At 68.1% G+C, this 47,892-nt stretch carries 35 protein-coding genes and 6 pseudogenes; 18 read left to right on the top strand and 23 right to left on the bottom strand.

The features are described from left to right. The first annotated feature begins 647 nt into the window (after positions 1 to 647). The 4 genes and pseudogenes from ACWD5D_RS41545 to ACWD5D_RS41530 all read left to right on the top strand — a co-directional run bounded on the left by ACWD5D_RS41545 (position 648) and on the right by ACWD5D_RS41530 (position 7,393). Positions 648 to 956, top strand: a complete 309-nt coding sequence (locus ACWD5D_RS41545; protein ID WP_451377947.1) for a hypothetical protein — start codon at positions 648 to 650, stop codon at positions 954 to 956. 433 nt (positions 957 to 1,389) lie between these two features. Further along, complete coding sequence (locus ACWD5D_RS41540; RefSeq protein WP_451377946.1) at positions 1,390 to 3,660, top strand: discoidin domain-containing protein; 2,271 nt, start codon at positions 1,390 to 1,392, stop codon at positions 3,658 to 3,660. 366 nt (positions 3,661 to 4,026) lie between these two features. Then, a complete protein-coding gene (locus ACWD5D_RS41535) occupies positions 4,027 to 6,297 on the top strand; it encodes a beta-N-acetylglucosaminidase domain-containing protein (RefSeq protein WP_451377945.1) in 2,271 nt (756 codons plus the stop codon). A 222-nt stretch (positions 6,298 to 6,519) separates the two neighbouring features. Further along, positions 6,520 to 7,393 (top strand): annotated as a pseudogene (locus ACWD5D_RS41530) (IS5 family transposase). A gap of 18 nt (positions 7,394 to 7,411) precedes the next feature. Here ACWD5D_RS41530 and ACWD5D_RS41525 read toward each other — a convergent pair. From ACWD5D_RS41525 to ACWD5D_RS41510, 4 genes and pseudogenes are all read right to left on the bottom strand, one after another. Continuing rightward, complete coding sequence (locus ACWD5D_RS41525; protein ID WP_451377944.1) at positions 7,412 to 7,909, bottom strand: DUF1877 family protein; 498 nt, start codon at positions 7,907 to 7,909, stop codon at positions 7,412 to 7,414. A gap of 260 nt (positions 7,910 to 8,169) precedes the next feature. Then, a pseudogene (locus tag ACWD5D_RS41520) lies at positions 8,170 to 8,358 on the bottom strand (transposase); the annotation flags it as partial. A 198-nt stretch (positions 8,359 to 8,556) separates the two neighbouring features. Then, on the bottom strand, positions 8,557 to 10,710 hold the full coding sequence (locus tag ACWD5D_RS41515; RefSeq protein ID WP_451377943.1) for an alpha-galactosidase: 2,154 nt from the start codon (positions 10,708 to 10,710) through the stop codon (positions 8,557 to 8,559). A 34-nt stretch (positions 10,711 to 10,744) separates the two neighbouring features. Continuing rightward, entirely contained in the window at positions 10,745 to 11,968 is a 1,224-nt protein-coding gene (locus ACWD5D_RS41510; protein ID WP_451377942.1) for an ROK family protein, read from the bottom strand. A 119-nt stretch (positions 11,969 to 12,087) separates the two neighbouring features. Between ACWD5D_RS41510 and ACWD5D_RS41505 the strand changes: the two genes are divergently transcribed. The 5 genes from ACWD5D_RS41505 to ACWD5D_RS41485 all read left to right on the top strand — a co-directional run bounded on the left by ACWD5D_RS41505 (position 12,088) and on the right by ACWD5D_RS41485 (position 20,400). Next, positions 12,088 to 13,374, top strand: a complete 1,287-nt coding sequence (locus ACWD5D_RS41505) for an ABC transporter substrate-binding protein (protein ID WP_451377941.1) — start codon at positions 12,088 to 12,090, stop codon at positions 13,372 to 13,374. Positions 13,375 to 13,559: 185 nt separating this feature from the next. Then, on the top strand, positions 13,560 to 14,369 hold the full coding sequence (locus ACWD5D_RS41500; protein WP_451377950.1) for a carbohydrate ABC transporter permease: 810 nt from the start codon (positions 13,560 to 13,562) through the stop codon (positions 14,367 to 14,369). After that, entirely contained in the window at positions 14,366 to 15,193 is an 828-nt protein-coding gene (locus ACWD5D_RS41495; protein WP_451377940.1) for a carbohydrate ABC transporter permease, read from the top strand. Before ACWD5D_RS41500 ends, ACWD5D_RS41495 begins: the two co-directional genes overlap by 4 nt. A gap of 40 nt (positions 15,194 to 15,233) precedes the next feature. After that, positions 15,234 to 17,705, top strand: coding sequence for an Ig domain-containing protein (locus ACWD5D_RS41490; RefSeq protein WP_451377939.1), 2,472 nt, complete (start codon positions 15,234 to 15,236; stop codon positions 17,703 to 17,705). A 325-nt stretch (positions 17,706 to 18,030) separates the two neighbouring features. Further along, positions 18,031 to 20,400: a hypothetical protein gene (locus ACWD5D_RS41485; RefSeq protein ID WP_451377938.1), complete on the top strand. Its 2,370-nt coding sequence runs from the start codon at positions 18,031 to 18,033 to the stop codon at positions 20,398 to 20,400. Positions 20,401 to 21,264: 864 nt separating this feature from the next. On the opposite strand, the gene ACWD5D_RS41480 is transcribed toward ACWD5D_RS41485, so the two are convergent. Together ACWD5D_RS41480 and ACWD5D_RS41475 are read right to left on the bottom strand one after the other, a co-directional pair. Further along, positions 21,265 to 24,015, bottom strand: a complete 2,751-nt coding sequence (locus ACWD5D_RS41480; protein ID WP_451377937.1) for a LamG-like jellyroll fold domain-containing protein — start codon at positions 24,013 to 24,015, stop codon at positions 21,265 to 21,267. Positions 24,016 to 24,699: 684 nt separating this feature from the next. After that, positions 24,700 to 25,284, bottom strand: coding sequence for a hypothetical protein (locus ACWD5D_RS41475; protein ID WP_451377936.1), 585 nt, complete (start codon positions 25,282 to 25,284; stop codon positions 24,700 to 24,702). Between the two features lie 434 nt (positions 25,285 to 25,718). Between ACWD5D_RS41475 and ACWD5D_RS41470 the strand changes: the two genes are divergently transcribed. Then, on the top strand, positions 25,719 to 25,958 hold the full coding sequence (locus tag ACWD5D_RS41470) for a hypothetical protein (protein ID WP_451377935.1): 240 nt from the start codon (positions 25,719 to 25,721) through the stop codon (positions 25,956 to 25,958). Between the two features lie 250 nt (positions 25,959 to 26,208). Here ACWD5D_RS41470 and ACWD5D_RS41465 read toward each other — a convergent pair whose 3' ends face one another. The 5 genes and pseudogenes from ACWD5D_RS41465 to ACWD5D_RS41445 form a co-directional block, all read right to left on the bottom strand. Further along, positions 26,209 to 26,424: a DUF397 domain-containing protein gene (locus ACWD5D_RS41465; RefSeq protein WP_451377934.1), complete on the bottom strand. Its 216-nt coding sequence runs from the start codon at positions 26,422 to 26,424 to the stop codon at positions 26,209 to 26,211. Further along, positions 26,360 to 26,668 carry a Scr1 family TA system antitoxin-like transcriptional regulator gene (locus tag ACWD5D_RS41460; RefSeq protein WP_451377949.1) on the bottom strand — a complete coding sequence of 103 codons (309 nt, stop codon included), beginning with the start codon at positions 26,666 to 26,668 and terminating at the stop codon, positions 26,360 to 26,362. Before ACWD5D_RS41460 ends, ACWD5D_RS41465 begins: the two co-directional genes overlap by 65 nt. 48 nt (positions 26,669 to 26,716) lie before the next feature. Beyond that, positions 26,717 to 27,004 carry a transposase gene (locus ACWD5D_RS41455; protein ID WP_451377948.1) on the bottom strand — a complete coding sequence of 96 codons (288 nt, stop codon included), beginning with the start codon at positions 27,002 to 27,004 and terminating at the stop codon, positions 26,717 to 26,719. Between the two features lie 33 nt (positions 27,005 to 27,037). After that, positions 27,038 to 27,289 (bottom strand): annotated as a pseudogene (locus ACWD5D_RS41450) (transposase); the annotation flags it as partial. Beyond that, entirely contained in the window at positions 27,290 to 27,415 is a 126-nt protein-coding gene (locus ACWD5D_RS41445) for a hypothetical protein (RefSeq protein WP_451377933.1), read from the bottom strand. A gap of 120 nt (positions 27,416 to 27,535) precedes the next feature. Between ACWD5D_RS41445 and ACWD5D_RS41440 the strand changes: the two genes are divergently transcribed. Further along, positions 27,536 to 28,240: a FadR/GntR family transcriptional regulator gene (locus ACWD5D_RS41440; protein ID WP_451377932.1), complete on the top strand. Its 705-nt coding sequence runs from the start codon at positions 27,536 to 27,538 to the stop codon at positions 28,238 to 28,240. A gap of 29 nt (positions 28,241 to 28,269) precedes the next feature. Here ACWD5D_RS41440 and ACWD5D_RS41435 read toward each other — a convergent pair whose 3' ends face one another. From ACWD5D_RS41435 to ACWD5D_RS41390, 10 genes and pseudogenes are all read right to left on the bottom strand, one after another. Beyond that, positions 28,270 to 29,124 carry an amidohydrolase family protein gene (locus ACWD5D_RS41435; RefSeq protein WP_451377931.1) on the bottom strand — a complete coding sequence of 285 codons (855 nt, stop codon included), beginning with the start codon at positions 29,122 to 29,124 and terminating at the stop codon, positions 28,270 to 28,272. After that, positions 29,121 to 29,432: an L-rhamnose mutarotase gene (locus ACWD5D_RS41430; RefSeq protein WP_451377930.1), complete on the bottom strand. Its 312-nt coding sequence runs from the start codon at positions 29,430 to 29,432 to the stop codon at positions 29,121 to 29,123. Before ACWD5D_RS41430 ends, ACWD5D_RS41435 begins: the two co-directional genes overlap by 4 nt. Beyond that, positions 29,429 to 30,073: a LutC/YkgG family protein gene (locus ACWD5D_RS41425; protein WP_451377929.1), complete on the bottom strand. Its 645-nt coding sequence runs from the start codon at positions 30,071 to 30,073 to the stop codon at positions 29,429 to 29,431. Before ACWD5D_RS41425 ends, ACWD5D_RS41430 begins: the two co-directional genes overlap by 4 nt. Further along, positions 30,070 to 31,542, bottom strand: a complete 1,473-nt coding sequence (locus tag ACWD5D_RS41420; protein ID WP_451377928.1) for a lactate utilization protein B — start codon at positions 31,540 to 31,542, stop codon at positions 30,070 to 30,072. The genes ACWD5D_RS41425 and ACWD5D_RS41420 overlap by 4 nt, the downstream gene beginning before the upstream one ends. Further along, entirely contained in the window at positions 31,539 to 32,279 is a 741-nt protein-coding gene (locus ACWD5D_RS41415) for a (Fe-S)-binding protein (RefSeq protein ID WP_451377927.1), read from the bottom strand. The genes ACWD5D_RS41420 and ACWD5D_RS41415 overlap by 4 nt, the downstream gene beginning before the upstream one ends. Beyond that, positions 32,276 to 33,277, bottom strand: coding sequence for an aldo/keto reductase (locus tag ACWD5D_RS41410; protein ID WP_451377926.1), 1,002 nt, complete (start codon positions 33,275 to 33,277; stop codon positions 32,276 to 32,278). Before ACWD5D_RS41410 ends, ACWD5D_RS41415 begins: the two co-directional genes overlap by 4 nt. Before the next feature lie 5 nt (positions 33,278 to 33,282). Next, positions 33,283 to 34,041 carry an SDR family NAD(P)-dependent oxidoreductase gene (locus ACWD5D_RS41405; RefSeq protein WP_451377925.1) on the bottom strand — a complete coding sequence of 253 codons (759 nt, stop codon included), beginning with the start codon at positions 34,039 to 34,041 and terminating at the stop codon, positions 33,283 to 33,285. Then, a complete protein-coding gene (locus tag ACWD5D_RS41400) occupies positions 34,038 to 35,378 on the bottom strand; it encodes an L-fuconate dehydratase (RefSeq protein ID WP_451377924.1) in 1,341 nt (446 codons plus the stop codon). The genes ACWD5D_RS41405 and ACWD5D_RS41400 overlap by 4 nt, the downstream gene beginning before the upstream one ends. A gap of 11 nt (positions 35,379 to 35,389) precedes the next feature. Further along, positions 35,390 to 36,241 carry a fumarylacetoacetate hydrolase family protein gene (locus ACWD5D_RS41395; RefSeq protein ID WP_451377923.1) on the bottom strand — a complete coding sequence of 284 codons (852 nt, stop codon included), beginning with the start codon at positions 36,239 to 36,241 and terminating at the stop codon, positions 35,390 to 35,392. A gap of 824 nt (positions 36,242 to 37,065) precedes the next feature. Continuing rightward, a pseudogene (locus ACWD5D_RS41390) lies at positions 37,066 to 37,197 on the bottom strand (carbohydrate ABC transporter permease); the annotation flags it as partial. Positions 37,198 to 37,525: 328 nt separating this feature from the next. On the opposite strand from ACWD5D_RS41390, the gene ACWD5D_RS41385 reads away from it, so the two are divergent. The 7 genes and pseudogenes from ACWD5D_RS41385 to ACWD5D_RS41355 all read left to right on the top strand — a co-directional run bounded on the left by ACWD5D_RS41385 (position 37,526) and on the right by ACWD5D_RS41355 (position 45,189). Next, on the top strand, positions 37,526 to 38,710 hold the full coding sequence (locus ACWD5D_RS41385; RefSeq protein WP_451377922.1) for an ABC transporter substrate-binding protein: 1,185 nt from the start codon (positions 37,526 to 37,528) through the stop codon (positions 38,708 to 38,710). 66 nt (positions 38,711 to 38,776) lie between these two features. Continuing rightward, positions 38,777 to 39,703: a carbohydrate ABC transporter permease gene (locus ACWD5D_RS41380; RefSeq protein ID WP_451377921.1), complete on the top strand. Its 927-nt coding sequence runs from the start codon at positions 38,777 to 38,779 to the stop codon at positions 39,701 to 39,703. Then, positions 39,696 to 40,553: a carbohydrate ABC transporter permease gene (locus tag ACWD5D_RS41375; protein WP_451377920.1), complete on the top strand. Its 858-nt coding sequence runs from the start codon at positions 39,696 to 39,698 to the stop codon at positions 40,551 to 40,553. Before ACWD5D_RS41380 ends, ACWD5D_RS41375 begins: the two co-directional genes overlap by 8 nt. 22 nt (positions 40,554 to 40,575) lie before the next feature. After that, positions 40,576 to 41,847, top strand: coding sequence for an alpha-L-fucosidase (locus tag ACWD5D_RS41370; protein WP_451377919.1), 1,272 nt, complete (start codon positions 40,576 to 40,578; stop codon positions 41,845 to 41,847). 91 nt (positions 41,848 to 41,938) lie between these two features. Then, complete coding sequence (locus ACWD5D_RS41365; protein WP_451377918.1) at positions 41,939 to 44,155, top strand: endo-beta-N-acetylglucosaminidase; 2,217 nt, start codon at positions 41,939 to 41,941, stop codon at positions 44,153 to 44,155. A gap of 202 nt (positions 44,156 to 44,357) precedes the next feature. After that, positions 44,358 to 44,564, top strand: a pseudogene (locus ACWD5D_RS41360) (DDE-type integrase/transposase/recombinase); the annotation flags it as partial. 133 nt (positions 44,565 to 44,697) lie between these two features. Further along, positions 44,698 to 45,189 carry a hypothetical protein gene (locus tag ACWD5D_RS41355; protein WP_451377917.1) on the top strand — a complete coding sequence of 164 codons (492 nt, stop codon included), beginning with the start codon at positions 44,698 to 44,700 and terminating at the stop codon, positions 45,187 to 45,189. Positions 45,190 to 45,346: 157 nt separating this feature from the next. On the opposite strand, the pseudogene ACWD5D_RS41350 reads toward ACWD5D_RS41355, so the two are convergent. Beyond that, positions 45,347 to 46,141, bottom strand: a pseudogene (locus ACWD5D_RS41350) (IS110 family transposase); the annotation flags it as partial. A 278-nt stretch (positions 46,142 to 46,419) separates the two neighbouring features. Further along, positions 46,420 to 46,692, bottom strand: a complete 273-nt coding sequence (locus tag ACWD5D_RS41345) for a hypothetical protein (protein WP_451377916.1) — start codon at positions 46,690 to 46,692, stop codon at positions 46,420 to 46,422. Positions 46,693 to 47,892 lie beyond the last annotated feature (1,200 nt).

Raw genomic sequence — 47,892 nt, 5'->3', positions numbered from 1 at the left:
CCGGAAGGCATCGTTGCGGCGTACGACGGAGACGGCTGCGACGAGGCTTACTGTGCCTGCGGTCACCGCCATGCCGATCGCTACCGCACGAACCTCCAGGAACGCATCCATCGAGAACGCTTGGAGTTTCACATGAGAGTGCGTCCAAGACAGCTGCTGTGCCTTCTCGCACTGATGGTCTGTCTGCTCGCCCTCGCCGCTCCCGCCACACCGGCGAGCACCGACCCCGTCCCGGTCAACGCAAAACCCGCAGTGGTACCCGCCCTCCAGAAGTGGCAGGGTCGCATTGGATCCTTCGAGCTGCGCCGGCACAGCCGCATCGTGTTCGCCGGAGCGCACCGCGACCGTCTCCGCGACCAACTCGCCACCCTCCCCGACGAGATCGAGCAGGTCACGGGGCGCAAGCCGGCCCCGTCGCCGCGCAGCCCGCAGAGCGGCGACATCGTGCTGTCGATCGATCCCACCCTGCCCGAAGCGTCGAGCACAACCTGGCCCTTGGAGCGTCAATCGGCGCAAACTTCGGCTGGTTCGAGACGAGCACGGACAGTCTCGCCAAGGGATCCAGCACCGCGGCGGTCCCTACCACGGTACGGATCTGGAACTCTGCCATCGCGGCCGGTGCCTTCACGCCCGCCCAGCAGCAGCTCATGACCGACGAGAAGAAGAACTGGCACCTGAGCGAGGTGACCGAGGGGAAGGAGTGGTCGCTGCAGGAGCTGGACTCGTCCGGCAGTCCGGTCGGTCAGGCGCAGCTGGTGCAGGCGGCAAAGCCCGGTTGCTCGTCGGCAGCCCCGGTTCCGCCGGCCCTGCGAGCCCGGGACACCCAACTGGCCGGCGTGGTCTCGTTGATCCCAAGGTCCTTCGCGACCTCCGCGATCGGCTTGCTGGTCTCGGTCACGATCCGGACAGCCCCTCACAGAATTCCGCATCAGACTTCGGCCTCTTGCCCGTCATGACTCCCAACTTCCCCTGCAGTCACGGTCTCTCCGCTACCGGGGGAAAATCACGTATCCGTGGTTTTTCCGGGTTCCGCATCTCTCGCGAGAGCGGCGGTGCCGACGGTGGGTTTACGAGCGGCCGCACCAGGAGTACCTGGGAGTCACCGCTGATCACAGCCGATTCCGCCACCGGTCACAGCACGGTCGGGCTCCGTCGCCGCCTGGTCGGTCTCGGATGTGGCGCTACTGCCGTGAAGGACGGCCTTCCCAAGCCGACAGCCCCAGTGGTCTATACCTCATCGCGAATCTCGGGTATATGTTGTTCAATCCTGCTCGGAAGTAGGTTGGAGTGTGCATGTTTGGACATGTTGCTCGACTGATCAGGGGGTTGGCGCTCGGGGCATCTGTGCTTCTCCTGGCAGTGCCGTCCGCAGTGGCCGAACCCGGTCCGGTGAAAACCGACCTCAACGCCAAGCCCGCCGTGGTGCCCGCTCTTCAGCAGTGGGAGGGCGGCACGGGCTCGTTCGAACTGCGTAAGAACAGCCGGATCGTGCTGGCCCAGAAGCACGTCGACGAACTCGATGACCAAGGCGCGCAACTGGCCACCGAGATCGAACAGGTGACGGGGCACAAGCTGGATGTTTCCCCCCGTATCCCGCAGGACGGCGACATTGTCCTGTCGATCGATCCCTCCCTTGCCGACGCGGCGGGTGGCGCCCGGTTCGCCGAGGAGGGGTACGTTTTCACGGTCACCGATCGCAACGTGACGATCGCCGCGCCGACCGCGAAAGGTGTCTATTACGGCACCCGCAGTCTGCTGCAGATCCTGCTGCTCGACGACGGTCGCGACTCCGTCCCCGTGGGCACGGCCGTGGACTGGCCGAACTACAAGGTCCGTGGGTTCATGCTGGATGTCGGGCGGCGGTTCTTCACCGCGGACTTCATCCGGGACTACCTGCGGGTGATGGGCTGGTTCAAGCTCAACGAGCTGCAGCTTCACCTCAACGACAACGGCTTCCCGCGCGGCAGGCCCTGGAGCCAGGTCGAGGCCGGCTTCCGGCTCAAGACCGACAATCCCGAGCTGGCCGGGCTGGCTTCCAAGGACGGGGCCTACGACCGCGCCGACTGGAACTCCTTCGAGGACACCGCCGCCGCGAACGGCGTCACGATCATCCCCGAGTTCGACGCGCCGGCCCACTCGCTGGCGTTCATACGGTTCCGCCCCTCGCTCGGACTCAACAACGGCGATTCAGATCACCTCGATCTGTCCAAGCCGGAGACCACCGCGTTCATGAAGTCGGTGTTCGACGAGTTCACGCCCTGGTTCCGCAGTCCCGACGTGCACTTCGGTGCCGACGAGTACAGGGCGGACAAGCCCCGCTACAAGGACTACTTCAACGAGATGGCCGCCCACATCCGCTCGCTCGGCAAGCATCCGCGAGCCTGGGGGAGCCTGTCGGTCATGGCTGCCAATGCCGACGGTTACGACCGCGACGTGACCATGAACAGCTGGAACAACGGCTGGTACGGGCCGCAGGCGCTCAAGCGGGACGGCTACTCCTTCATCAACACCAACGACGCCCTGCTCTACATCGTCCCCTTCGCGAACTACTACCACGGCCACGGGCTGGACGGGAAGTACCTCTACGACCAGTGGGAGCCGAATGTCTTCCCCGACGGGCAGAGCGTGGCCCCCGGTGACCCGCAGTTGCTCGGAGCCATGTCGGCGGTGTGGAACGACCTGACCCTGGACAACTACTCGGAACTCGACGTGCACAGGCTGGTCGAGCCCACGTTCGGCACCCTGGCCCAGAAGATGTGGAGCGGGGCCAAGGCCGGCGTGCCCTACAACACCTTCCTCGACACGCTCCGCAAGCTCGGCGTGGGCACCGGGCTGACGAAGGTCTCCACGACACTCGCCGCGCCTGCGTCGGGAGAGGTGAGCCTGGGCAAGGAAGCGACTGCCTCCGCCGGTAAGGCGGCTGCGGCCTTCGACGGAGTGCGCACCACCCAATGGTCCAGCGGTCCGGGAGACCAGGCATGGTTGCAGGCCAACCTCGGCAAGCCCGCTGCGATCAGCAAGGTCGGGCTGGACTGGGCGCCCGCCTACGGGCGGGACTACAAGATCCAGGTGTCACGGGACGGCGAGAACTGGACCACCGTCGCGAGCCGTACCGGCCACGAAGGCGCGGGGGAAGACACGCTCACGTTCGAACCGGTCACGGCCCGGCAGGTACGGCTCGTCGGCACTCAGGCGGGCAGCAAGCGGAACGGGTACGGGCTGTGGAGCATGAGCGTCTTCGAAGTACCGGACCTGGCACTGCACCAGCCGACCACCGCGTCCTCGTCCGAAGTGGCCAGTCTTGGACCGGAGAACGCCACCGACGGCGACGCCAAGACCCGATGGGCCAGTGCCTACCGCGACGGTGAATGGATCCAGGTCGACCTCGGCTCCCGGCGAACCGTCCGGCGTGTCCTGCTCGACTGGGAGAACGCCTCCGGCCGTGATTACGACATCCAGGTCTCCGACGACGCCGCCAACTGGAAGACGATGGCTTCGGTTCGGGACATGCCGGCCGGCGCCCGTGTCGACGATCTCACCTTCGACCCGGTGACCGCACGATACGTGCGGATGCAAGGCATCAAACGGGCGACCACCTACGGCTACTCGCTATGGCGTCTGGAGGTCCGTTCCATGAGCCCGGAGCCCGACCCCGCGTAACCCGCGAAGGGGCACTGAGGCTTCGAGATCACAAGGGATCCGCGCCGGTCGCGGCGTCGCCCGCGCGGCCGACGCGAATCCCCCGAAAGCCCCGTCCACCTTCGCCGCATGGCAATACGGACCGAACGACCAGGTCCTGTGGCTCCGGCCGATCCCTCCCCATCGCTTTGTCTCGATCTTCTTGGCAGGTACACCTCTGGCGGTGACGTGCTGGTCGCCGCTGGTCCGGATCACGGAGAGCTCATGAGAAAAAGGAAGATCACTCCCAGGGCCTGCCTCGTGCTGGCCGTGACTCTGGGCATTGGGATGCTCCTGCCCATGCAGGGGGCCCATTCCGCCTCCGCTTCGCAAGCGCCAGTCCCCTCGGTGTCGCCGACTCCGCAGTCGCTCGTCAGCAGCGGTGACCCCGCCGTCGTCACCGGTCGGGTGCTCGTGGTCGCCGACGGCCAGACCGACCCCGCGGCTCGCGACCGCCTCGTCCGCGAGCTCAAGGCGCACGGGGCCGACCGGGTGGACACCGTCGCCCCCGACACGATTCCCGCAGCCGCGGCCGGCCTCCTCACGGTCCGCCTGGGCCCGGCGGCACGCCCGGACATCGAGCAAGCGCTCGGCGACACGGCCGTTCCCGACAAGGCCGAGGGATACGCGCTGCGGGTCTCGGGCCACGAACCACACGCGGAGATCGCTCTCGGCGGCAAGGATGCCGCGGGTCAGTTCTACGCGGTGCAGACACTGCGTCAGTTGTTCGTCCCGTCCGACGACGGCTGGAAGGTGGCAGGCGCACAGGTCAGCGACTTCCCCTCCATGCCCCTGCGCGGCACCATCGAAGGCTTCTACGGCACGCCGTGGACGCACGCCGAACGCCTCGACCAGATGGACTTCTACGGCGACGTCAAAGCCAACACCTATGTGTATGCGCCCAAGGACGATCCCTATCACCGCAGCAAGTGGCGCGACCCCTACCCCACGGACAAGCTTTCCGAACTGGGAGAGTTGGTGGCGCGGGCCCGCGCGAACCATGTGCGCTTCACGTTCGCCGTCTCCCCAGGCGGTTCGATCTGCTACTCCGACCCCGCGGACCGCAAGGCCCTCAAGCAGAAGCTTCAGGCGCTGTACGACCTGGGCACCCGGTCCTTCTCCATCCCGCTGGACGACATCAGCTACACCCGGTGGAACTGCGCGGCGGATCAAGCTGCGTTCGGCGCGCCCGGACGCGCCGCGGCGGCAAGGGCCCAGGTCGACCTGCTCAACGACCTGCAGCGGAGCTTCATCGCCACCCACGAAGGTGCCCAGCCGCTGCAGATGGTGCCCACGGAATACGGCGATCTGACCGACACTGCCTACAAGCAGACCATGCGGGCCACCCTCGACCCCGCGGTCGTGGTGATGTGGACCGGAACCGACGTCGTTCCCCCGGAGATCACCAACTCGCAGGCCGACAAGGTGTCGACGCTGTTCGGGCGCAAGGTCTTCGTCTGGGACAACTACCCGGTCAACGACTTCGGCAACACCAGCGGGCGACTGCTGCTTGCGCCGTACGACAGGCGTGAGGCCGGTCTCTCGGCACACCTGTCCGGCATCGTGGCCAACCCGATGAACCAGCCGCACGCAAGCAAGATCGCGGTTTTCGGCACCGCGGACTTCACCTGGAACGACAAGGCGTACGACGCGAAGACCAGCTGGCCGCGCGCGATGGCTTATCTCGCGGGCGGCGATCGCGCGGCCACCGAGGCACTGCTTGTCTTCGGAGACCTCGAACATCTGGCCCCGACCTTCGGCAGCACCCCCTGGCAGCCCCAGGCACCCGGGCTGGCGGCACGCGTGGACGAGTTCTGGCGGGCGTGGGACGACGGGCGACGCGCCGACGCACTCACCGCGCTGCGTGCATACGCGGACGCCATCGCCGCGGCACCGGCCACCATTCGCGGCGGAGCCGTGGACAAGGGATTCACCGACGACGCCGCGCCCTGGCTCAACGCAACTGAGCTGTGGGGCAGGTCGATGGTTGCCATGCTCGACGCGTTCGAGGCCCGGCAGGTCGGGGACAAAGCCAAGGCCGAAGCGCTGCTCGCCGATTCGAGGGATCTGCAGCAGCAGGCCCGCGCTGTCCGGGTCACTCCGCCGCGCAACACCTGGGGCTCGGTCCAGCCCAAGGTCGGCGACGGGGTCCTCGACGTCTTCCTTGTCCAGGCCGATGTCCGGCTCCAGCTGTGGGACATCGCCGGCGGCGGGAAGAACCTCGCCGTGGAGGGCACGGCGACCGCGTCGAGTGTGGAGCAGGGCCTCGACCGGCTCGCCGCCCGGTACGTCAACGACGGCGTGATGGGGACCCGCTGGGCTTCCGGCTACTCCGACAACGAATGGGTGCAGGTCAAGCTCGCCGCGCCAGCGAAGGTCGCGGCAGTGACCCTCGCCTGGGAGAACGCCTGCGCCGCGGAGTACCAGATCCAGACCTCGGCCGACGGCACCAACTGGACAACCGCCGCCACCCAGCGTCCGGACACGTGCGGCAACGACGTGATCCGGCTCACCGCGGACGAGCCCGTGCAGTACGTTCGCATGCAGGGTGTAAGGCGAAAGACGACGTGGGGCTACTCCATCTACGAGATGGGTATCTACGGATCCCCCGTGTCCTGACCCGGGGCGGATCACGGGAGGGGAGGGCCGGGGCATCCGGACCTCCCCTCCCCTTCATCGAATCACAGCGGAGCAGCACTCCCCGCACGTTGGCCGCAGCGCGGCCAGTGCGCGCCGCAACGCCCACCGGATCCAGCCGATGCTCGCGCAGGATGTCCGGGGAAGCGGGTCAACTCCACTAGGGTCTGTTGCGAAAGTGGATCTTGAATTGCGATGATCATGGTGGTGCGAGGGGATCTGACAGACCGGCAGTGGGCCCAGTTGGAGCCGTTGCTGCCCATTGGGAAGAAGGCGGGCAGGCCGCGGACGTGGACTCGTCGGCAGTTGATCGACGGGATACGGTGGCGGACCCGAGCGGGTACCCCGTGGCGGGATGTCCCCGAGCGATACGGTCCGTGGGACCGGATATACGACCTGTTCCGCCGGTGGCAGCGCGACGGCACCTGGAAGCGGATCCTGGAGCAACTGCAGGTCCAGGCCGATGCGCAGGGTCTGATCACCTGGGATGTGAGCGTGCATTCGACTGTCTGCCGTGCCCATCAGCACGCGGCCGGCGCGCGTAAAAAAGGGATCTGCAGCGCGAGCCGCCCGGCGGGATCGACACCGAGCCGGATGACCATGGCCTCGGACGCTCCCGAGGCGGCCTGACCACGAAGATCCACCTTGCGACCGCACAGGGGCAGAAGCCAATGTCGCTGCTGATCACTGCCGGGCACCGGCACGACAGTCCGCAGTTCCAGCCTGTTCTCCAACGCATCCGCGTCCCCCGCGCCGGTCCGGGACGACCGCGCACCAAACCAGCCAGGGTTCGGGCCGACAAAGCCTACGGCTCTCGCGCGAACCGCTCCTACCTGCGCAAACGCAGGATCGGATGCACCATCCCGGAGAAGGCCGATCAGGTACGCAACCGCAAGAAGCTCGGCTCCCGAGGTGGCCGGCCGCCGGCCTTCGACAAGGAGGACTACAAGCGCGCCACGCGGTGGAGTGCGGCATCAACCGGCTGAAACGGCACCGCGCAGTGGCCACGAGATACGACAAGTTAGCCGTGCGCTACGAGGCGACAGTGCTGGTCGCCGCCATCAACGAATGGATGTGACCGGCACGCGACCACCTCTCAAGCCCACACCACCCTGACCACGGCATGGCCTGCTGCAGCCGCCCGCCCATAGAACCCTTGCAGGCGCCTGTGATAGTCGAGGAACTCCTGCCTGACCTGCGCCTCGTCCCAGCCGGCCCAGACGAGCTTGGCACCAGCGACGTTCCACAGCTCGTCGAACGAGACACGTGCGAGGAAGCCTGCGGCCTGTGACACCCCAGGCGACTCCAGAATCCCCAGGGGCGGGTTAGAGGGGTCAGCCTCGGCGCTACGTGCCACTGGCCGCCCGCCGTAAATCGGCAGCTCCCAAGAGCCGTCGGCATCCGCATCGAGGACATCGGCAGCGGCATAGAGGTCATTGACGGAGCCCCAGACCTTGTCGATCGACTCGGCGATGCCCGCTGCGTACTCGTCGGGGTGGTTCTCCCAAGCCTCCCACATGAACGCTGCAAGCCAGGTGTGGTCGTCCCGGATCTCGGATTCCGCGACGGCGCGCATGTGCATGTGGATGCTCACGGCAACGAGTCCTCCCAGTTCGACGGCCCGCCTGTCGGGCCGAACGAAGAGAACCTACTCGACGCCACTGACGGCGCGATGCCCGTCCCTTAACGCCGGGATGCCCGGCTATGTCAGGACGCCGTCCGACACCCGAGCTCCGCGTGTCGTCGAGATCGACCACTGCGGACAGGTACACATCCGTACAGACTTTCGCAACAGACCCTAATTGACGATGTTGCGTAGGAACTTGTCCCTGGGCGTTCTTGTTCCGCCCATTAGATGATGTAGCGGCGGATCATGCTGTCCTGCTCTTTGTGGCTGGCGTGGTCGGTGCCGTCGAGGGTGAAGTAGAGCAGGGCGGTGAACTGGTCGATGCGGTTGAGCCAGGAGGAGTTCGTCGGGGTGTAGGCGATCTCCACATAGGTGTCGCAGACGATGGCGATCCGCACCGTTTCAGGGTGGAGGCTGCAGCAGTCTTCGGTGCTGTGGGAGATCCGACGGCGGCCGATGCGGGCGTGAGCACGCGCCTCCGGATGAGGATCGGGCTGCAGTTCTCGGATCCGGCCTGGTTCCCGGATGGCATCCGGAAACCAGGCCAGCACCACTACTCGTGAAGCGGGTAGCGCATGCGCAACGTCATGCGGTCCCGAGGTGCCATGGCCGGATCAGAGGGCGCGCAGGTGGACAAGCGCCGCGCTCTGAGGTGCCCGCGCGGGACCCGGCAAGCCTAGTGTTCCCAGCGCCGCGCCGGAGGCCTGGATGCCCGTGACTTCCCAGGTCACCGACGGGTCGGTGGGAGCGACGAGCGAGGCACGGTAGGTCCGGTCCGGATCGAGTCCCGGAATGCGCAGCCGCGGTGGCACGGGCACGATCTCCTCGAGCTGGGCGTAGGAGAAGAGCGCCTCCGAGCGGTCGCGAGCGACCACTCCATGCGCGAGCAGACCGTCGGGCAGTTCGACGCGTGTCAGCCGCCCCGTGTGCAGGAGCGTGCGGTGCCGCTTGTAGAGGCCGATCCAGCACGCGAGGCGGTCCAGCTCGTGAGCCGGCACCTTGGTGAGGTCCCACTGGATCCCGAACTGGCCGAAGAACGCAGTGGCCGCGCGGAGGTCCAGAGAGCTCGTCCGGCCGGTCTGGTGGGAGACCGGCGCGGCGACGTGAGCGCCCAGGTACTCCAGCGGGGCGAGCTGGGTGGTCCAGTGCTGGATCGGCTGGCGGGACAGCGGATCGGTGACATCGGAGGTCCAGGTGCTCTGGACTCGCTCGAGCACGTCCAGGTCGATCCTGCCGCCTCCCGAGGCACAACTCTCCCACGAGATACCGGGATGGCGGCGGGCCAGCTCGTCGAGGAGCTCGCGGAAGGCAAGGGTCTGCCGCCGTGACGCGGGCCGGCCAGAGCCGCGCGAGTCACCGCCGTCGATCTGGTCGCGATTGAGGTCCCACTTGACGAAGTCGATCCGGTGCGCTGCTACCAGGCGACTGAATGCGTCGACCAGGTGCGACCGCACATCGTTCCGGCTGAGATCGAGCAGGTAGCAGTTGCGTTCCAGCACGGGTGTCCGGTCGCCCGTGCGCAGGATCCAGTCGGGGTGGTCCCGGTAGACCGCGGAGTTCGGGTTGACAGCCTCAGGCTCCCACCAGAGTCCGAACTCCATCCCGTTCTCGTGCACACGGTCCACAAGCGGTGCCAGCCCGTCCGGCCACACGACCGGGTCCGGGGTCCAGTCGCCCAGGCCGTCGTCGAGGGAGGTGCGACCCGTGAACCACCCATCGTCGAGCACGAAACGCTCGGCGCCCAGCTTGGCCGAGATGTCGACCAGCGCGGTCAGCCTGTCGAAGTCGTGGTCGAGGTAGACCGCCTCCCACGGATTGAACATGACGGGTGCGGGCGATGCCGGATGGGCCGCGAGCGACCGGACGTACTGATGGGTCGCGTCCGCCAGGCCGTCGAGCCCGCGCGTGGACGCGGCCACGTGCACCCACGGCGTCGTGTACGTCTCGCCCTCGGCGAGGACCAGCTCGCCGGGGTGCAGCAACTCGCCGGCCCGGACCACGGCGGCGCCGGAGCTGAGCTGCTCGACGGCATACCGGTGGTTGCCGCTCCAGGCGAGGTGGACGCCGAGCACCTCACCCTGACCGTAGCCGAAGCCAGGGGTACCGACCACGATCAGGCCGGTGCCGTCGAGGATGCGCATGCCGCGGCGGTGTTCCCGGACCCATTGCCCGTCCGAGAGGGCACGGCGCTGGGGCTGCCGCTCGCGGGCCCATCGCCCGGTGAAGTCGAGGATCTCGCCGGCGCCGGTCGGAACGGGGATGACCACGTCGAGCGCGTCGACCACGTAGGGACCGGCACCGACGTTGGTCAACAGGTGCCGGAGACGGAGTCCTCCCCCCGGGACGGCTTCGGCCTCGAAGCGCAGTTCGAGTCCAGCTGCCTCGTCGGTGGCCTGGACGACGAGCGAGCCGTCGTCGCACCGCACTGCGCCGGGACCGAACGCGGTGGACCAGTCGCTCCCGGGGCCTTCGGCGCCGATCCGGTGGCCGAGCAGCGCGGGCCGTCCGAGGTAGCCACGCGCGTGCTCCGGGAGCACGCTGACCGGCGAGCCGGTCAACCAGGAGTTCCAGGCCGTGGTCTCGACCGAGGCCGGGATCGTCAGGGATCGGACGTCCGTCGCCGTCAGGGAAAGCCCCACCCAGCCGATGTCGGGCAGGCCGTCCGCCCGCGGCAGCAGGACCATCGTTGTGGTCTCGGTCCCGCCGAGACCGGAGAGGGACACGGGGGCGGTGGGCGCGGGCACGGCGACGCGTCCGGGCTCGATCATTCGGTGGCTCCTTGGTGCGGTGAGAGGGGGCGGATCAGGCCTGCACGGCGAGCAGGCGCGCCTTGAGATCGTCAAGGGCCAGCCGGGCGGCACCGAGGGCGACGGACTCGTCGCCGAGCAGGGACACGCGGAACTCGGGCAAGTCGATTGAGGTTGCGGCCAGGTGCCGCTCGAACGGACCGGCGAGTACGTCCCCCGCGCGGGACAGACCGCCGCCGAGCACGACGAGGTCGGGGTCGACGGCGTGTACCAGGGTGGAGGCGCCCAGGGCGAGGGCCTCGGCGACGCGGTCGACGGTGCGCACCGCAGTGCGGTCGCCGTTCGCGGCCGCCTCGAAGAGCGCCCGGACGTCGTCGCCCGTGGACTCCTCGGCGGTTGAGCCCGCGAGCTTGCGGCTCTCGTGGTCGAGCTGCGCCATCGCGTCGGCCCACCCCAGGATCTTCATGGAGCCGACGGAAGCTGCCAGGCCGTGCCGTCCGTTGTGGATCTGCCCGTTGATGACGATCGCGGCCCCGAGGCGGCGGCCGGCGTGCATGTAGACGAGGTCGCGTGCCTCGGTGGCGGCGCCCTGCCACTGCTCGGCCACGGCCGCGAGGTGAATGTCGTTGGAGATCAGCACGTCGCGCTTGAAGCGCCCCGACACCTCCGCGACCACGTCGATCGTGTCGAAGCCGGGGAGCGAGTAGACGTCGAGGTCCCGACCGGCCGGGACGCTGCGGACGTCCTTCACTTCAGAGTTGTTGGCGGCCACGCCGGTGATGCCGCAGCCCACCGAGCGGATCCGTTCCCAGTTCGTCCCGGTCTGCCGGACGGTCGCCTCCATCAGACGCGCCGCGGCCCCGATGCGCCCGGCCGGCCTGAGGGTGGAGTCGACGCTGCGTCTGCGCACCGCCACGACGTTCCCGCGCAGATCGCAGATGGCCACGGCCACCTTGTGGGCGCCGATGTCGACTCCGACGACGGCGAAGTTCTCGGCCGCGATCTCGTAGCGCCGGGCCGGCCGTCCCGCGGACCGCTCGCCGCTCGGACGCCCGAGCGCCTCACGGACGAAGCCCTGGTCAAGCAGCGTCGCCAGCAGTTCCTCGGCGGTGGGGCGGGAGACTCCGACGGTCTTGCGCACGTCGCTGACCGTCAGCGACGCGGCGTCGAGGAAGGCCCGCATCGCGGCTGCGAGGTTGAGCCTCCGCAGCAGGTGGGCATCGCCCGCGCGGCCCGAAGGGGCCGCGCTGCGCTGGGTTTCACGGGTGTCTTGACTCACAGCCTCAGGCTATCTACATTGACGCCCTAACAGCAATATTGACAAGTAACTTACTTTACCAAACTGGCGTCGAGCGGCATCCCCTGATGGGTTCGACCAGCAAGGAAAGCAGGGGTTCGATGGGCAAGCGGACCAACCGTGTCGCGATGGCCACGGCACTGGGCCTCGTCGCACTGACCGGCTGTGCCGTCGGCGGCGAGAGCGAAGGCGGGGGTGGGAAAGGGGGCGGCGACGTGACGCTGAGCGTGCTCACCTTCGAGACACCCAACCTCACCGCCTCCTACTGGGACGACATCATCGCCAAGACCAGCGCCAAGGTGCCGGGGGTGAAGATCAAGAAACTCGTCGCGCCGAGTGCCGAGCAGCGCAACGAGTACGTGCGCCAGCTCGACTCGACCGGCGCACTGCCCGACATCATGGTCGCGATCGACCCTGCCGGACTGGCGGAGGGCGGCAAGCTCGCCCAGTTCAGCAAGAAGGAACTGGCGGACTGGGTCAACCCGACCGCGAACAGCTTCAACGGCAAGATCTACCAGCTGCCCACCAACTCGCAGACCTGGCAGATCTACTACCGGAAGGCGGCCTTCGAGAAGGCGGGCATCACCACTCCTCCGAAGAAGTGGGACGACCTGCTCGCCGCGGTCGGCAAGCTGAAGGCAGCGGGGATCAAACCGTTCGTCATCGGCGGCGGTGCACCGGACGGCCTCGGCCCGCGGTGGACCTTCGCCCAGCTGATGGCCGACGAGGTCTACGCCAAGGACCCGAAGTGGCTCGACAAGCTCGTCACGGGGAAGACCGACTTCAGCGACCCGCTGTTCGTCAACGCCGCGAGCAAGATGAAGGCACTGGCGAGCAAGAACAACGTCGACAACCTGTCGGCCACCTACGCACAGGCGCAGGAGGCGTTCCTCGCCGGCAAGGGCGCCATGTACCCGATGGGCTCGTGGTTCCCGGCAGCCCCGAACAAGACGCAGCAGAAGCAGATCGGCGTCTTCCCCATGCCCACGCAGGACGGCTCGCTCGCCCTGCCGGTGTACACCGGCGGCGGGCTGTCGGTGAACGCCAAGGCCGCCGACGTCGCCAAGGCCAAGAAGTGGGCCATCGAGTTCTCCAAGCTCAACGCCGACGGCGGGGCGCGGTACGACGGCCTGTTCGTCGCCCTCAAGGGCTACAAGCCGCCGGCCGGCCTGCCGCCCCTGTACAACAAGACCCTCGATCTCTACAACAAGGCCCAGTCCAGCGGAACCGTGACGCCGAGCTTCGGTAACGAGGGCGGCATTCCGGCCCTGCCGTCGGGCTTCATGCCCAAGGTCGACGCGGCACTGAACGATCTCCTCAACGGCCGCACGGACGTGAGCCAGTTCGTCGTGACGCTGAACAAGCAGTTCAAGGAGTTCTCGAAGTGACGCATCCCCTGCGCTCCCGGACGGGGACCGCTGCCGCCGGAGGAGTCCGGCGGCCGGGTCAGCCGCAGCCCGCTGCGGTCCCCTCCGGGCGTACGGGTGGGCCGCACCGGCGCCGCACCAGAACGTGGCCGTCGGTGGGAGCCTTCACCGTCTTCGTCCTGCCGACCATCACGGTCTTCACCGCGATGGTCCTGGCACCCATCCTCTGGACCCTCTACATCGGGATGACCGACGAACGCGCCACCCGCCCTAAGACCTCGTTCGTCGGCCTGGACAACTACAGTTTTCTCTTCGGGGACGAGGAGTTCCGGCACTCCCTGTGGAACACCGTGGTGATCACGGTGATCGTGGTCCTGCTGACGAACCTGCTCGGTCTCGCGATCGCCCTGCTGCTGCGCCGGCAGGGCCGGCTGTACAGCCTGCTGCGCGGCGTCTACTTCACACCGGTGATCCTCTCCGCAGTGGTGGTGTCGGTGATCGGGCGCTCGATCCTGGCGGACGACGGCCTGCTGAACAGCACGCTCGTCTCGATGGGCGTCAAGAACCCGCCGGGCTGGCTCACGGATCCGTCGTACGCGATCTACTCCGTCTCCGGAATCATGGTCTGGCAGATGCTCGGTTTCGCCGTCGTGGTCTACCTCGCCGGGCTCGCGGGGATCCCCGTCGAGCTCGAGGAGGCGGCGAGCCTCGACGGCGCCGGCCCCTGGCAGCAGTTCCGCGCGATCACCTGGCCGATGCTCGCGCCCGCGTTGACGATCAACACCGTGATGCTGATGATCAGCACGTTCAAGGTATACGACCAGATCGCCGTGCTCACCAACGGCGGCCCCGGCACCAACGGCACGGCCACCGTCGCCTTCGAGGTGATCCGCACCGCCTTCTCCGAGCAACGCCCGGGAATGGCGTCCGCGATGGCCGGGATCATGCTCGTCGTGGTGTCGATCGCAAGCGTCACCACGCTCAAGCTGCTGCAACGACGAGAGGCGAACCTGTGAACTCCCGCACGCCATGGGTCCGCCCTCTGCTGGCCACCAGCGTGGCGGCCGTCTTCTGCCTGCCGCTCTACGTGGCGCTGGTCAACGCCTTCAAACCCAGTTCCAAGGTGGTCGCATCGCCGCTCGCGCTCCCGGTTCCGCCGACCCTCCACAACATCGAGCAGGTGCTGCGGCGGCCTGACGGGCTGTTCTGGTACGGCCTCGCCAACTCCGTCATACTCACCACCTTGTCGATCCTCATCACCACCCTGCTGGCCGCGATGTCGGCGTACCATCTCGTCCGGTCGGACCGCTGGTGGAGCCGTGCCGTCATCGGCGTCATGCTGACCGGTCTGATGATCCCGCCCGCAGTGATCATGCTTCCGATCACGCGGATCCTCGACGCCATCGGGTTGATGCACACGATGCCGGGCGCGGTGCTGGTCGACGTCGGCTACTACCTGCCGTTCGCGGTGCTCGTCTTCATGGGATTCGTCCGTTCGATCCCGCGCGAGCTCGAAGAGGCCGCGGCCGTCGACGGTGCCGGGCGGTTCCGGATCTTCTGGCAGGTGGTCTTCCCACTCCTGCGGCCGGCCTCGGCCAGCGTGCTGATCTTCCTCGGAGTCTGGGTCTGGAACGACTTCCTCACCCCGCTGCTCGTCCTGGGCCCGGGATCAGGGAACACCGTGACCGTCGGGATCTTCCGCTCCATCGGCCCCTACCAGCAGGACTTCGGGGCGGTGTTCGCCTTCATGCTGCTGGCCACACTGCCCGTCCTGGCCTTCTATCTCGCGTTCCAGAAGCACTTCGTCCGCGGCCTGACCGGAGGTGCCACGAAGGGATGACCGGCACGAGCGGCCGGTTCAGCGCAATATCCATTGAAAGATGAACAGGAGCACCACCATGCGGTTCTCGAACCCCAGCACGAGATCCCAGACCACCCCGAGAAGAGCCGAACGGCGTCGGCGGACGGCCGGCGCGGCGGCAGTCGTGATGCTGACCGTCTGTACCCTGCCCGCGGTCGGCGCACAGGCGGCGGGAGCACAGCCTGGCGGAACGACTCCGTCGATCGACATCCAGGCCGGCTATCTGGACATCCAGCTCGACAGGGCTGGGACGGTCGTAGGCTTGGACGACATCAGGACCGGGGTCGACTACATCGCGTCCGGTCATGCGGCATCCCTGGTCAGCCTGGTCGTCGATGGCAAGCAGGAGCGGCCGACCTCGGTGGTCCGTTCCGGCCCCGGCGGCCAGATGCTCACGTTCCGCAACGAGGCGGCGCACTGGACGATCAAGGTGAAGCTGGTCGGCAAGCGCGGCTACACCACGTTCGAGGCAGTCGCCGTCGACGCGCCCAAGAACGTCGATGTGCAGACCCTGCTCTGGGGCCCACTGGCCACGTCGATCTCCAAGACGGTCGGCACATCGGTGGGCGTGGTCCGCAACGACGATTTCGCCATCGGGCTCCATCCGTTGACCGACCGTACCGAAGGCGCCTGGCCGCAAGAGGACCAGGACATGGGCTGGGAGAACGAGGTCGACCACGACCCGGACCACGTGAGCGTGGGTTCTCTGGAGCAGTGGAGCGCAGCAGGCGTGACCTCTTGGGGTTCCGTACTGCGCGCCTTCACCTTCGACTACACCAAGCAACGCAACCGCGTGGTAAGCGGTTATCCGATCCCGGTCGGGTCGCTGCCCGGCCGCGAGGGCGAGATCGCCGGCTCCAAGATCGCACTCTTCGGAGCCGCGCCCGAGGTGACGCCGACGATCCTGTCCAACATCGCGGCGGGCGAGAAGCTGCCCTACCCGACGCTGAACGGCCAGTGGCAGAAGGCATCCCAGGCGAGCAACCAGTCATGGCTGGTGCTCGGCGACCTGAAGACCGACAACATTCCGGCGGCGGCCCGATTCGCCAAGACGGCCGGCATGAACCGCATCTACTCACTTACCACCAACTACGGGCCATGGAAGTCGCCCGGCCACTACCAGTTCGACTCGAGCCTGGGCGGGAGCGACGCCGGGGCTGCCGCAGCTGTGGACATCGCCAAGGCCAACGGTGTGCAGCTCGGCGTACACACCCTGTCGGACTTCATCGGCACCGGCGACGAGCCCTACGACTGGGCCTTGATGCCGCGAGACCCCTACGTAACCGCACCCGCCGACAACCGGCTCGTGACGGGGGGCACGGCCTCGCTCACCCGTCCGCTGACGGCCGGCGACACCACCGTGTACCTCAACTCCGGCGCGCTGCTCGCTGACGGAGTGCACTACAACTACTTGCGTATCGGCGACGAATTCGTCAGCTACGGAGCAGCCGAGCAGGTCGGGAACGAGTGGAAGCTGACCGGCGTGCAGCGCGCGCGATGGGGATCGGTCGCGGTCTCACACGCTGCGGGCGACCGCGCCGCTCGAGTCGTGGCCAACAGCTACGGCGGCGCGCTCGGTAACCATGCCGTCCTCGGCGAGATCAGCGACAGGCTGACCACCGCGTGGAACAACACCGGCATCAACGGTATGTCGTGGGACGGCCTGGAGTCGGCATCGGACTCCGGCTGGGGCGCTTACGGCATGGCTAACCTCGTCAACAGCACCTTCCGGCGAATCAAGGCCAAGGACGGCTTCATCTCCGAGACCAGCCGGATGACCTCGAACACCTGGGATGCGCTGACCCGGGCCAGCTGGGGTGAGGTCGGCAGCACCTCCATGGAGCAGGTGTTCAAGAACAACACGTACCTCCAGGCGAACTACCTTCCCGGAATGCTCGGCTGGATCAGCCTGAAGGGCTCGGACAGTCTGCTCACCATGGAGTGGAAGCTGGCCCGGGGCGCCGGTCTGAACGCCGGGGCAGGTTTCCAGAGCAAGGTCTCCAGCCTCGTGTCGGGCGGGGAGAACACCACGCGGCTGCTCGAGGCCATCCGGCAATGGGAGACGGCACGCAACCTTGGTGCGTTCACCGCGCAGCAGCGGGCGCAGTTCCGCGACCTGACGACGAACTGGCACCTGACCGTGGTCGAGCCGGGCAAGCGATGGTCCTTGCAGGAGTTGGACGCTGACGGCAAGCCGGTCGGCGCCCCCCAGGCCGTCGTCGCTCCGACCCCGGAACTCGACGCCGGGGCACTGCCTGCCGCGGCCAAGGGAGACCTGTACGAGGCCACCGTGAAGACCAACACGCCGGCGACCACGCGATACGCGGTGACCTCGGGAGCCCTGCCTCATGGGCTGGTGCTCAACGCCGACACCGGTGGGATCGTCGGAACCCCGGTCACCCCGGGAACGGCGCGGTTCACGATCACGGCCTACCGGAGCTCCGGCCAGCCGCAGGCTCACCGCGACTACAAGATCGACGTCGCAGGTTAGCCCGGTCGGGCCGTACATGCGTGGACGATCACCGTCACGCTGAAGAAGGCCTGCACGTGGGCGTACGTCGAGGGGCGAACGCCGGGCGTACGCCCACGTGTTGGCACACCATCGGCCACATAGCAGGACTTCGAGGCGGTGTTCGACTTGACGTGGGCCGCCCTGCAAGCCCTTCGCCCGCGGCCTGGCCGTGGCACCACGAAGCCTGAATCGACTCGCCTCGGAAGAGGCCTGCTACGGCCGTCACAGCCCTCTGCCATCCATCCGCTCATCGTCTCACCGATGTCACGCCGCTCTGAGCGTTGCTCTCGTCGAAGGGAAGCTCATGGACAGGGATCAGCAACTGACGCGTCGCAAGATGTTGCGCGCCATGGCCGCGACCGGTCTCGTCGCCACCGTCGTCCCCCTTGCAGTGCGGGCCAGTGCGAGCGCCGCGACGACGAGCCCGGCGCCGGGCACGGACTGGGTCGTCCACCCGGTGACCACGCCGTCGGCCATCTCCCGCCACGGTCGCACCGTCACGATGGCCAACGGGATCGTGCAGCGCTCCTTCCACACCGCACCGAACTTCACGACCACCTCGCTGAAGAACCTGGGTACGGGTCAGGAGATGCTCGACCACACTGGCGAGCCGGAGGCAACGATCGTCCTGGACGGCACCACCTACGACGTCGGAGGCACGAACGCGTCCGGTGGTTTCGTCTACGCCTCGTACCGGATCGAGGAGAGCACGCAGAAGCCGTACGAGTGGACCCCCTACGAAGACGATGGCGTGACCCTCAAGCCGTACGCGGAGAAGCGGCCATGGCCCGCCGAGGGCAAGGCACTCGTGGTCACCTTCCGACCCCACCCGAGTCTCGCGGAGAAGCTGGACGGCGTCACCGTGACCGCGCGCTATGAGATCTACGACGGTATCGCTACCGTCATGAAGAAGGTCTCGGTGGACAACACCAGCGCGACGCCGGTCGTGATCGACCAACTCACGGTCGACCGGTTGCACGTGCGCACGCAGCTGGAGGGGCGGCTCTACATGGACACCGATTACCACGGTGGCACCGACAACGTGTACCGGAACAACGACAAGGACCGTACCTACACGGTCACCGACCACGGCGACTACACGACGTACACCGTCCTCTACAAGGAGGGGCCGGCGTACCGCATCGGGACCGAGGTGCCGCACTGGGGCGGGCACTTCGACGGGTTCCGCAGCTTCCAACTGCTGCACAGCACCGATCACTATGAGGCGCAGCAGATGGAGATCAAGGCGATGTACCGCACGCTCGCGCCTCAAATCACCGAAAATCCGCTCTTTTACCATCTGATTTCGGACAACCCGACCGCCCTGCGGGATTCGGCTGCTGACTCCGCCGCCTTGGGCTTCGAGCTGATGATCCAATCGTTCGGCAGCGGGTTCAACATGCTGAACACCGATCCGGCCTATCTCGCGCGGAAGAAGGCCGACTTCGACGCCCTGCGCGCTCGTGGCGTCACCCCGGGCGGGTACGTGCTGCTCACCACCGGAACGATCTTCGACTCAGCTGAGAGCAGCTGCGCGCGCACCCCGTGGGGGACCGTGATGGGCCTGGGCACCAAGGGCTTCGCGGAGTTCGAGCACCGGATCCAGAACACTCTGGACACCACAGGTCTCAGCTGTGTCGAGCTTGACGGGCCATGGCCCATGTTCCGTTGCGATGAGACCAACCATGCCTACGCCGACGGAGGTGCTGACACGGTCTACAAGCAATGGACGTTCAGCAACGACCTCTACAGGATGATGCGCGAGCGCGGCACCTACATCAACGCGCCCGACTGGCACTACTTCAACGGCAGCAACAAGAACTGCATCGGCTACCAGGAGAGCGGCTGGAGCCAACCGCGTCAGCAGCAGCTGATGCTCGGCCGGCAGTACATCTACAACGGCACGTACGAGAAGTGCCCGTCGGCGTGCTGGACGTTCATGCCGATCGATGTCTACCACAGCGGCGGCACCGCCGCCGCTTTCAAGCCGCTCAAGAAGAACCTGGTCGACTACAGCTGGGCAACCGGCCAGAGTTTCCTGGCCGGTGTCAACCCGACCTTCCGGGGCACGACACTGGACGACGGCGATCCCGACGTCCGGTCAGTGGTGAAGTACTGGGTGGATGTGTACAAGACCTACCGCGGCCTTGTCACCGCCGACATCGTGCATCTGATCCCGCCCCGGCAGGAGCCCGGCAACCTGGCCCGCGGCACGGGCATCGACGCGTTCATGCACGCACGATCCGAAGGCAACGAGCGCGCTCTTGTCGCGGTGTTCAACCAGACGGACGAGGAGCGCACCCAGAGCCTGACCGTGCCGCTGTACTACACCGGCATGACTGACCTGGCTCAGGCGCCTCAGCCGGTCCCGGGGTCGTACCTCGACACCAAGGACATCCCTGTCTTCGGCTCCAATAGGGTCGCCGAGCGCTACCCGAAGCCGAGCTGGTCGGGCAGCTACCCCAGCGCGGCACCCACCGGCACCAGCGTCGACGTCTACCGCGAGGGGGAGGGAACGCCTCGCAACCTCACCATCGACTCCAACGGCAACCTCCAACTCGAGGTGACCCTGCCGCCGATGACCTTCACGTGGTACGTCGTGACCCCCCACAACGTCACACCGGTGTCCCCGCCGGTCAAGCCCGCCGCGCTGCCGACCTCCGGGTCCAGGTGACCAGCGCACCGTTCGATCATCCGTGTGGCGTGCACCTGCACGCCGCGCGGGATCGCGGAGGCCGTGTGCTCGCCAGCGCTCCGGCCGGGGAGACCGGCGCATCAGGGGGAGGCACGGGTTGCAGCCGGGTCGCAACGGGTGCTCCGCTCTTCAGCGGGTCACCGTAGCCCGATCCTGTGCAGGGGAATGGGCTGGTAGCAGGGAGATTGCGCTGCGATCTGGGCGAGCCCGCCACCGGCGGTCACGGTGGATCTGACGACCGATCAGGTCACGCCATCGTGAACCCGCCGAGGCCATCGTCACCGTGCGCCGCATGCTCGGGCCCGTTCCCTGCGGCGCCCGCTTCGACCACATCCGCGAATCGGCACAACCATTGGCCCTGGAACTGACCCAGATCCTTGCTAACTTGGACGTTCCGTCGACGAACTCGACACCGTTCACACTGCCTTTGTGCCCCTCCGAGGCACGGAGTCCACCACCTCACGTCAGCCACCCCGCGCTCCCGCTGGCAGGCGATCCGGGGAACAACCCGCCGTCATGACCAAGCCATGCACAGGTATTGACTATTGCTCCAGGGTAAAGTTCGTGATGCCCGTGACGTTCGCATCAGCATTGAGTCGCCGTAGAGGTTGAACACTCCGGGCAGGTGCTGCAGCGCCGATTGCGGAAGCCAATCGCTGGTCAGCGAGTCCAGGGGCGGAGGAGACCGCGGCCGGAGTGGCGGCCATGGCAGCGGGCAACAACGGGGGCATGCCGCAAATGTCTTGGTGAACGTCGTCAGGCTCAGGGGGGTACTCGGTCTCCGGCTGTCGGCTGTCGAACTGCATCTGCAGTTCGACAGCCGGAGCTGGAGGACAGAGCGCGTCAGTGTGTGGTCTCGGTCTTGGGGACGTGTACGTGGACGGGTGCGGTGGGCTCCGAGAGCAGGCCGGTCACGGGGTCCAGGCCGACTGCGGTGAGGATCGCCTGGCCGGGCTGGAGGTGGGTGTCACAGCGCCAGTGTCCTCTTGGGTCGGTGCTGCGGTTGACGCAGTCCGGGGTGCTGGAAGCGGAGACGGTGATCAGCTGGCCGGCGGTGGCGGTGCCCTCGATCTGGACATGTCCGGAGTGGAGGGTGGACTGGTCCGCGGGGGTGGTGATGGCCGGTGTTGGGGCCGGCTTGCCGGGGGTGGTGACCTGGGCTGCGGCGACGGAGGCGAAGGCACCGTGGGACGCGGGGTTCTTGGTGCCGGTGACGGTCACGGTCAGCGTGTGCTGCCTGGCCGGGTCGAGGCCGGTGCGGGTGAACACCGAGGCCAGTTTGCTGCTGGTGCTGTAAAGGTCGACGGCAGTGGGGGACCCGCCGTCCACCGACACGTCGACGATGCCGTTGTTGGCATTGGTGACGGACTGGAGGGTGACGCTGTCACCCTGGAAGGTCAGGGTCGCGTGGTCGCCGGCGGTGTTGTCCCAGGTGTTTCCGCTGCCGGACTGCCAGGTCCCGCTGTACTGCCACTGGTTCACCGCGCTGCCGGTCGTGCCGTAGCCGATGTTCGTCACGACTTCCGGGGTGTGGGTGCCTGCCGGCAGTTCTACCGGGACGGCCAGGTCAGTGAGCGTGCTGACCTTGAGGTTGTCGTACTGCTCTCCGGCGAGGTAGCCGCTGGCGACGAGGCCGATCTTGCCGGCGGACAGGGTGGTGTCGGTGGCCGAGCCGACGGTGGTGCCGTCGACGGAGGCGTAGATCTGCGATCCGTCGAAGGTGAGGGCCAGGTTGTGCCAGGTGTTCAGTCCGGCTGCCGACGGCAGGGTTCCTGCGGTCAGCGGTGCCGCGGGCTTGCCGGAGCCGTCGGCGAGGTTGATCGACCACTTGCCGGTGTTGCTGAGGGTGAGCGAGTAGTAGTGGACGTGCGAGGGGTCTTCCTCCGTGCCGCCGAGGTTGCTCTGTCGGCCGAGGATCCCGACTGAGCCCGGTTGGGCGTTGCGTACGTCGGCGGACACCTGGTAGTTGCTCCACGCCTGGCCGCCACCCACCGTGTACGGGTAGGGGGTCGTGATGTTCGACTGCCACTCCAGTGGCTTGGCCGGGGTGTCGAGCTGGACGCAGTTGCCGGCGCGGCCCGCGCACGGCTCGATGGTGAACGCGCCTTCCATAGTGGCCAGGTAGCGGGCTTGCTGGCCGCGGGTGCCGGTGGTGAAGGAGTCGGAGTAGGGCAGGGGCAGCGGCTTGCTCGCCGGTACCGCGCTCTTTCCCTTGTGCTGGCCGGTCGTGGTGGTGAACGAGTAGATGTGGTCGGGTTGCAGGGTTGCCGTCACCGTGCCGTTGGCGTCGGGCACGAGGTCCTGGCCGTGCACGAACCACTGCGAACGGTCGCCGGTGACCAGGTTGGTGCTCCAGACGTGCACGGATCTGGTGGACAGGCCGCCGCTGACGGTGAGGTCGACGGTCTGCGGGCCGGTGGCCCTGGTCGTCTCGACGACGGAACTCCAGTCCTTGCCGTCGGGCGATTTCAGCGTCACGTAGCTGCCGACCTTGTCAGAGGTCTGGCCTCCCAGGTAGCCGCTCGCTCCGTCCAGGTACTGCCAGCCCGGCTGCGCGAACTGCGTGGTGTGCGCGGTCACCCAGGTCGACAGGCCGACGTCGTAGTGGCCCGACCAGGGCTCGTTGGCCATGACCAGTCCCTGGTCGGCGAAGCCGACGTCGGTGTAGGCCGAGGCGACCAGCGGCCAGTTGATGCTCGCGGTCATCCGGCCGTCGACGTAGTCGATGTTGTTGGCCCGTGCCATCGGCAGGCCGCCGGCGTTGTAGCTCATCGAACCCTGCTCGCTGGCCCACAGGGGCGTGTTGAGTGCCTGTGCGGCCTTGGAGGAGGGGCAGTGCGTCTCGACGTTGGGGTACTGGGAGATCGGTGTGGGGCCGTTCCACCCGCAGGGGTAGTGTTCACCAATGACCGAGACTGCCTTGGTGAAGTCGGCGTCCTGAGCCATGGCGCCGCTGACTTCGGAGAACGAGCCCACCTGGTCCGAAGCGACCAGCTTGACCGAGGCGAAACCGTGCTGGTCCAGGGCCGTCCGCAGGTTCTTCCACCAGGCCGCGTTCCAGCCGCCCTTCTCGTTCCAGCCGCCCATGTAGGAGAAGGTAAGGCCGCGTTGCTTGGCGCATCCGAGCCAGTCGGTGATGTACTGGATCCCGTTCTGCGAGTACATGCTGGAGCCGACCCAGCCGGGTGCGGCCCAGGTCAGCCCGTAGAGCTTGATGTGCGGGTTGCGCTTCACCGCTTCCTGCGCGAGCCAGAACTCGTACCCCGCGTTGCAGTTGATCACCCCGCGGGTTTCCTCGATGGTCTGTTCGGCGCCGGAGGTAGTGTTCCCGTCACCGCTGGTCTCGACCTTCAGGATCTGGAGGTTGGCGCCGTAGCCGGGCTTGAACAGGTAGTCCAGGATCGCGTTGCGCTGCGCGACCGGGTAGTCGGTGAGCAGCCGGGTGTTGCCGCCGCCGCCGCTGATCGCGCCGATCCCGTCGAAGGTCCGGCCGGAGTCCTGAGCGTCCACCGCGATCGCCGTGTCCGGCAACGCGCTCGCGCCGGCGGCTGCTCGGGCGGGGGCCAGCAGGACCACGGCAGCGGCCATGATCATGGTCAGGATGGTGGCAATGGTGATGAGGCGGTCCCCGCCGCCTGTCCATCGCCCTTCTCTGTGCGCATGCATAGGCATGTCTCCCTGAAGATGACGCCCTCGGCGTGAGGTTGGAAACCGGTCAGGTGGGGGGATTTCAGAGGTCCAAGAATGAAACAAACTTGAACCAACAGATTTCACCAGATTCGCTCAGGCGGTCTGACGGTAGGTAGGCGTGCTGGGTGCGTCAAGGTTTCGCGCAGGTAACTTGCACGGTGGCCCAGCAACTGCTGTACGCCTTCACCTCGCTCAGGGCCGCTTCGCACAAGTTGTGCAACACGTGCCAGCGATCGGCGACATGCACCGCGTCGGGCAGGGGTGCCGCAGCATCGCGGCAGCGTCGTGCGCCTCGGCGGTGCTGCGGGCGCCGACCAGGACGCCAGCGACCGCCGGGTGCCCGAACGGAAAAATATCCGAGCTGCTGCCCCCGACCCGAACAGGGTCGGGGACCGGTGCGGTGACCGACGCTCCGTTCCGGTCCCAGACCCTGCTGAGTTTCACCGGGTTCTTCCGAGGATGGACCGGCGTTCAGGCTGGGGAGGATCGGACTCCTGCGGAGCAGGGCAGGAAATAGGGGTTTCGCCTCCAGGGCGAAGGACCGTCCACCCGCGACGAGGTGAGCGAGTCCGTGGCGATCAAGAGGACTCAACTGTTAGTCCTCCCGGGTAGGTTCGGATGCATGACGACAGACGCGACCACGGAGGGGGACTCCAGCTCGTGCAGCTGGGTCGCGGTCAGTCCGTCGGCCAGTTTCAGCAGCGAGGCCGCGGTCGTCCCGGTGGCGTGGTAGCCGTCCTTGTCCCATGAGGACAGTGAGAGTTGCAGGGAGGCAGTGGACGCCTGCGCGACCGGGGTGTCAATGCCGTTGATGTAGACCTGCCGAGTACGGGTTCCGGTCGGCACCGGTGCCGACCAGACGTCACTGCCCTCCACCTTGGTCCAGTGGGTGATCCGCTTACCGCCGGAGATCGCCGGGTGCGCGCCGGGTGCCGCGGTCCAGGTCACCGGATGGCCGGGCGTGCCGGAGTCGGCCGCACCGAACTGCAAGGTCTTGGTACGTCGGTAGATGCCGTCGGCCAGCAGCACGGTCACCGCCGCGTTGTTGGCCATTGCGTCCCGCGCCGCCGCCTGCGCAGCGTCCAGCCCGCACGGCTTGTTCTTCTTGCACCCGTCGCCCTCGCCATCCGGCGAGGCATACAGCGTGATGGTTCTCGTATTCGACGCCGCCATTGCAGCAGGCGCAACGAAACATCCAATGACTAGCCATCCGGTGACTAGTGAGTCTGCCGCGCGTGCGGCTCTACTCTCAAGGAGTGGCACGTGACTCCTCTTTCGATGTCCTGGTCAGATGGCCTGCAGATATCGCACGCAACATTCATTCCGTAGCGGTCCGACTGGACGGGCTGCCTGCTGTCTGCCGCTTGCTACTCGCCTGACAGAACATCGGATCTTTATGGTTGCGGAGAGGATACTCTCGCTGCCCGTGTGCCGCAACGAGTCAGCAGCGCGGGTTTCGATAAGTCATCCGGCGAGGACCGTGACGCGGTGTTCGCCGACGGTCTGTACGGCACCGGGACTCCGGCTTGCCGAGTGGGCGAGCATCCTGAACGTCGGGCTGCCCACGGCAGGATGCGGCGGGCCGGTTTCCGAAGCCCCGGCCGACCGTGGCCTGCATCAAGGGCGGCGAGGCGGGCCGGGACTACAGGATCCCCCGCAGCGTGATCAAGGGCTCCGCCGCCTGCCTGGATCCGCTGGAGGGCTCGCGCGCCAGGGGGAGTTGGACGATGCCCGTATCGAAGACAGAGCGCGACCGGCTCGCCCGGCTCTTCGGCACCGACGCCCTGGCGCTGCTGCGGGCGGCGCATGCCCCGACTCTTCACCATGGCTGCACTTGGAGGCCGTGACGACGGTGCCGGTGAATGCCGCTGCCCCCATCCAGCAGCGCCTGGACAACCACGGACTGCGGCCCGGCGAACACCTGCTGGACTCCGGCTACCCCTCCGCCGGCCTCATCCACGCCACCGCCCAGCAGGGCACCCTCGCCCTGCTCAACCACTCCTCGCAGGCAGCGCCGCCGACCGCTGCGACAAAAGCGCAAACGGTGGCGTTCATACACGGTCTTCCCGGACCGAACCGCCCGGGCAGGTCACGCGTTCAGTGCGTGAGGGTGCCGGATTTCAGGGCAGCGACGAAGGGGGCCCAGGCCGGAGCGGCTACCACGAGGGCGGGGCCGTCGGCGCTCTTGGAGTCGCGTACGGGGACTACGCCGGGGAAGTCGTCGGCGACCTCCACACAGTCGCCGCCTTCACCTTTGCTGTGGCTGCTCTTCCGCCACACCGCGTTGGCGAAGTCGAGCCCGTCGATTGCCATGTCGGTAGTCCTCTGCGGCAGATTCAATCTCGTCGAGGGGTGCCTCCGGTGACATTGCGGCGGCCCTGAGCCGCTCGTATGCCTTCCTGTACTGCCGGAACGGGACAGGATCATCGATGCAGAGACCGTGATACGGCCCTTCTGCATAGACGAAGGACGGTTCATCGGGCATCTCGATGAAGGGGAGCGTGACGGCCGTGAATGGACGGGTCGGGGCATTCCACGGCAGTACCTGCGGAACGATGCGCGGGCCTTGACGGGCCCGCTGTGTCTGTCGAGGCTGGTGGTTGGGTTAGCCGGCGGTCCGAGAACCGGCTGAGAGGGGCCTGTGGCCGGGCTGGTCAGGCGATCGCTGCGGCGAGGCCTGCGGTTCCGGCGTGCCGGAAGATTTTGCGAAGGTCCGCTGGAACGGTCCCGGCATGACCCTCACCTCGGGTTGATCGCGGAGCCAGGCGGCAAGGTCCTCGCCTTTGCGGCCGTCGTAGAGGTGAAGTGGACGGTGGGTGGCCATGTCGATCAGGATCGTGCCGTAGTGACGGCCCTTGCGGAAGGCGAAGTCGTCGACACCGAGGATCTCCACCTCGCCGCGGTTGCGTCCATGGAGATGGTGTACGGTCAGGCGGTGCTGCCGCTTCCGGACGATCTGCGGCTCGAAGGTGCCGGCGGTGTCACGAGGCACCTTCACCTCGACAGGGCCGACATCCGTCAGCACGGTCTTCGAACGGGTCCCGTTACGGCTGTTTCCGCTGTTCCTGTCCGTCACGTCGTACTTGTCATAGCCGACGTGATCGGTGATCTCGCCCTCCAACGCGGATTCCGGTACCCGCTTCGTCAGCTGCTGCGGCAGCCCGCCGTCCCCGGTCAACTACAGCCCGTCGGAGCGGGCGCGGTCGACCAGCATCGCGATCAACTGCTCGTCCGGAACCGACTCCGCAGTCGACTCGACGGCCAACTTCTCCACGGCCGAGTGCTCGGTGACGGTCTCGCTCATTAGGCGTCTCCTTGATCATCGGATCCGCCGTTGATCAGACACTCCCATCCCTCGGGAGGGGTGGGAGGGCGGAGTTATCATGCAGAGATCCGATGTCCGATTGCCCTGCAAGGAGAGCGTGTGCCAGTCACCGACGAGGCGATCGACAAGATCAAGGCGATGATCGTCAGCGGCGAGTTGAGGCCGGGCTCCAAGCTGCCCAAAGAGGCGGACCTTGCGGCGAGGCTGGGCCTGTCCCGCAATTCGTTGCGTGAGGCGGTCAAGGCTCTGTCGCTGATCCGGGTTCTGGATGTGCGGCAGGGCGACGGCACGTACGTGACCAGCCTGGAGCCGAATCTGCTGCTGGATGCGATGGGGTTCGTGGTCGACTTCCACCAGGACGACACCGTGCTGGAGTTCCTGGAGGTTCGCCGTGTTCTGGAGCCGACCGCGGCGGCGATGGCGGCACGCGTGATGTCCGACGAGGCCGTCGAGGAGCTGCGGGCCGTGCTCGACCGGTTGAGCGATGACGCCACGTTGGATGAGCTGATCGCCAACGACCTGGAGTTCCATCAGCTGATCGCCAAGGGCTCGGGAAACAGCGTGCTCTGCTCGCTGATCGAGGGGCTCTCGGGCCCCACCACCCGCGCGAGGATATGGCGTGGCGTCACCGAAGAGGGGGCCGTGGAGCGGACCCGGCAGCAGCACCGGGCGATCCTGGACGCCATCGTCGCCCGGCGACCCGACGTCGCGCACGCGTGGACCACGGTGCACATCGCCGGGGTGGAGGACTGGCTGCGCGAGATGCTGGGCTCGGGCTCGGTCCTACCGCCCGAGTCCCCCTGAGCGCCTGACATCCGACCATTTGCCTGAACTCAGCGTTTCAGCGCGTATATCCGGGTCGCTGTCCGCGAGAGGACGGCGGCCTGCTCCCCGGCACTGAGTCCGGCGAGCAGGTCCTTGGTGGTGTCGACCACCTGCTGGTAGCCGGCCGCCAGGGTGCTCACGGGCCAGTCGGAGCCAAACATCAGCCGGTGCGGCCCGAATGCCACCAGGGCGGTGTCGACGTACGGCCGCAGGTCCTCCACACCGGCCCCGGGCGCGGCCTCGGTGAGCAGCCCGGAGAGTTTGGCGACGGTGTTCGGCAGCGCGGCCAGGCGCCGGATCCGGCCCGCCCACGGCTCGAGCACTCCCGCCGCGATCGGAGGCTTGCCCAGGTGGTCGAGGACGAAGGTGAGCCCGGTGAGTCCGGCTGCTGCGCCGATCGCGGCCGGCAGCTGATGCGGTTGGACGACCAGGTCGTACACGAGACCGGCCTCGGCCACCGCGAGCAGGCCCCGCCGGACGTCGGGGCGCAGCAGCCAGTGCGGGTCGGGTTCCTCCTGCACCTGGTGGCGGATTCCCACCAGCCGGTCCCCGCCGGGGAGTTCGCGGAGGCGGGCGAGCGTGTCAGCGATGTCGGGTGCGGTGAGATCGGTCCAGCCGACGACGCCTGCCACCAGCGGGTCGCCGTCGGCGAGGGTGAGGAACTCGGGGGTCTCCTCGGCGACCGTGATGGTCTGTACCAGCACGGTGGCCGTCACGCCGGCGGCCTCGGCCGCGGGGCGCAGGTCGTCCAGTGAGAACGAGCGCCGCAGCGGGGCGAGCGCCGCGCCGGTGATCCAGGGCTGGTCCCGGACCGCCAGATCCCAGACGTGGTGGTGCGCGTCGACGATCGGGAGGCCCCTCACAGCTCCCACACCATCGGCAGGCCGGCCTCAGCCCCGCCCTCGGAGTAGTCGTGGACGACGTCGAGCAGTTCGGCCATGCGCGTCTGCCAGCCGAGATTGACCGGCAGGTGCTCCAGTTCGGCGAGCAGCCGTGCGTAGTCCTCGCACTCCAGCAGATGGAACAGCTCGTACCCGCTGCGCCAGATCGTCCAGGAGCTGACGCCGGCGGCCCGGATCGCGGCCGTCAGTTCTGTGGGCACGGCGCGGTGCGCGGCCTCGTAGTCCTCGACCCGCTCGGGCTTGACACGGGTGTGCAGGGCGACTCTCATACGTTCTCCTTGCGGGTGAGGATGACGACATCCAGGGTGCGCGGGCCGTGCACGCCCTCCACCCGGTCGAGTTCGATGTCGCTGGTGGCCGACGGGCCCGAGATGAAGGTCAGCGGGCGGGTGGGGTCGAGCAGGGCGAGGGCCTCGGGGAGATCCCCCGCGATCTGTTCCGTCCGGACCACGCAGAGGTGGTAGTCCGGCAGCAGTGTCAGGACGCGGCGTCCCTGGCCTTCACCCGCGTCGAGGACGAGCGTGCCGGTCTCGGCGATGGCGATGGCGGCCGTACTGAGCACCGCCGCGATCCCGTCGAGTGCGGCCACGGTGAGCGGCGGCTCGTCGGCGAGCCAGGTCCAGGCCCCTTCGGGCAGCCAGTGGATGGGAAATCCGTCCGGTACCACGGCCCTGGTCAGGCCGCGGAGGGTGAGCACCTCGCCGATGACCATGGCAGCGAGGCTGTCGTCGGCGACGGTCACCGTGGCGCGGTAGTCGGCGACGCGCTCGGCGAACAGGTCCACGAGCGCCCCCTCGGCGTGGCTGCGCCGGTAGCCGCGCGGGATCGGCGGATCGTCGGGACGTTCGGTGGGCGGGACGTCGCTCAGTGCCGCGCGAAGGCGCCCGAGGGTGGTGTCACGGCTGCTCATCGCTGCTCTCCTTCGCGGTTGGCGCGCCACCAGGCACGGAAGGACTCCGCCGGGGGCGTCGGCGTGTCCCGGGTGTCGGACCAGCCTCGGAGCGGCCCGGGCAGCCGGCCGATCCGCCCCCGCCGGGCGAGCGGGCGTCCACCGAGGCGCGCGGCACGCTGCGCGAGCGCCAGCCGGGTCGGCGAGGCCAGGACGGCTGTCGCACCCTTCATGGCGAGCGCCTCCAGCGTGGGCAGGCGCCGCTCGGCGGCCTTGGCCTCGACGGCCTTGGCACGCAGGTGGGTGAGCACCTCGGGAATGTTGATCTTGACGGGGCAGGCGTCGTAACAGGCCCCGCACAGCGTGGACGCGAACGGCAGGCTCGCCGCATGCTCCACGCCGACCAGCTGCGGGGTGAGGACGGCGCCGATCGGGCCCGGGTAGACCGAGCCGTAGGCGTGACCGCCGGTGCGCTCGTAAACCGGGCAGACATTGAGACAGGCGGAGCAGCGGATGCAGTTGAGCGCCTGCCGTCCGACCTCGTCGGCGAGCGTGTCGGTGCGGCCGTTGTCGAGCAGCACCAGGTGGAACGCGGACGGGCCGTCGCCGGGGGTGGTGCCGGTCCACAGAGAGGTGTACGGGTTCATCCGCTCGCCGGTGGAGGAACGGGGCAGCAACTGGAGGAAGACCTCCAGATCGGTGAAGGCGGGCAGGACCTTCTCGATGCCCATCACGGTGATCAGCGTCTCGGGCAGGGTCAGGCACATCCGGCCGTTGCCCTCGGACTCCACCACGGCGACGGTGCCGGTGTCGGCGCAGGCGAAGTTGGCGCCGGACACGGCGACCTTGGCGCGCAGGAACTTCTCCCGCAGGTGCAGACGGGCGGCCTCGGCCAGGGCCGCGGGCTCCTCGGTGAGCCCCTCGGGGGCGGGGCGGCCCCAGTTCCCCATCTCGGCGGTGAACAGGTCGCGGATCTCGCCGCGGGCCTTGTGGATGGCGGGGACCAGGATGTGTGAGGGCCGGTCGTCGCCGAGCTGGACGATCAGCTCCGCCAAGTCGGTCTCACAGGCGGTGATACCGGCCTCGGCGAGGGCCTCGTTGAGGCCGATCTCCTGGGTGGCCATCGACTTGATCTTGACCACCTCGCTCTCGCCGGTGGCCCGAACCAGCTCCGTGACGATCCGGTTCGCCTCGGCCGCGTCGGCCGCCCAGTGCACGATGCCGCCGGCCGCCGTGACCGACTCCTCCAACCGCTCAAGGTAGTAGGGGAGATGACGGAGCGTGTGGCGCTTGACCGCCTCGCCTGAGGTCCGCAATTCCTCCCAGTCGTCCAGCTCTCCGGTGACGGCCAGCCGCCTGTCGCGGATGGTGGTCGTCGCGCGCCGCAGGTTCGCCCGCAGCCGGTCGTCGGCGAGAGCCGTGCGGGCGGCGTCCGGGAAGGCGGGGCTGCCCAGGAACACCACGCCGCGCTCGCCCGTCGCTCCGGTCATTTCCGGCCTCCTTCCGTGGCGGCCAGGATCTCGGCCAGGTGCATGGTGCGTACAGGCGAGCTCTGCCGGGACAGGCCGCCGCCGATGTGCATCAGGCAGGAGTTGTCCGCGGCGCACAGCACGTCGACGCCGGCCGCCGTCACCTCGGCCGTCTTGTCGGCCAGCATGGCCGCCGAGGTGCCGGCGTTCTTCACGGCGAAGGTGCCGCCGAAGCCGCAGCAGGAGTCCGCCCGGCGGAGGTCGATCAGCTCCAGCCCGCGGACCGCGCGCAGCAGCCGCTCGGGCCGGTCGCCGAGGCGAAGCCCCCGCAGGGAGTGGCAGGTGGGGTGGTAGGCGACCCTGTGGGGAAACGAAGCGCCGACGTCCTCGACCTTCAGGACCTCGGTCAGGAACTCGGTGAACTCATGGACCCTGGGGACGAGTTCGGCGACCTCGCGGCGCAGCCGGTCGTGGCCGTACTGCTCGGCCAGCACCGGGTGGCTGTCCCGCACCATGCCCGCGCAGGAGGCGGACGGGGTGACGACGGCGTCGTACTCGCCGAACACGCGGGCGAAACCGCTGACCAGTGGCATGGCGTCCGGCCGGTAGCCGGTATTGAAGTGCATCTGCCCGCAGCAGGTCTGCGCTTCGGGGAACTCCACCCGGTGGCCGAGCCGCTCCAGCACGCGCACCACGGCCTTGCCGGTGTCAGGGAACATGGTGTCGTTGAAGCACGTGATGAACAGCGCGATCCTCACCGCTCACCGCCTTCCGGTACGGGAGCGTCGGCAGGCAGCTGGCCGCTGTCGCGCAGGTCGTCCCAGAGGGCGGCCGGAATCGGCGTGTCGAGCTGCTTGGCCGCGTCAACGATCTCGCCTGCCCTGCGCACCCCCACCAGCACGCTCGCCACCGCGGGATGCCCGAGAGCGAAGCGTACAGCCGCGGCCCGCAGCGTCACGCCGTGCCGCTCGCACACCTGCTGCATCTTCAGCGCCCGGTCCATCAGCTCCGGCGGCGCCGCCGCGTAGTCGAACGTCGCCCCCGGCCCGGGATCCGCCAGCAGACCGGAGTTGAACACCCCGCCGACCACCACGGACACCCCGCGCTCGGCCGCGGCGGGCAGCAGGTCGGCCAGCGCCGACTGGTCCAGCAGCGTGTAGCGGCCGGCCAGCAGCACCACGTCCACGTCGGTCTCCCGCACGAAGCGGGCGAGCGGAGCAGAGTGGTTCATTCCGGCCCCGATGGCCCCGACCACACCCTCCGAGCGCAGCCGCTCCAGCGCGGGGTAGGCCTCGTCCAGGGCCTGCACCAGGTGGTCGTCCGGGTCGTGCAGGTAGACCACGTCCACGCGGTCCAGACCCAGTCGCTCCAGGCTCCCCTCCAGGCTGCGCCGTACGCCGTCGGCGGTGAAGTCCCACCGGCGAAGGTGAGTTGCGGGGACGGCGAAGCCGTTGGCGAGGTCGTCGCCCGCAGGCACGGCGAGCGGTTCGAGGATTCGTCCGACCTTGGTGGAGAGTGTGTACCCGGCGCGTGGCCGCTCGCGCAGCGCGGCGCCGAGACGGATCTCGGACAGGCCCAGCCCGTAGTGCGGGGCGGTGTCGAAGGCGCGGACTCCGGACTGCCAGGCGGCCTCGACGGCGGCCTCGGCCGTGGCATGGCGGATGGGGGTGAAGAGGTTGCCGAGTGCCGCGCCGCCGAAGGCGAGGCGGGTGGTGGTCACGGCGCTGCGGCCGAGCCGGATGTGAGGTGCGTCCATGGTGCTCACCGTTCGGCCGGGCGCAGGCGCAGGCCGGCCATGCCGCCGTCCACCGCGAGCGCGGTGCCGGTGACCGAACCGGAGGCGGGGGAGGCGAGGTAGGCGATGGCGGCGGCCACCTCCTGGGCGGTGACCAGGCGTCCGGTGGGCTGGCGGGCGTCGAGGGCGGCGCGTTCGGCGGCAGGGTCGGCGGCGGCCTCCAGCAGCCGTCCGACCCACGGAGTGTCGACGGTACCCGGGTTGACGCAGTTGACGCGGATGCCCTCGCGGACGTGGTCGGCGGCCATGGCCAGGGTGAGCGAGAGGATGGCGCCCTTGCTCGCCGAGTAAAGCGCGCGCTGCGGCAGTCCGGCGGTCGCGGCGATGGAGCAGGTGTTGATCACGGAGGCGGAGGCGGAGCGGCGCAGGTACGGCAGGGCGGCACGGGTGGTGCGGACGATGCCGAGCACGTTGACGTCCAGGACTCGGTGCCACTGCTCGTCCGGGTTGTCCTCCACGGTCCCGGCTGCGCCGATGCCGGCGTTGTTGACCAGAATGTCGATCCCGCCGAGTGCTTCGGCCGCCGTGTGAACGGCCGCACGCACGGACTGGTCGTCGGCGACGTCGGCGGTGAAGCCGCGCAGCGGGGCATGGACGTCGCTGGGGTCGAGGTCCAGGACGGTGACGTCGGCTCCGCGCTCGCTGAGCAGTCGGGCGGTGGCCAGTCCGATGCCGGAGGCACCGCCGGTGACCAGGGCGGTGAGCCCGTCGAGGGCGGTGGTCATGAGCGCTCCTCGGTATCCGTGCGGGCCAGGTCGGCCGCCCAGAACGAGCCGTCGGGGTAGCGGTAGGTGTCGATGGTGGCGTGGTGCATGGTGGCCGAGAAGCCAGGCGCGGCGGGTGCCCGGTAGTGGCCGCCGTCGATCGCCACCGGGTCCAGGAAGTGCTGGTGGAGGTGGTCGACGAACTCGATCACCCGGTCCTCGACCGTCCCGGACAGGGCGACGTAGTCGAACATCGACAGGTGCTGGACCAGCTCGCACAGGCCCACCCCGCCGGCGTGCGGGCAGACCGGGACGCCGAACTTGGCGGCCAGCAGCAGGATCGCCAGGTTCTCGTTGACGCCACCCACGCGCGCGGAGTCCAGCTGGAGGACATCGATGGCGCCCGCCTGGAGCAGCTGCTTGAAGATGATCCGGTTCTGCACGTGCTCGCCGGTGGCGACCTTGACCGGGTGGACGCCCAGCCGGACGGCGGCATGGCCGAGCACGTCGTCGGGGCTGGTGGGTTCCTCGATCCAGTACGGGTCGAACTCGGCGAGCGCGTTGGTCCACTCGATGGCCTCGGCGACGTCCCAGCGCTGGTTGGCGTCGATCGCCATCCGGATGTCCGGGCCGACGGCTTCCCGGGCGGTGCGGCAGCGGCGGATGTCGTCCGCCAGGTCGGCGCCGACCTTCAACTTGATCTGGGTGAAACCGTCGGCCACCGCCTGCGTGGCGAGGCGGGTGAGCTTCTCGTCGGAGTAGCCGAGCCAGCCGGGCGAGGTGGTGTAGGCGGGGTAGCCGCGCCGCCGCAGGTGGGCGGCGCGCTCGCCGGCGCCCTGCTTGCCCTTGGTGAGCAGCTCAAGGGCCTCGTCGGGCGAGAGGGCGTCGGCGATGTAGCGGAAGTCGACCTGGGAGACCAGCCACGCGGGGTCGGCGTCGGCGAGCAGCTGCCACAGCGGCTTGCCCTCGCGCTTGGCCGCGAGGTCCCAGACCGCGTTGACGACGGCGCCGATGGCCATGTGCATCACGCCCTTCTCAGGGCCGAGCCAGCGCAGTTGGCTGTCGCCGATGAGGTCGCGGTACAGGGTGCCGGGGTCGGCACACAGCTCGGCGACCGGCCGGCCGACGATGTGCTCGCGCAGCGCGCCGATGGCGGCGACCTGGACGTCGTTGCCACGGCCGATGGTGAAGGTGAAGCCGTGGCCTTCGTGGCCGCCTGCGGAGGTGCGCAGGACGACGTAGGCGGCGGAGTAGTCGGGGTCGGGATTCATCGCGTCGGAGCCGTCCAGTTCCCGCGAGGTGGGGAAGCGGATGTCGTAGGTGTCGACGGCGGTGATCCGCGCTGTGCTCGTGGGCAACGTGGTGCCTTTCACGCGTTGGAGAAGGTCTGGCGCTGGGTGCCGAGGCCGTCGATGGCCAGTTCGACGGTGTCTCCCTCGCGCAGGTAGGGGGTGCCGGGCAGGCCCAGGGCCACGCCGGCCGGGGTGCCGGTGTTGATGACGTCGCCGGGGCGCAGCACCAAGTACTGGCTCAGATACCAGACCAGGTACGCGACGTCGAAGATCATGTTCTTGGTGTTGCCGTTCTGGCGCGTGACGTCGTTGACGTCCAGCCGAAGGTCCAGCGTCTGCGGGTCACCGACCTCGTCCGGGGTGACCAGCCAGGGGCCGAGCGGGTTGAACCCCTCGCACGACTTGCCGAGGTCCCACTGGGCGGAGTACTCGAGCTGGAACTCCCGCTCGGAGACGTCGTTGCTGATCGCGTAGCCGGCGATGCAGGCGGCCGCCTCGGAGGGGTCGCTCAGGTAGCGGGCCTCGCGGCCGATGACGACCGCGAGTTCGACCTCCCAATCGGTCTTGGTGGAGCCGCGGGGAATCGGTACCGGGTCGTACGGCCCCGAGACGGTGGAGGCGTCCTTCATGAAGACCACCGGCCGGCCCGGAATGACGGCGCCCGTCTCCTCGGCGTGGTCGCGGTAGTTGAGACCGACGCACACCACCTTGCCCGGGCGGGCGACAGGTGCGCCGATCCGCAAGCCCGCCGCGTCGAGGCGCGGCAGCGAACCCTCGGCCAGGGCGATCCGGACCTTGTCTACGCCGCCGGCGGCGAGGAACTCCCCGTCGATGTCGCGGGTCAGGCCCGAGAGAGCAAACGTCCCACCGTCGTCGGTGAGGACCGCTGGAGTCTCCGCTCCAGGCGCTCCGATCCGCATCAGCTTCAAGTCTGGCCTCCCGTCGGCCCGAGGGCCAATGCCCTCGACAGCCGATACATCGGATGAATATTCGGTGCGACGACCATACGAGGGACCGCTCCGAACTGCAAGAAGTCCTCCGACGTTTCCGGCGCCCCGTATAGGGTGCCAGTCAAAAGTCGCAGATCAGGCAAGGGTTACAGGCCAGTTGAGCAAGTTGGGCAAGGGGCTGAACGCTGCAAGTCACGGTTGGGATTCATCCGAGGTCTCCTTTTGCCAGCCTTGTGTCAGGCTCGTATCGTCCTCGTTACCGCAACCACTCCGATGATTGCGGTTCACACGAGCGGTTCTGGCCCCCCAAGTACCGCTCAGGCCGGTACCGGCTGGACGCTCGGATGAGGGCTGGCGGCCAACCGGTACCGGAGCCTCCCTGATTCAGCCCATCGGAACGGGCATGACGCCCCGGCCCGGCACGCTGGCCTACCCGCTCCCCATCGCCCCATTGAGCCCGGCCATAGCCAAGGAGATCAGCACCATGAAGCTTCGCTCCTCCCGAATACCTCGTTGGGGCTTCTGTCTGACGTCGCCACGGCGCAACTACTGGCACCGGCATTCCTGCTATGAGGCCTGCCTCGCCTACAGCGGCGCCGGGCGGTTCAGCGTCGCCGCGGAGCACCACGACTCTGTGCCGGTGACGTCTTCCTCGCACGGCCCGGTGACGTGCACGAGATCGAGTAAAGTCACACCGACCCCCTGGGCGTCGCCTACTGGAGTTTCACTCTGCGGGCCGGCGATCACGGCCCCACGTCCCAGGGAGCGGGGCTGGTGGTCCGGGCTCACCGACACCAGCAGGCGTTGAAGTCGCCCTGCAAAAAGGCGTAGACGTACGCGAGCTGGTTCGGTGACCAGGTCGGGCTGACCCGGCCCAGGCTGGCGGTCTGCAGCAGCTGCGGCTCGACGAAGAGCTGGGTGCCGCCGGCGGACGCCGCCCAGCCCGTCTCCGCCCGGGGTCGGAAGGGCGCACCGGGCAGGGGCCGGGGTCCGGCCTGGAGGCCGCAACCCAAAACATCGGATGCTTCACCCAGATTATCTGGCCATATCGGGCATTTCATTCAAGCCTCGACCGTAAATGTTGGATCAATGCATTGACGTTGCTGTCGCGCTGCTGCTTCACTCCGTGCTGCCGATAGGCGTCGCGGTGCACCGGGCGGCTCTTCTGAATCCTTGTATCGCCGCGCCCCGTGAATCCAGGATGAGGAGAAGCCAGTGGCTCGACGACGGGTATGGACCAGACTGGCGGTCGCCTGCGCAGCGATGATCAGCAGCACGATGATGACCGCTTGCGGCTCAGGCTCGGCCACCTCGGCCGACATGAGCGGCCAGATGTTCACCTGGGCCGCGGGCAGCGAGGCGCAGTGGGACGCTTTCGTGAAGGCCGCGCAGCCACAGGTCCCCAATACCAAGATCAAATATCAGGGGCCGAGTTTCAGCGACTACTGGACCAAGGTCAAGACCCAGTACAGCGGTGGCAGCGGCCCCTGTCTGATCACCACGCAGTCCGCTCGCACACAGGAACTCCAGCCGCTGCTGACCCCCCTGGACGATCTGCTCAAGAACAAGAACGTCGACGTGTCGAGCTACGACGCTTCCATGATCAAGGGCATGACGGTCGGTGGAAAGCTCTATGGACTGCCCTACGACGCCGAGCCGTTCGTCGTGTACTACAACAAGGACCTGTTCGCGAAGTACCACATCCCGGCGCCCGGGCCGAACTTCACCACCGCCGAGTTCGCGGCCGCCGCCAAGGCGCTCACCAGGGACGGCAATTACGGCTTCGCGCCGTCGTCCGGGTTCGACTACTTCACCTCCTTCGCCATCGGCAACGGCGCCACCTGGCGCGACGACGCCGGCAACCTCAAGCTCGTCAACAACCCCAAGCTCGAGCAGGTGCTGAAGCAGTACTTCGACCTGGGCGCCGCCGACCATGCCACCTCCGAGGTCGTCACCCAGGACAAGACGACGGTGGAGGACCGCTTCAGCACCGGCAAGATCGGAATGATCGTCGACGGCACCTGGCAGTACAGCCAGATCGCCGGCTACAAGAACGTCCACTTCGGGATCGCCCCGGCACCGAGCGCCACCGGCAATGGACCGGTCATGACCGAGGGCTCCGGGTGGGGCATCTCCAAGACGTGCAAGGACAAGAGCAAGGCCCTGGACGTTCTGCTGGCCCTGACCAGTGCGAAGACCGAGCAGGCGGTCGCTGCTCAGCTGGGCATCATGCCGGCGCAGAAGTCCGCCCAGTCAGCCTGGGCGGCCGGCAAGCAGCCCGCGGACGTCACGATGCTCAAGACCGTGCTCCGCAGCACCGAGCCGCAGCGCACCACACCGAACTGGAACGCCGTGCAGACCCTGTTCGGACAGTACTCCCCGCTCGGCTTCAGCGGACGGCAGAGCGCCGCGCAGGTTCTCCAGCACGTCTCAGCATCGGCGCAGTAGCAGATCCACGCGCGACCACTACGGTGCGCCGCCGCCCCTCGCCCAACCCGTAAGAAGAGAGGTTCTATGGCAGTCATCGAGAAGGCGGCCAAGCCCGCCGGCTCGCGGCCGCAACGGACAGGCCGACGCAACCGCGACGGCCGGCTGGCCCTGATCTACCTCGCACCGGGGGTGCTCGGCCTGCTCCTTTTCGTGGTCCTGCCGCTGATCGGGGCGTTCGTTGTCAGCTTCTTCGACTGGGGGCTGACGACCGGGGTGCACTTCACAGGCCTGGCGAACTACCGCAAGCTGTTCACCAAGGACGTGAACTTCCCGGTGGTGCTGCGCAACACCCTGATATTCGTGGTGATCTACACGCCACTGAACTTGCTCTGCGCCCTGGGCATGGCGAACTGGCTGAACACCCGCGTGTACGCCAAGGGCCTGTTCCGAGTGCTGTTCTTCCTGCCGGTGATCACCCCCAGCGTCGCGAATGCGCTGGTGTGGCGGTTCATGCTGCAGCAGGACGGCGTGGTCAACCAGGTCATCAGGGCCTTCGGCGGGCACGGGTCGGACTGGTTGCAGGACCCCACCACGGCGATGGTCTGGGTGATCGTGCTGTCGATCTGGCAGAGCTTCGGCTACAACCTCATCGTGCTGGGCGCCGGCCTCGACGCGATAGAGGACAACCTGTACGAGGCCGCGCGCATCGACGGCGCGGGTCCGCTGCGGCGGTTCTTCTCCGTGACGCTGCCGATGCTGAGCCCGTCCCTGTTCTTCACCTCGACGATGACAGTGATCAGCGCCTTCCAAGTGTTCACCCAGCCGCAGCTGCTCACCGGCGGCGGGCCGGGACAGAGCACCAACACCCTGGTGCTCTACCTGTACCAGAACGGCTTCTCCTTCGACCGGCTCGGATACGCCTCCGTCATCGGCTGGGTGCTCTTCGTAATGATCATGATCGTGACCGGGGTGCAGTTCGCAGGCCAGCGGAGGTGGGTGCACTATGCCTGAGCTGCTCTCACTCTCGGCCAGGCGCCGTCGGGCCACCGCCCGCAAGGTGCTCAACACCGCCGCGCTGGCCGTCGTCGCGCTGGTCTTCGCGGCCCCGTTCCTCTGGACCGTGCTCACCGCGCTCAAGCCAGAGGACGAGATCTTCAACGGCCGGCTGCAACTGTTCGGCTCCCGCGTCATGTGGTCGAACTTCTCCGATGCCTGGCAGAGCATCCCGTTCGGAAGCTTCGTCGTGAACAGCGTGCTCGTGGCCGGCCTCGGCACGCTTCTGAACGTGATCGTCTCCGTGCTGTCCGCGTACGCCTTCTCGCGGCTTCAGTTCCGGTTCCGCGACAAGCTCTTCCTGCTCTTCCTGGCAACGATGCTGCTGCCCAGTGAGGCACTGGCAGTTCCGCTCTTCATCCTGGTCCAGAAGCTCGGACTGGTAAACACCTATGCCGCCCTGGTGCTCCCCGCGGCCTTCGGACCGTTCGGCGCTTTCCTGCTGCGGCAGTTCATGCTCAGCATGCCCACCGAACTCGAGGACGCGGCCAGTATCGACGGCGCCGGACGGCTGCGGACCCTGGTGTCCGTCATCCTGCCGCTGATCCGGCCCACGGTCGCGGTGCTGGCGGTGTTCACCTTCGTCGCGTACTGGGGCTCGTACCTGTGGCCACTGATCATCGTCAATGACCAGGGCAAGGCCACGGTTCCCCTGGGCCTGTCCATGTTTACCAGCCAGTACGGCACCCAGTGGTCACTGCTGATGGCCGGGTGCGTCATTTCGATCGTCCCGAGCCTGGTGATGCTCGCACTTCTGCAGCGCCATCTCATCAAGGGAATCGCGTCCTCCGGTTTCGGCGGACGCTAAGAGTCAGGAAAGGACACCACCAATGGCACTACAGCCATGGTTCCAGGAAGCGAAGCTCGGAATCTTCGTCCACTGGGGCATCTACTCCGTGGAAGGAGTGAGCGAGTCCTGGTCGTTCTTCCGCGGTGAAATTCCCTACGACCGGTACATGGCCCAAGCGTCCGGGTTCACCGCCTCGCGGTACGACCCCGAAAGCTGGGCGGAGTTGTTCGCCTCCGCGGGAGCGCGCTACGCCGTCCTGACCGCCCGGCACCACGACGGGGTCGCCCTGTTCGACACGGCAGCGAGCGACTTGTCGGTGGTCAAGCAGACGCCGGCCGGACGCGACCTCGTCGGGCCCTACGTCGACGCGATGCGGGCGCAGGGGCTGCGGGCAGGGCTCTACTTCTCGCTCTCCGACTGGTCCCACCCGGACTACCCCACCGTGTTGCCGCGGGTGCTGGCGCACCAGCAGTACGCGAACAACCGGTTCGCCTACCCGGCACCGGATGAACAGGACCCCGAGGCGTGGCAGCGCTACCTCGCGTTCAACCGGGCCCAGCTCAACGAGATGTGCACCCACTACGGCCCGCTGGACCTGCTCTGGTTCGACGGCGAGTGGGAACGCGACGCGGACCAGTGGCAGGCGGCAGCTGTCCGCGCCGAACTGGACCGGCTGCAGCCGACGGCGGTCGTCAACGGGCGGCTGAGCGACCACGGTGACTACGCCACCCCCGAGCAGGGCCTGCCGATGGACGCCCCTGACGGGCCGTGGGAGCTGTGCTTCACCCTCAACGACTCCTGGGGGTGGCAGCCCCAGGACCGCAACCACAAGTCGGTGCGGCAGCTGGTCCGGGTGTTCGCCCAGGTCATCGGCAAGGGCGGCAACCTCCTCCTCGGCGTCGGGCCGCGCGAGGACGGCACCGTCAGCCCGGAGCAGGCCGAGCGGCTGCGCGGCCTCGGCGAGTGGATCCGCCGTCATGAGGAGGCGATCTACCCGACCGGGCGGGGTCTGCCCGAGGGCCACTTCTACGGCGCGTCCACCCTCTCCGCCGACCGCCGCACGCTCTACCTCTTCGCGTTCGACCGGCCGGTGGACACGATCGAACTGCGCGGAGTGCGCGGTACCCCGCAGCGGGTCTCGGCCGTCGGATCGGACCGGGAGCTGACCTTCCGCGCCACGCCGAGCCTGGACGAGGTCCCGGGGCTGCTCTACATCGATGTCCCCGAGGACTGCCTGGACCCGCAGACCACCGTGTTCCGGATCGACTACGACGAGCCGATCGACCTCTACCGGGGAGCCGGGCGGGAGTGACCCGGTCTCCGCTGTGACAGCACACATCCATCAAACGAAAGAAAGTGACATGTCTGACGGACAGTCGCAAGAGCCGCGGTTGCCCTTTACCATGCACCGGCGCGGTTTCCTCGCGGCAGCAGGGGCAACGCTGGCGGCGACCGCTGCGGGCACCTGGGGCGGCCAGACGGCCGCCGCCGCGGAGCCGCAGCCGCGCGGCGCCGCGCCCGCCGGCACCGCCCCGAGCTTCCCCCCCACCCAGACGGAACTTCAGCCGGGCAGCCCCGAGGGCGTACAAGCCCTCCTGGACTACGACATCGCCGCCGACCCCAACGCGCCCTACATGCGCAGCCAGGTGCGGCGGGCCCGCAGGATCGACCTGCCGGCGGCGACACAGGCCAACCCGCGGCTGAGCCCGCGACCGCAGATCTTCAGCCTCAACACCTTCTACTGGCCGATCCAGGCCGACGCGCCGTCCTTCCGCCACACCCGCTACGGCTTCGACCAGTACCCGTACATCACCAGGTTCGCCCAGTACCAGGACTACGTGGGCGACTGGATGGGCCTCTCGGGCCGTAATGACTGCACACCGAACGCGGCGTGCGTCGACGCCACCCACCGCAACGGCGCGCTGGCTCTCGGGACCGTCTTCCAGCCCTATTTCTCAGCGACACCGGGCGCGGTCACGGACTTCATCGCCAAGGACTCCAAGGGCAACTACCTGGTCGGCGACAAGCTTGTCGACCTCGCCGCCTACTTCGGGTACGACGGATACTTCCTCAACATCGAGGGAAAGACGTTCACCCGCGGTCAGGCCGATGACCTTGCCGCGATGCTGGAGTCCATGCACGCCCGCGCGCACGCGAAGGGCATGCCCGCCTTCTACCTGCAGATGTACGACGCGCTGTGGAGGGACGGCAAGGGCGAATACGAGAACCGATTCGACGAGCACAACGCGGGCTGGATCGTCCCCGGGCGCGAGGTCGACAGCATGTTCATCAACTACGCCTGGCCGCAGAACTTCCCGGAGAAGGGCTGGACCCACCCCGAGGAAGACTACGTCGCGCCGTCGGTGGCACTCGCCGAACAGCGCGGCCTGGACCCCTTCCAGACGCTGTTCTTCGCCCTGGACATCGGGGAGGAGAACGACGGGGTGCATGCCAACGCCGTCGACTACTACGCCGACCAGGTCATCCCGCTCAACGGAGAACGGCCGCCGACGGCAAGTCTGGCGCTGTACAGCCAGTCCGACCGGCTGGTCAGGCGTACCCAGGCCGAGCTCGGCTCGAAGGCGTCCGACCTGGCGGCACTGCAGGAGGCGGTCCACATCGCGGACCGCAAATTCTGGTCGGGCAAAGCGGAGAACCCGGCTGTCCCCGCTACCCCGGTCCATCCCACCGTCGAGCAGGTGCTGAGCCCGACGTGGGATCCGCAGTACGGCATCGCCAACTTCATCACGGAGCGGTCGGTCGTCGGGACACTGCCGTTCACTACCCGCTTCAACACCGGGCAGGGCGACCGGTTCTTCCTGCGCGGGGCCCAGGCCGCACAGCGCGTCTGGTACAGCCTGAGCATCCAGGACGTGCTGCCGACCTGGCAGTGGTGGACCCGCGACCTGGACGGGAGGACCAGCGCGGCGGGATTGCTCCACATCGACTACGACCATGCTGTGGCCTACGACGGCGGCAGTTCTCTTCGCCTCAGCGGTCCGCTGAGGCAAGGCGCCGGTACCGAGGCCCGGTTGTTCAAGACGGCCATCGACGCCGACCGGCCGGTGGTGGTGTCCCTGCTCGTGCGCGACGGGTCACCGGGCTCTACCGGCCTGGTGCGCGTCGGAGTCAGCTACGGCGGTGCTCCGGACCGCACAGTGTGGCTGACGGCGAAGAGCCGGCGAGCAGACGCAGGCGGGTGGCGGCGGCTCGAGTTCGAGGCCGCTCCGCGCCGTGGCGCACTGATCACTGCGGTCTCCGTGGGTGTGGCGGCGTCTTCCGGTGCGCCCCGGGGCAACTACAGCGTGTACGTCGGCGAGCTCCGGATCACGCGGCGCGGCGCGGCGCACCATCCGTCGGCGCCCGCCGGACTCCGCGTCGACGCGAGCGCCCCCAGCGACAGCGGCAGCGGGCTGACCGTGGGGCTGCGCTGGCGGTCGGCCCGCGACGGGGTCTGGTACTACGACCTGCGGACCGCCGGTGCGTCGCCGAAGTGGCTGGGCCGGATCTCCGGCGACGCGTACGTCCTCGATGCCGTAGCCCCAGGCACCCGCGTCGCCCTCGTGGCGGTGGCCCCCGACGGGACCGAGAGCGAACCGGCCGTGGTGACAGTCCGGTAGCCGCCTGCACCCCCCTAGAGCCAATACCGGTGATATAGGTAGTTTTCCGGCGGGTCGGCCTGGCCTTCTTCGGTCCGACCCGCGTCGCGCGGGATGCGTCCGGCCGGGGCGGATTGCGGTGCTCGGTACGCTTGAGTTTCCAGTTGGACAGGTGGTGACCCCAACGACCCCAGGATTCTCTGGGTGCAGCCGCCGTCGCTTGTTCGGGCAGCCCTACGCACATGTGTTGCGCCGCCGCCGACCCCGGCCCGGCGACAAGTGGCATCTGGACGAGGTCTTCATCAAGATCAACGGAGAGCAGAAGTACCTGTGGCGGGCCGTCGACCAGGACGGCAACGTCCTGGACATCCTCGTACAAAATCGCCGGGACAAGACCGCGTCCAGGCGTTTCTTCCGTAGGCTGCTGAAGATCTCGGCGGTCACGTAATTCGGCCCTGTCGCTGATCTTGTGATCGAGCGTTCTCCGGGCCGCACGGCTGTGATCATGAGCCGCGTGTACTTCGCAGAGCTTCGAGGCGCTTCTTCCTCATCTGGCCGGTGTCGTGGTCGAGTTGGTCGAGCGGACGGTCGGCAGGATCACCCTGCATGCCCGGGTGCGTGCGGCCGATGGGCTGTGCCAGCGCTGCGGCAGTTCCTCGGGACGGGTGCACGACCGGTATCTGAGACGGCTGTCGGACGCGGCGGTCAGCGGCGCCGGGGTGGTGATCGAACTGCTGGTGCGCCGGTTCCGGTGCCTCAACGCAGCCTGCGCGGCCGTGACGTTCGTCGAACAGGTCGCCGGTCTGACCAGCCCGCATGCCCGCTTCACCCCGCTGATGCGTGGGATGCTGACCAGCATCGCGGTATCCCTGGCCGGGCGGCCGGGAAGCCGGCTCGCGGCGGCTCGCCGGGTTCCGGTGGCGAAGGACACGCTGTTACGTCTCCTGCGCGCCCTCCCCGAGGAGCCAGTCGAGCCGGTCAGGGCCGGACGACAGGACATCCACGACCGACACGCCAACTTCGGGAACACCGCTGCCGGGACACGCCTCTGTTGAGTCAGACCGTGGCCGGACACCGGGCCGGCGGCACACCCCGAGCGGGCCAGCCCCGAAGGGCGGCAGGAACCTCACGAGCCATCCAGCCCAGCGTCCTACGGAACGCTACGAGCGGCCAACCCGACCGCGCTCCGCTACGGCCAATACAAGTCGGGAACCTCAAGTGCGCCTTGGCGCCGGGTGAGGCGGTGATGGCGGAGAACGCCCAGAGGTAGCCGACGTGGTTGAGCCGGTCGTTCTTGACCCACCGGCGGGTGATGCTCGACTTCTTTCCGGAGGCCCGGGTGATGGGCGAGGAGCCCGCATACGCTTTCAGGCCGCGAGCGTGGTTGAACCGTGTGCGGTCGTCCCCGATCCCGGCGAGGACCCGGGCGCCGAGCTGGGTGCCGAGCCCGGGGAAGCTCAGGATCACGTCAGCGTCCGGGTGCTGAGGGAACGCCTCCTCCACCGCCTTGGCGAGGTCGTCGGTGGCGACGCAGGCGGCCTCCAGCTGGCCCAGAAGGGCGAGCATCTGCTGGCCGAGCGCATCCTCGAGCAGGGGCGGCTGGTGGGCGAAGTCGCCGCGGAAGACTGCACGGATCCGCTCGGCCTTGGCCTCGATGCCGCGTTTGCGGCCGGCTCGCTTGAGTGCGCCGGCGATCTGCGGACGGGTCAGTTTCGCGGCCATGCCCGGGGTCGGCGCGGCCTTGAGGAGCTCGCGGGCTTCGGGCCGGCAGAGGCCGTTCTGCCAGGTCGCGAAGGCGTCCAGAGCGGCAGGGTAGTACTCGCGCAGCAGGGAGCGGAGCTGGTTGGCCATCTGCTGGCGGTTCCAGGTGGCGTCCTGCTGGGCACGAGCAAGGACGGTGATGGCGCGGGCCAGATCGCTGTCGTCTGGCAGGGGCCGGTGGGCGTGCATATCGGTGCGCAGGATGTTCGCTAGGACCAGGGCGTCGCCGGGGTCGGACTTCTTGCGCGGTCAGGTGCCGCGGGCTACGTGGCAGGTGACCAGGATTGCGTCGATACCCAGGACCAGACCTGGCAGGCCATGCCCGCCAGCCCGCGTGGTGGGTATCCGGTGCCTGGTCTCGGTGGCCTGCAGCCAGGCAACCTCCCGGGCGGCAGCTCGAGCCGTGCGCAGTGTTGCAAGGGTGGCGGGGGCGATGCCGGCCAGAAGGCGCCACGCGGTCGGAGTGGAGGCCACCGGGCCGAAGACCTCGGTCTGGTCGTGCGGGCAGTCAGGCCAGGTTCCGGTCAGCTCGGTCGGGGGTGGAGCAGGGTGGCCCGTAGCTCGTCCTCGGTGATCTGCTCCGCGGGGCGGTGGAGCCTCCAGCGGTGAGCCTCTCCGTCCATGGACAGCACCTCGACGACGGTCTCCATCGGTGGGTAGCCGACTTCGCTACGGGTGAGCTGGCGGATTATGACGGCGGTGTCGTCGTCCAGGCCGAGCAGGGCGCGTACGGCATCGTTCAGTTCGCGGAGGGGCGGGCTCGGCCAGGCGCTTCCTGGGCGCGGTTCCAGGTACATGAGGGCACTCCTTGGTTCCGGAATGAGGGGCTGGCGGCGCACATAACGCCGTTGAGGTCGACGGTGTGTTCGGCGACAAAGCCGATGTCGCAAGCGCTGCGGCTGGCCCGCCTCTCGACGACGTCGGTGTCCGCTGGCGGGGTGTGCTGTAGCCGCGGCACGGCTGAGGGCCGCTCGGCGGGACGCAGACGGGTACGGCCCGCCGGCCTGTCTGTTCGCGTCAGCATCCACACAGCTGTACGCCTGCGGCTCGTGCAGCGTGGTAAAGAGTGCTCGGCGGCCAGGCCGAGCGAGGGGGCTGCGGCAAGCAGTACGGCGTTCTGCGCCTGGGCCGAGACGAAATCCTGGCAACCGGTGAGCACCCGTATGATCGCCTGCGCTGCCGTTCCGTTCTGCCAGTCCCGCCGCACCGCGAGCCAGGACGCGGGCCCCCGGGTGGCTTCGTGGTGGTGGTTCAGTTGGGTGGTGTGCGGGCGGTTGCCCGGCTCCCGGTGGGTGTCCTGACGGGCGGTCCGGCAGCACGGGGCTGTCTGGTCACGGTCACGTGCCAGATGGTGAGAAGTAGCAGCGTGCCGGTTTCGGCGATGAGGCTGAGGACCGCTTGGGGCTCGGGCTGCAGACCGTGCTCGGTGAAACCCTCCGTTCCTCACTGATCAGGCGGAGACGGGGACTGCGCCGGATCGGCGCATGTATCCGCAGGAATATGTGGTGGATGACGTGTTCATGGGCGCGTGCCTCTCACGGACCCGGCGAACGAGCATGGGTGCCGCCCCGGGCGGGTGGCTTGCCTCGACGTGTCCCGCGCTGCACCTCCGCCCTTGCGCGCAGCGAAGGTGTGGGCGGCATCCGGCAGTCCTCCCTGTGGGGAGCCGCGAGTGACGCGAGGCAGGTCGGCGGTGCTCATAAGAGTGGTGCGCACGCTTGGCCGGGCGGAGTTCTGCCCCGGTGGTTGCGCGGCCCTCGATCGCTGGGCGCGTAGAGCCATCGCTGCGGTGTGCGCTGGGTGCGGGCGGAGACTGCGCGGTGGTGCCTGCTCGGAAGCACGGGGCGGGGTGAGCTTGGCCGGTGCCAGGAGCGCGTCCGGCGCGTGGTGCATCTCGGTCACGGTCATGTCCCCTGTAGTGGTGTAACCGCGTCGGGGGGATCTTCGGTCGTGGGGTAGATCGAGTCCATGCCGCCTTTGGGGAGGTAGCTGCGGGG

It is taken from the genome of Streptomyces sp. NPDC002520 (assembly GCF_053595235.1).
Note: the sequence above shows the minus strand (reverse complement) of the source record. Positions and strands in the feature narration are given on the sequence as shown.

Excerpts from the sequence above, each read along its gene's own strand:
- ACWD5D_RS41545 (WP_451377947.1), top strand. The coding sequence starts at position 648 with ATGACCGACGAGAAGAAGAACTGGCACCTGAGCGAGGTGACCGAGGGG.
- ACWD5D_RS41515 (WP_451377943.1), bottom strand. The coding sequence starts at position 10,710 with ATGATCGAGCCCGGACGCGTCGCCGTGCCCGCGCCCACCGCCCCCGTG.
- ACWD5D_RS41505 (WP_451377941.1), top strand. The coding sequence starts at position 12,088 with ATGGGCAAGCGGACCAACCGTGTCGCGATGGCCACGGCACTGGGCCTC.
- ACWD5D_RS41500 (WP_451377950.1), top strand. The coding sequence starts at position 13,560 with ATGGTCCTGGCACCCATCCTCTGGACCCTCTACATCGGGATGACCGAC.
- ACWD5D_RS41490 (WP_451377939.1), top strand. The coding sequence starts at position 15,234 with ATGAACAGGAGCACCACCATGCGGTTCTCGAACCCCAGCACGAGATCC.
- ACWD5D_RS41485 (WP_451377938.1), top strand. The coding sequence starts at position 18,031 with ATGGACAGGGATCAGCAACTGACGCGTCGCAAGATGTTGCGCGCCATG.
- ACWD5D_RS41480 (WP_451377937.1), bottom strand. The coding sequence starts at position 24,015 with ATGATCATGGCCGCTGCCGTGGTCCTGCTGGCCCCCGCCCGAGCAGCC.
- ACWD5D_RS41475 (WP_451377936.1), bottom strand. The coding sequence starts at position 25,284 with ATGGCGGCGTCGAATACGAGAACCATCACGCTGTATGCCTCGCCGGAT.
- ACWD5D_RS41465 (WP_451377934.1), bottom strand. The coding sequence starts at position 26,424 with ATGGCAATCGACGGGCTCGACTTCGCCAACGCGGTGTGGCGGAAGAGC.
- ACWD5D_RS41445 (WP_451377933.1), bottom strand. The coding sequence starts at position 27,415 with ATGAGCGAGACCGTCACCGAGCACTCGGCCGTGGAGAAGTTGGCCGTC.
- ACWD5D_RS41430 (WP_451377930.1), bottom strand. The coding sequence starts at position 29,432 with ATGAGAGTCGCCCTGCACACCCGTGTCAAGCCCGAGCGGGTCGAGGAC.
- ACWD5D_RS41425 (WP_451377929.1), bottom strand. The coding sequence starts at position 30,073 with ATGAGCAGCCGTGACACCACCCTCGGGCGCCTTCGCGCGGCACTGAGC.
- ACWD5D_RS41420 (WP_451377928.1), bottom strand. The coding sequence starts at position 31,542 with ATGACCGGAGCGACGGGCGAGCGCGGCGTGGTGTTCCTGGGCAGCCCC.
- ACWD5D_RS41410 (WP_451377926.1), bottom strand. The coding sequence starts at position 33,277 with ATGGACGCACCTCACATCCGGCTCGGCCGCAGCGCCGTGACCACCACC.
- ACWD5D_RS41405 (WP_451377925.1), bottom strand. The coding sequence starts at position 34,041 with ATGACCACCGCCCTCGACGGGCTCACCGCCCTGGTCACCGGCGGTGCC.
- ACWD5D_RS41385 (WP_451377922.1), top strand. The coding sequence starts at position 37,526 with ATGATCAGCAGCACGATGATGACCGCTTGCGGCTCAGGCTCGGCCACC.
- ACWD5D_RS41380 (WP_451377921.1), top strand. The coding sequence starts at position 38,777 with ATGGCAGTCATCGAGAAGGCGGCCAAGCCCGCCGGCTCGCGGCCGCAA.
- ACWD5D_RS41375 (WP_451377920.1), top strand. The coding sequence starts at position 39,696 with ATGCCTGAGCTGCTCTCACTCTCGGCCAGGCGCCGTCGGGCCACCGCC.
- ACWD5D_RS41370 (WP_451377919.1), top strand. The coding sequence starts at position 40,576 with ATGGCACTACAGCCATGGTTCCAGGAAGCGAAGCTCGGAATCTTCGTC.
- ACWD5D_RS41365 (WP_451377918.1), top strand. The coding sequence starts at position 41,939 with ATGCACCGGCGCGGTTTCCTCGCGGCAGCAGGGGCAACGCTGGCGGCG.
- ACWD5D_RS41345 (WP_451377916.1), bottom strand. The coding sequence starts at position 46,692 with ATGTACCTGGAACCGCGCCCAGGAAGCGCCTGGCCGAGCCCGCCCCTC.